The organism is Sulfitobacter dubius, from assembly GCF_027214245.1.
Classification (GTDB): Bacteria; Pseudomonadota; Alphaproteobacteria; order Rhodobacterales; family Rhodobacteraceae; genus Sulfitobacter; species Sulfitobacter dubius_A.
Genome location: NZ_JAPWHM010000003.1, coordinates 506344 through 564014 on the forward strand (window position 1 = coordinate 506344; position 57671 = coordinate 564014).

51 protein-coding genes (2 of these 51 only partly in view) are annotated in these 57671 nt (G+C 62.2%); 20 read left to right on the plus strand and 31 right to left on the minus strand.

Features of this window, described 5'->3' with window-relative positions; all coding sequences use genetic code 11:
- Both O4H31_RS09555 and O4H31_RS09560 read right to left on the minus strand, forming a co-directional pair.
- Nucleotides 1-1238, minus strand: the 5' portion of a protein-coding gene (locus tag O4H31_RS09555; protein ID WP_269345160.1) for a malate synthase G. The gene continues 928 nt to the left of window position 1, outside the view; the window shows 1238 of its 2166 coding nt (coding positions 1-1238); it begins with the start codon at nt 1236-1238; its stop codon lies beyond the left edge, outside the window.
- Nucleotides 1239-1329: 91 nt separating this feature from the next.
- Nucleotides 1330-1554 (minus strand): hypothetical protein, encoded by a 225-nt coding sequence (locus O4H31_RS09560; RefSeq protein ID WP_269345162.1) that lies wholly within the window; start codon nt 1552-1554, stop codon nt 1330-1332.
- Nucleotides 1555-1657: 103 nt separating this feature from the next.
- On the opposite strand from O4H31_RS09560, the gene pepN reads away from it, so the two are divergent.
- Nucleotides 1658-4216: an aminopeptidase N gene (gene pepN, locus O4H31_RS09565; RefSeq protein WP_269345163.1), complete on the plus strand. Its 2559-nt coding sequence runs from the start codon at nt 1658-1660 to the stop codon at nt 4214-4216.
- 22 nt (nt 4217-4238) lie between these two features.
- A complete protein-coding gene (locus O4H31_RS09570; RefSeq protein ID WP_269345165.1) occupies nt 4239-4670 on the plus strand; it encodes a hypothetical protein in 432 nt (143 codons plus the stop codon).
- A 1-nt stretch (nt 4671) separates the two neighbouring features.
- Here O4H31_RS09570 and O4H31_RS09575 read toward each other — a convergent pair whose 3' ends face one another.
- Nucleotides 4672-5412 carry a lytic transglycosylase gene (locus O4H31_RS09575; RefSeq protein ID WP_269345167.1) on the minus strand — a complete coding sequence of 247 codons (741 nt, stop codon included), beginning with the start codon at nt 5410-5412 and terminating at the stop codon, nt 4672-4674.
- Nucleotides 5413-5665: 253 nt separating this feature from the next.
- Here O4H31_RS09575 and O4H31_RS09580 point away from each other — a divergent pair, with 253 nt between their 5' ends.
- The 4 genes from O4H31_RS09580 to O4H31_RS09595 all read left to right on the plus strand — a co-directional run bounded on the left by O4H31_RS09580 (nt 5666) and on the right by O4H31_RS09595 (nt 9577).
- Entirely contained in the window at nt 5666-6940 is a 1275-nt protein-coding gene (locus O4H31_RS09580; protein WP_269345169.1) for a hypothetical protein, read from the plus strand.
- A gap of 70 nt (nt 6941-7010) precedes the next feature.
- Complete coding sequence (gatB, locus tag O4H31_RS09585; protein ID WP_269345170.1) at nt 7011-8525, plus strand: Asp-tRNA(Asn)/Glu-tRNA(Gln) amidotransferase subunit GatB; 1515 nt, start codon at nt 7011-7013, stop codon at nt 8523-8525.
- Entirely contained in the window at nt 8522-9007 is a 486-nt protein-coding gene (locus O4H31_RS09590; protein ID WP_269345172.1) for a thioesterase family protein, read from the plus strand. The genes gatB and O4H31_RS09590 overlap by 4 nt, the downstream gene beginning before the upstream one ends.
- A 45-nt stretch (nt 9008-9052) precedes the next feature.
- Nucleotides 9053-9577, plus strand: coding sequence for a DUF4177 domain-containing protein (locus tag O4H31_RS09595; RefSeq protein WP_269345174.1), 525 nt, complete (start codon nt 9053-9055; stop codon nt 9575-9577).
- Nucleotides 9578-9586: 9 nt separating this feature from the next.
- Here O4H31_RS09595 and O4H31_RS09600 read toward each other — a convergent pair whose 3' ends face one another.
- On the minus strand, nt 9587-9844 hold the full coding sequence (locus tag O4H31_RS09600; protein ID WP_067625489.1) for a BolA family protein: 258 nt from the start codon (nt 9842-9844) through the stop codon (nt 9587-9589).
- A gap of 77 nt (nt 9845-9921) precedes the next feature.
- Between O4H31_RS09600 and O4H31_RS09605 the strand changes: the two genes are divergently transcribed.
- A complete protein-coding gene (locus tag O4H31_RS09605) occupies nt 9922-10548 on the plus strand; it encodes a J domain-containing protein (protein WP_067625492.1) in 627 nt (208 codons plus the stop codon).
- A 130-nt stretch (nt 10549-10678) separates the two neighbouring features.
- Nucleotides 10679-11665, plus strand: a complete 987-nt coding sequence (gene cobS, locus O4H31_RS09610) for a cobaltochelatase subunit CobS (protein WP_067625494.1) — start codon at nt 10679-10681, stop codon at nt 11663-11665.
- A gap of 76 nt (nt 11666-11741) precedes the next feature.
- Here the strand turns inward: cobS and O4H31_RS09615 are convergent, their stop codons facing one another.
- Nucleotides 11742-12587, minus strand: coding sequence for a PRC-barrel domain-containing protein (locus tag O4H31_RS09615; protein WP_269345181.1), 846 nt, complete (start codon nt 12585-12587; stop codon nt 11742-11744).
- A 214-nt stretch (nt 12588-12801) separates the two neighbouring features.
- Between O4H31_RS09615 and cobT the strand changes: the two genes are divergently transcribed.
- From cobT to O4H31_RS09630, 3 genes are read left to right on the plus strand one after another with little or no spacing between them, the layout of a single operon-like run.
- Nucleotides 12802-14676 (plus strand): cobaltochelatase subunit CobT, encoded by a 1875-nt coding sequence (cobT, locus tag O4H31_RS09620; RefSeq protein ID WP_269345183.1) that lies wholly within the window; start codon nt 12802-12804, stop codon nt 14674-14676.
- Nucleotides 14677-14716: 40 nt separating this feature from the next.
- A complete protein-coding gene (locus O4H31_RS09625) occupies nt 14717-16507 on the plus strand; it encodes an aminopeptidase P family protein (protein ID WP_269345185.1) in 1791 nt (596 codons plus the stop codon).
- Nucleotides 16508-16540: 33 nt separating this feature from the next.
- Nucleotides 16541-16885 (plus strand): DUF427 domain-containing protein, encoded by a 345-nt coding sequence (locus tag O4H31_RS09630; protein WP_269345187.1) that lies wholly within the window; start codon nt 16541-16543, stop codon nt 16883-16885.
- Here O4H31_RS09630 and O4H31_RS09635 read toward each other — a convergent pair whose 3' ends face one another.
- From O4H31_RS09635 to O4H31_RS09710, 16 genes are all read right to left on the minus strand, one after another.
- Complete coding sequence (locus O4H31_RS09635; RefSeq protein WP_269345189.1) at nt 16886-18571, minus strand: chloride channel protein; 1686 nt, start codon at nt 18569-18571, stop codon at nt 16886-16888.
- Nucleotides 18572-18633: 62 nt separating this feature from the next.
- The gene (gene recN, locus O4H31_RS09640) at nt 18634-20304 is read right to left on the minus strand and encodes a DNA repair protein RecN (RefSeq protein ID WP_269345191.1); all 1671 of its coding nucleotides are present in this window, start codon (nt 20302-20304) and stop codon (nt 18634-18636) included.
- Nucleotides 20305-20336: 32 nt separating this feature from the next.
- Nucleotides 20337-21203 carry an outer membrane protein assembly factor BamD gene (locus O4H31_RS09645; RefSeq protein WP_269345193.1) on the minus strand — a complete coding sequence of 289 codons (867 nt, stop codon included), beginning with the start codon at nt 21201-21203 and terminating at the stop codon, nt 20337-20339.
- Nucleotides 21204-21444: 241 nt separating this feature from the next.
- Entirely contained in the window at nt 21445-22368 is a 924-nt protein-coding gene (gene lpxC, locus O4H31_RS09650) for a UDP-3-O-acyl-N-acetylglucosamine deacetylase (protein ID WP_067626763.1), read from the minus strand.
- Nucleotides 22369-22575: 207 nt separating this feature from the next.
- Nucleotides 22576-24174 carry a cell division protein FtsZ gene (gene ftsZ, locus O4H31_RS09655; RefSeq protein WP_269345200.1) on the minus strand — a complete coding sequence of 533 codons (1599 nt, stop codon included), beginning with the start codon at nt 24172-24174 and terminating at the stop codon, nt 22576-22578.
- A 174-nt stretch (nt 24175-24348) separates the two neighbouring features.
- Entirely contained in the window at nt 24349-25683 is a 1335-nt protein-coding gene (ftsA, locus tag O4H31_RS09660) for a cell division protein FtsA (protein WP_067626767.1), read from the minus strand.
- A 30-nt stretch (nt 25684-25713) separates the two neighbouring features.
- On the minus strand, nt 25714-26595 hold the full coding sequence (locus O4H31_RS09665; RefSeq protein WP_269345204.1) for a cell division protein FtsQ/DivIB: 882 nt from the start codon (nt 26593-26595) through the stop codon (nt 25714-25716).
- On the minus strand, nt 26583-27506 hold the full coding sequence (locus O4H31_RS09670) for a D-alanine--D-alanine ligase (protein ID WP_269345206.1): 924 nt from the start codon (nt 27504-27506) through the stop codon (nt 26583-26585). Before O4H31_RS09670 ends, O4H31_RS09665 begins: the two co-directional genes overlap by 13 nt.
- 84 nt (nt 27507-27590) lie before the next feature.
- Nucleotides 27591-28538, minus strand: coding sequence for a UDP-N-acetylmuramate dehydrogenase (murB, locus tag O4H31_RS09675; RefSeq protein ID WP_419723592.1), 948 nt, complete (start codon nt 28536-28538; stop codon nt 27591-27593).
- Nucleotides 28539-28577: 39 nt separating this feature from the next.
- Nucleotides 28578-28877, minus strand: a complete 300-nt coding sequence (locus O4H31_RS09680) for a hypothetical protein (protein ID WP_067626773.1) — start codon at nt 28875-28877, stop codon at nt 28578-28580.
- On the minus strand, nt 28874-29140 hold the full coding sequence (locus O4H31_RS09685) for a DUF2484 family protein (RefSeq protein ID WP_067935497.1): 267 nt from the start codon (nt 29138-29140) through the stop codon (nt 28874-28876). The genes O4H31_RS09680 and O4H31_RS09685 overlap by 4 nt, the downstream gene beginning before the upstream one ends.
- A complete protein-coding gene (locus O4H31_RS09690; protein WP_269345210.1) occupies nt 29137-29388 on the minus strand; it encodes a DUF2484 family protein in 252 nt (83 codons plus the stop codon). The genes O4H31_RS09685 and O4H31_RS09690 overlap by 4 nt, the downstream gene beginning before the upstream one ends.
- The gene (murC, locus tag O4H31_RS09695) at nt 29385-30803 is read right to left on the minus strand and encodes a UDP-N-acetylmuramate--L-alanine ligase (protein ID WP_269345211.1); all 1419 of its coding nucleotides are present in this window, start codon (nt 30801-30803) and stop codon (nt 29385-29387) included. The genes O4H31_RS09690 and murC overlap by 4 nt, the downstream gene beginning before the upstream one ends.
- The gene (locus O4H31_RS09700) at nt 30800-31924 is read right to left on the minus strand and encodes a UDP-N-acetylglucosamine--N-acetylmuramyl-(pentapeptide) pyrophosphoryl-undecaprenol N-acetylglucosamine transferase (RefSeq protein WP_269345213.1); all 1125 of its coding nucleotides are present in this window, start codon (nt 31922-31924) and stop codon (nt 30800-30802) included. The genes murC and O4H31_RS09700 overlap by 4 nt, the downstream gene beginning before the upstream one ends.
- Nucleotides 31924-33090, minus strand: a complete 1167-nt coding sequence (gene ftsW / locus O4H31_RS09705; RefSeq protein ID WP_067626783.1) for a putative lipid II flippase FtsW — start codon at nt 33088-33090, stop codon at nt 31924-31926. The genes O4H31_RS09700 and ftsW overlap by 1 nt, the downstream gene beginning before the upstream one ends.
- 185 nt (nt 33091-33275) lie before the next feature.
- Nucleotides 33276-33803 (minus strand): peroxiredoxin-like family protein, encoded by a 528-nt coding sequence (locus tag O4H31_RS09710; protein ID WP_269345215.1) that lies wholly within the window; start codon nt 33801-33803, stop codon nt 33276-33278.
- 111 nt (nt 33804-33914) lie between these two features.
- Between O4H31_RS09710 and O4H31_RS09715 the strand changes: the two genes are divergently transcribed.
- Nucleotides 33915-35090: an NAD(P)/FAD-dependent oxidoreductase gene (locus O4H31_RS09715; protein ID WP_269345219.1), complete on the plus strand. Its 1176-nt coding sequence runs from the start codon at nt 33915-33917 to the stop codon at nt 35088-35090.
- An 8-nt stretch (nt 35091-35098) separates the two neighbouring features.
- Here the strand turns inward: O4H31_RS09715 and murD are convergent, their stop codons facing one another.
- Nucleotides 35099-36499 (minus strand): UDP-N-acetylmuramoyl-L-alanine--D-glutamate ligase, encoded by a 1401-nt coding sequence (gene murD, locus O4H31_RS09720; RefSeq protein WP_269345220.1) that lies wholly within the window; start codon nt 36497-36499, stop codon nt 35099-35101.
- 74 nt (nt 36500-36573) lie between these two features.
- Here murD and O4H31_RS09725 point away from each other — a divergent pair, with 74 nt between their 5' ends.
- Nucleotides 36574-37500 carry a glutaminase gene (locus O4H31_RS09725; RefSeq protein WP_269345222.1) on the plus strand — a complete coding sequence of 309 codons (927 nt, stop codon included), beginning with the start codon at nt 36574-36576 and terminating at the stop codon, nt 37498-37500.
- 1 nt (nt 37501) lies between these two features.
- On the opposite strand, the gene mraY is transcribed toward O4H31_RS09725, so the two are convergent.
- Genes mraY through mraZ form a run of 7 tightly spaced genes read right to left on the minus strand, consistent with a single transcriptional unit; the run spans nt 37502 to nt 45201 of the window.
- The gene (mraY, locus tag O4H31_RS09730) at nt 37502-38584 is read right to left on the minus strand and encodes a phospho-N-acetylmuramoyl-pentapeptide-transferase (RefSeq protein ID WP_269345224.1); all 1083 of its coding nucleotides are present in this window, start codon (nt 38582-38584) and stop codon (nt 37502-37504) included.
- Nucleotides 38585-38623: 39 nt separating this feature from the next.
- The gene (locus tag O4H31_RS09735) at nt 38624-40057 is read right to left on the minus strand and encodes a UDP-N-acetylmuramoyl-tripeptide--D-alanyl-D-alanine ligase (RefSeq protein ID WP_269345227.1); all 1434 of its coding nucleotides are present in this window, start codon (nt 40055-40057) and stop codon (nt 38624-38626) included.
- Nucleotides 40054-41535, minus strand: coding sequence for a UDP-N-acetylmuramoyl-L-alanyl-D-glutamate--2,6-diaminopimelate ligase (locus O4H31_RS09740; RefSeq protein ID WP_269345229.1), 1482 nt, complete (start codon nt 41533-41535; stop codon nt 40054-40056). Before O4H31_RS09740 ends, O4H31_RS09735 begins: the two co-directional genes overlap by 4 nt.
- Before the next feature lie 12 nt (nt 41536-41547).
- Nucleotides 41548-43335: a peptidoglycan D,D-transpeptidase FtsI family protein gene (locus O4H31_RS09745; protein WP_269345230.1), complete on the minus strand. Its 1788-nt coding sequence runs from the start codon at nt 43333-43335 to the stop codon at nt 41548-41550.
- Nucleotides 43332-43718: a cell division protein FtsL gene (gene ftsL, locus O4H31_RS09750; protein WP_067626801.1), complete on the minus strand. Its 387-nt coding sequence runs from the start codon at nt 43716-43718 to the stop codon at nt 43332-43334. Before ftsL ends, O4H31_RS09745 begins: the two co-directional genes overlap by 4 nt.
- A gap of 3 nt (nt 43719-43721) precedes the next feature.
- Complete coding sequence (gene rsmH / locus O4H31_RS09755) at nt 43722-44705, minus strand: 16S rRNA (cytosine(1402)-N(4))-methyltransferase RsmH (RefSeq protein ID WP_269345231.1); 984 nt, start codon at nt 44703-44705, stop codon at nt 43722-43724.
- A 4-nt stretch (nt 44706-44709) separates the two neighbouring features.
- Nucleotides 44710-45201: a division/cell wall cluster transcriptional repressor MraZ gene (gene mraZ, locus O4H31_RS09760; RefSeq protein ID WP_120351387.1), complete on the minus strand. Its 492-nt coding sequence runs from the start codon at nt 45199-45201 to the stop codon at nt 44710-44712.
- 777 nt (nt 45202-45978) lie between these two features.
- Between mraZ and O4H31_RS09765 the strand changes: the two genes are divergently transcribed.
- Entirely contained in the window at nt 45979-46746 is a 768-nt protein-coding gene (locus O4H31_RS09765; RefSeq protein ID WP_269345234.1) for a hypothetical protein, read from the plus strand.
- 18 nt (nt 46747-46764) lie between these two features.
- On the opposite strand, the gene O4H31_RS09770 is transcribed toward O4H31_RS09765, so the two are convergent.
- Nucleotides 46765-47829: an Mrp/NBP35 family ATP-binding protein gene (locus tag O4H31_RS09770; protein ID WP_269345235.1), complete on the minus strand. Its 1065-nt coding sequence runs from the start codon at nt 47827-47829 to the stop codon at nt 46765-46767.
- A gap of 602 nt (nt 47830-48431) precedes the next feature.
- Between O4H31_RS09770 and O4H31_RS09775 the strand changes: the two genes are divergently transcribed.
- Nucleotides 48432-48644 carry a DUF1127 domain-containing protein gene (locus tag O4H31_RS09775; RefSeq protein WP_067262642.1) on the plus strand — a complete coding sequence of 71 codons (213 nt, stop codon included), beginning with the start codon at nt 48432-48434 and terminating at the stop codon, nt 48642-48644.
- A gap of 245 nt (nt 48645-48889) precedes the next feature.
- Here O4H31_RS09775 and O4H31_RS09780 read toward each other — a convergent pair whose 3' ends face one another.
- Complete coding sequence (locus O4H31_RS09780) at nt 48890-51307, minus strand: ATP-dependent helicase (protein ID WP_269345236.1); 2418 nt, start codon at nt 51305-51307, stop codon at nt 48890-48892.
- A gap of 188 nt (nt 51308-51495) precedes the next feature.
- Between O4H31_RS09780 and O4H31_RS09785 the strand changes: the two genes are divergently transcribed.
- The 5 genes from O4H31_RS09785 to O4H31_RS09805 form a co-directional block, all read left to right on the plus strand.
- Complete coding sequence (locus O4H31_RS09785; RefSeq protein WP_269345237.1) at nt 51496-52269, plus strand: hypothetical protein; 774 nt, start codon at nt 51496-51498, stop codon at nt 52267-52269.
- 122 nt (nt 52270-52391) lie between these two features.
- Nucleotides 52392-53540 carry an alpha-hydroxy acid oxidase gene (locus O4H31_RS09790; RefSeq protein ID WP_269345238.1) on the plus strand — a complete coding sequence of 383 codons (1149 nt, stop codon included), beginning with the start codon at nt 52392-52394 and terminating at the stop codon, nt 53538-53540.
- A 101-nt stretch (nt 53541-53641) separates the two neighbouring features.
- Nucleotides 53642-57082, plus strand: coding sequence for a pyruvate carboxylase (locus O4H31_RS09795; RefSeq protein ID WP_269345240.1), 3441 nt, complete (start codon nt 53642-53644; stop codon nt 57080-57082).
- A gap of 49 nt (nt 57083-57131) precedes the next feature.
- Entirely contained in the window at nt 57132-57506 is a 375-nt protein-coding gene (locus O4H31_RS09800) for a VOC family protein (RefSeq protein ID WP_269345241.1), read from the plus strand.
- Nucleotides 57507-57586: 80 nt separating this feature from the next.
- Nucleotides 57587-57671 carry the beginning of a DUF2244 domain-containing protein gene (locus O4H31_RS09805; protein ID WP_269345366.1) on the plus strand. The gene runs 398 nt beyond the window's last position, so the window shows 85 of its 483 coding nt (coding positions 1-85); its start codon is at nt 57587-57589; its stop codon lies beyond the right edge, outside the window.

The window sequence follows — 57671 nt, forward strand, 5'->3', positions numbered from 1 at the left end:
GTCTTTTCCACATGGGTGAAAATCTCATCGGCAAAGGCCACTTCCTCGGGTCCATGCATCTTGGGTTTCACCACATAGACACTGCCGGTGACCGAATTGCCGCCCTCGCGATTTAGGTCGTGGATCGCGATCAATGTGGTGATCATGGCATCCATCAGCCCTTCGCCAATCTCATGCCCCGCGCGGTCGAGCACGGCGGGGTTGGTCATCAGATGGCCGACATTGCGAACCAACATCAAAGAGCGGCCCTTCAACGTCACTTCACCGCCATCCGGCGCGGTAAAGCTCCAGTCATCGGCCATGCGGCGGGTGACGGTCTGGCCACCCTTTTCAAAGGTTTCTGCAAGATCGCCCTTCATCAGCCCCAGCCAATTGCCATAGGCCAGTACCTTGTCCTCGGCGTCCACCGCCGCGACGCTGTCTTCGCAGTCCATGATGGTCGACAGCGCGGACTCGATGACCACATCGGCGACGCTGGCGGGATCGTCTTTGCCAATCGCATGGTCCGGGTCGATCTTGATCTCAATATGCAGCCCGTTGTTGCGCAAGAGGATCGCATCTGGCGCTTCTGCCGCGCCCCGGTAGCCCGCAAACTGCGCCGGATCGGCCAAACCGCAGGGGGCCGCATCCTGAGACATCACACCTTCGAGATGCCCGTCCACAACGCGGTAACCCGCCAAATCTGCGTGGCTGCCCGCAGAGAGCGGCACCGCGTCATCCAAAAAGGCCTTTGCCCGCGCCACCACCCGCGCACCACGTTCGGCGTCATAGCCCTTGCCCGTCGGCAAATTACCCAGTGCATCAGTGCCGTAGAACGCATCATACAGGCTCCCCCAGCGCGCATTGGCGGCGTTCAGCGCGAAACGAGCATTGGTGATCGGCACCACAAGCTGCGGCCCGGGCACCTGCGCGATCTCGGGGTCTACGTTCTGCGTCTCAATCTGAAAATCCGGCCCTTCGGGCAAGAGGTAACCAATCTCGCGTAGGAAGGCGGTATAGCTTTCCGCGTCATGCGGCTGACCTGCGCGGGTGCGGTGCCAGTCGTCGATCTTGGCCTGAAGCTCGGCACGCCTCTCCAGCAGCGCGCGGTTCTTCGGCCCAAGATCATGCACGAGGTCCGACAGGCCCGCCCAGAAAACATCCGCTTCTACATCGGTGCCCGGCAGGGCCGAACCTTCAATGAACTCAACCAGTTCGGGGTCTACCTGCAAACCGTTTTTGTCAACTCTACCCGTCATTCTCTGCCCTCTCCCGCGCTAAATACCCTAACGAAATGTCTAGCAGAAAGGCAAAGCGGCGCAAGCGCGTGAAGGACGGCGACGCACGGCGCTATTTACCCGTCGGTTCTGGGGTGGCGATCACAGGCTCGGCGTCCGCCGGGCCGTCCACGGGCTGCACTTCCCCTTCCGGCGAGGGGTCGGTGGCCTGCAACACCGCGTAAACGATGCCAGCAATCATCAATAGCGCGCCCACGATGATAGCGGTTTTGATACCGATCAAAGCGGGGCGATGACGTTTCTTCTGCGTTTCGGTATCGTTGTCGGGGGCGGACATGGATACACCTCATTGCTCGAAGTTGGGGCGGCTCGGCTTGCAGGCCGCCTTCTAGAGACATAACCTTTCCCAGACCAATTACGTTCCCCCGACTGGAGGCCCAATGCGCGACGCCACCCCCCAAACGATCTATCTCAGCGACTATCAGCCGTTCGGCTTCCTTGTGGATGAGGTGGCACTGACCTTTGAGCTTGATCCCCACAAGACGCGGGTCAAAAGCCGCATCGCTTTTCGCCCAAATCCTGCGGCGCAGACGGCGGAATTCTTCCTTCATGGAGAAGAACTCTCGCTGATTTCCGCGCAGATTGATGGCAAGCCCGTCTTCCCGAAGATGACGGAGCGGGGTTTGACCTGCGATGTGCCAGACGGCCCCTTTATCTGGGAAGCCGAGGTTGAGATTGATCCCAAGGGCAACACCGCCCTGGAAGGGCTTTATATGTCGGGCGGCATGTATTGCACCCAATGCGAGGCCGAAGGCTTTCGCAAGATCACCTATTATCCCGACCGCCCCGATGTGATGAGTGTCTTTACCGTCACCATCAACGGGCCGCATCCTGTCTTGCTGTCCAACGGCAACCCGGTGGCGCAGGGGCAGAACCACGCCGAATGGCACGACCCATGGCCCAAACCTGCCTATCTTTTCGCGCTGGTGGCGGGCGATTTGGTCGCCCATTCCGATCGTTTCACCACCATGTCGGGCCGCGAAGTCGATCTGAATCTTTATGTGCGCCCCGGTGATGAGGGCAAATGCGCCTTTGGGATGGAGGCGCTGAAGGCGTCGATGAAATGGGACGAGGAAGTCTATGGCCGCGAATATGACCTCGATATCTTCAACATCGTCGCGGTGGATGATTTCAACATGGGCGCGATGGAGAACAAGGGGCTGAACATTTTCAACTCCGCCGCCGTGCTTGCCTCGCCCGAGACCTCTACGGATGACAATTTCGAGCGGATCGAAGCGATCATCGCCCATGAGTATTTCCACAATTGGACCGGCAACCGCATCACCTGCCGCGATTGGTTCCAGCTTTGTCTGAAGGAGGGGCTAACCGTCTACCGCGACAGCCAGTTCACCTCTGACATGCGCTCTCCGGCGGTAAAACGTATTGGCGATGTCATCGACCTGCGGGGCCGTCAATTCGCCGAAGATCAAGGCCCGTTGGCGCATCCGGTGCGGCCCGAAAGCTTTCAAGAGATCAACAACTTCTACACCGCCACCGTCTATGAGAAGGGCGCCGAGGTGATCGGTATGCTCAAGACCTTGGTGGGCGATGATGCCTATGCCAAGGCGCTGGATCTCTATTTCGAGCGTCACGACGGCGACGCGGCAACGATCGAAGATTGGCTGAAGGTGTTCGAAGACACCACAGGCCGCGATCTGACCCAGTTCAAACGCTGGTATTCGCAAGCGGGCACGCCGCGCCTTGCGGTGACGGAGGCATGGGACGCAGGCAAGGGCATCTTTACCCTCACCCTCACCCAGCACACGCCCCCCAGCGCGGCCACGCCAAACCCTGAGCCACAGGTCTTGCCCATCACAGTAGGTCTGATTGGCGCGGATGGTGCCGAGGTGGCCCCCTCCCGCGTGTTGGAGATGACCGAAGCGGAGCAAAGCTTTACCTTCGATGGGTTGGATGCGCGCCCGGTGGCCTCGGTGCTGCGGGGCTTCTCCGCTCCGGTGGTGCTGGATCAAGACCTCTCAAAAGAAGAGCGCCTGCTGCTGCTTGCCCATGACAGCGATCCGTTCAACCGGTGGGAAGCCGGGCGCACCTTGGCGCGGCAATCCTTGCTGGCCACGATCACCGAAGACAGCGCGCCGGATGACGACTGGCTCGCAGCATTGCGGGCGGTGCTGGAGGATGAGGCGCTGGAGCCCGCCTACCGCGCGCTGATGTTGGGGCTGCCCAGCCATGGCGATCTGGCAAGCGCCCTTCATGACGCGGGCAAGACCCCGGATCCGGCGGCGATCCATCAGGCGGTGGAAGCCACGCGCGATGCGATGGCCGAGCGGTTCGCCCCGCTGTTGAGCGCGCTTTACGATCGGCATAAGGTCGACGCCCCCTACCAACCCAATGCCGCGCAATCGGGCAAACGCGCATTGACCAATGCCGCCCTTGCCCTGTTAACCCGCGTGCAGGGGCCAGAGCGCGCGCAGGCGCAGTACGAACAGGCCGACAACATGACCCAGCAACTCAGCGCGCTGGCGGCCCTGCTGCGCGCGGGCCAAGGCGACAAGGCGCTGGCTGAGTTTGAAGAGCAGTGGCGCGATGACCGTTTGGTGATGGACAAATGGTTCGGGTTGCAAGTCAGCCAAGCCGCTCCGGAAGAGGCCGCCGAGGTGGCGCGCAAACTCACCCAGCACGCGGATTTCAACTGGAAGAACCCCAACCGCTTCCGCGCGGTCTTTGGCAGCCTGGCGATGCATCATGCGGGCTTCCACCATGAAAGCGGCAAGGGCTACGCGCAGCTGGCCGATTGGCTGATCAAGCTCGACCCGGTGAACCCGCAAACCACGGCGCGGATGTGTTCGGCCTTCCAAACATGGCGGCGCTATGACGCGGCACGGCAAGAGATAATCAAAACGCAATTGGACCGCCTCCTCGCCAGCCCCGACCTCAGCCGGGACACGTCAGAGATGCTCAGCCGCATTCGCGGTGCCTGACGCGGCACCCCAGACAGAAAGCATGGCGGCCTATACCTACCGCCGCCCTGCCCGCAGCCGGACGGCGCTGCTGGTGTTGCCCGCGATCTGGGCGACCCTCGGCGCGGGGTGGCTCTGGCTTGATGCTTCGGGCTGGCTTGTGGGTCTGCTGGGGCTCTTCACCATGCCTGCGCTTTGGGAGCTTTTCACCAATCCGATCAGCGGCTTGACGCTCGACCACGACAATCTGTCATGGGCCACCGGCAAGCGCGACGCGAAAATTGCGCTGGTGCAGATCGACCACGTTCGGCTCGATACGCGGCTTGATATGTCGGTCCGCGCCACAGTCATTCTAAAGACGGGCCGCAAGATCAAACTGCCCTTCGAGGCCACCCCACCGCACCGCGCATTGGAAACCGCGCTACAGACACGCGGCATCACCACAGAGCGGCATCACTTCACGCTGATCCAATGATTTACGGACGGCTGCGGGGCCGTGTCGCGTTCAACGGTTTGCAATAGGACTGCTGCCGCAGCCAGCGGGCCATATCCTCGCGTTTGGAGGCGCTGCGCATTGGCCCCCAATCCGCCCCAACACCGCGTCTGCCGTTTCCGGCAATCACCCCATCGCGCGGTACGGTCGTCGCCATGATCCGCACAGCACAGCTGAGGTTCGCGGCCCCATTCTTGAGCGCGTCGCCGCTGCCAACGTTACACCTATACCCCCGCGCCGTGCCCGGCAGGATTTGCAACAGCCCATACCAGCGCCCACCCCCACCCACGGCCCAAGACCGATAGGTGCTTTCATGTTTCGCCAACGTCGACATAAAGCCGACCCAAAAGGCGCGCCGCTGGCTCTCGGATGCGTTCGGATAGGCCGGGCACCAGCTTTCGATATCGGCAGGCACCATATCGACCAAAGGCTTGCCATGCGACTTGAGCGCCGAAATAGCGGCCCGCGTCCAAAGCGAATGCCCCCGCATATGTTGCCAGCGCGTGCGCGGCAGATTGCCCGGGCGCGCAGGCGGGCGCAGCGTCGTGGTGAACGGCGCAGTTTCAAGCGCGGGCGGTTCCTCGTCAGCCTCCACCGCATCGGGGAAAGACAATGAGGTCGCGGCGGTCTGCACCACGTTATCCACCTCCACCACCGGGGCGGGCTGTTTGGGAAGCTCGGCCCAAAGCAATGTGGGGCTCGTGCAGAGCAGCAGGGCAATCATGGCAGGTCTCATGGCGCGCATAAGACCGCCCCAAAGCGCAGTTGGCAAGCATGACGGCCTCGCAAGATCGGCAGATTTCCTCTGATCGGGAAACAGCGCGCCGCCCAGATGCCAGATTGTGGCCTGTGGTTACGCTTTCATGCCCGCCCCCGCTGCAGAATTTTCCCGAAAGCTCCGCACCCCGGACACGGTTCCGCCCCATTGCCCGGTCAAACCTGAATCATCGGCAAATAGCAGGCAGGACCGGCCCCAGATGAAGATACTTTCGCATATGATCCCGTCCGCCTTGCAGGGATTTTTTGGCAAACCTGCGCCCCAAGCGCCTGAGCTTGAACCGCTGGAAATGCCTCTGCTGCGCCGCCGTGCGCCGCGCGATGCCCTGCTGCGTATTTCCTGCCCCGATCCCACCGCCGAAGAGATGCAGCGCGACCGCCACCAATACCGCGCGCAATGGCTGGTGCGCCAAGAACGCTGGGATGAGATGGCAACCCTGCTGCATGACGCCGATATGCGCCGCGAAATGACACCGGGCGCCATGCCGGTGGCCGAACTGATGGCCTTTGGCGCAAGGGCGGATGTGATTCTTGCTGCCGAACATGCGCTTTACGACGGCAAACCGGCCAGTGACGCACCCCTGATGGCCGGGATCGAAGCCTTGGAACATGTGCTGGCCGATCACGCCGGGAACGCCATGATCGCCGCCATCGTGGCGCAGGCGCATATGGACATCGGCTGGGCGTGGCGCGGCACGGGTTGGGACAGCGACGTGCCCGCCCGCAACCATGCGGCCTTCGCCGCGCATTTTGAACGCGCGGAGCAAATCCTCGCGCCATTCGACAAGGACACAGCCGCCTCGCCCCTGCTCGCGGCGACGCACTGTGCCCTTTTGGGGGGAACCGGCGGTGACGCCCGCGCCGTGGCCGACCGCTACGCGCGGCTCATCGACCTGAACCCCGAAAACCCGCGCCCCATGCGGGCCATGGGCAACCACCTTCTGCCGCGGTGGCATGGCTCCTATGACCAATTGGAACTCGAGGCCCGCCGCACTGCCGCGCGGACCGAAGAGACATGGGGCGCGGGCGGCTATACTTGGGTGCAATTCGACGCGATCAGCTGCGATGCGCGGGCCTGTGCCAATCTTGATGTGCCGTTTTTCATCGAAGGGCTGCGCGATATCCTCGCGCGACGCCCCGATCCGCATACCGCCAACCTGCTGGCCGCCTATTGTGCCAGCGCCATCGGTCAGGCCACCCCGTCTGAGGATGCCGCAGGGGCCGTGCGCGCCGAGATCGCCGATTGCGCCCGCTGGATCGTGCGTGATCATATGACGGAACTGCACCCGATGCTCTGGGCCCATGCCGCGCGCGGCTTCGACAACAACTTGCGCGTCCGCTCCGCCCGGCGCTTTGCCGCCTCGGGCCGGGATGAGGCGATGCGCATCATCACCGGCCTGTTCCAACGCGAGATCGATGCCGGCAAAAGGGTCATTTTCACCGAAGGCCGCCGCCAGATTGCCCTACCGGGCTAGCCTTCCTCTTGAAGCGCGTGGTGCGCTCCAGTATGACCGGCCAAGTTCCAATTGACCGAAGGCGGCCGCGATGCTTGATCTGAGTTACGACACCCCGAAACCGCGCGTGATTGCCGGTGCCAAACATGACTGGGAACTGGTCATCGGGATGGAGGTGCACGCGCAGGTCGCGTCGAACGCCAAGCTGTTCTCTGGCGCGTCGACCCAATTCGGCGCCGAGCCGAACAGCAACGTGGCCTTCGTCGATGCCGCGATGCCGGGGATGCTGCCGGTGATCAATGAATATTGCGTCGAACAGGCCGTGCGCACCGGGCTGGGCCTTAAGGCCGAGATCAACCTGAAGTCCGCTTTCGACCGCAAGAACTACTTCTACCCCGATCTGCCGCAGGGCTATCAGATCAGCCAGCTCTACGAGCCCATCGTAGGCGAAGGCGAAGTGCTGGTGGAGCTTGGCGACGGCACCGCCCGTCTGGTGCGGATCGAGCGCATCCACATGGAGCAGGACGCGGGTAAGTCGATCCACGACATGGACCCGAACATGTCCTTCGTGGACCTCAACCGTACCGGCGTCTGCCTGATGGAAATCGTCTCGCGCCCCGACATCCGTGGACCGGAAGAGGCTGCCGCCTACCTTGGCAAACTGCGCCAGATCCTGCGCTATCTGGGCACCTGCAACGGCGACATGCAGTCGGGCGCGATGCGTGCAGATGTGAACGTGTCGATCTGCCGCGTGGGCCAGTACGAGAAGTATCAGGAAACGCAGGATTTCAGCCATCTGGGCACCCGCTGCGAGATCAAGAACATGAACTCCATGCGCTTTATCCAGCAAGCCATCGAAGTCGAAGCCAAACGCCAGATCGCGATTGTCGAAGCCGGTGGCGAAGTGGTGCAGGAAACGCGTCTGTTCGACCCAGACAAGCAAGAAACCCGCTCCATGCGTTCCAAAGAAGAAGCGCATGACTACCGCTACTTCCCCGACCCCGATCTGCTGCCTTTGGAGATTGAGCAGGCTTGGGTTGATGAGATCGCCGCCAACCTGCCGGAACTGCCGGACCAGAAGAAAGCGCGCTTTATCGGTGACTTTGGCCTGTCGGACTACGACGCCTCCGTGCTGACGGCTGACCTCGACAGCGCGGGCTACTTTGAGGCCGTGGCGCAGGGCCGTGACGGCAAGATGGCGGCGAACTGGGTGATCAACGAACTTTTCGGGCGTCTCAAGAAAGACGACAAGAGCATCACCGACAGCCCGGTCACCCCCGCGCAACTTGGGGCAATCGTCGATCTCATCGCCTCTGATGCCATTTCCGGCAAGATCGCCAAAGAAGTCTTTGAAATCACCTATACAACTGGCCGCGACCCGGCTGAAATTGTCGAGACCGAAGGCCTTAAGCAGGTAACCGACACGGGCGCGATCGAGACCGCAGTGGATGAAATCATCGCCGCCAATCCCGATCAGGTTGCCAAGGCGCAGCAGAACCCGAAGCTCGCGGGCTGGTTCGTCGGTCAGGTGATGAAAGCCACGGGCGGCAAGGCCAACCCCAAGGCGGTCAATGAAATCGTGTCGCGCAAGCTCGCCCAGCAATGAGCGAGACCCCGGCCCCCTTCCGTTCGAGCGAGATGAAAGTTCTCCCCGAATGGATTGATTTCAATGGTCATTTGAACATGGCCTATTACAACGTCCTGTTCGATCAGGGCGTTGACCAAGCCTATGGGGAAATCGGTCTGGGGCCAGAATACCAGCGCACGGGCTGCACCACCTATGTGGCCGAATTCCACGTATGTTACTTGCGCGAGCTGCATGAGGGTGACCGCGTCTACACCACCTTCCAATTGCTCGACCATGACGAGAAACGGTTTCACAGCTTTCAAGAGCTGTGGCACGTCGACGGCTGGCTCGCCGCCACCGCCGAAGGGTTAACGCTGCATGTGGACCAATCCGGCCCGCGTGTCGCCCCGATGCCGCAGCATATCCTGACACGTCTTGACGCGATGCGCCGCAGCCATGCCAAATTGCCCACACCGGCGCAGGCCGGTCGCAGCATCGGCATCCGCCGCAAATCCGCCTGAAACTCACCTGACGCGGCTCATGTCGCCAACCCAGCCGAGGCCCCTATGCGCTACGAATACAAGATCCTTCCCGCCCCCACCAAAGGGCAGAAAGCCAAAGGTCTGAAAGCCCCCGAAGCGCGCTTTGCCAATACGTTGGAAGAGTGCCTGAACGAACAGGCCGCCGAGGGCTGGGAGTACCAGCGGGCCGAGACATTGCCCTCGCAAGAACGCTCTGGCCTGACCTCGACCACCACCGAGTGGCGCAATGTGCTGGTGTTCCGCCGCCTGGCCAGCGCGAGCAGCAAGCCAGAGGACGGCGATCTGCTGCCCCCCGCCGCTGCAACGCCTGCATTGTCCGCCACGATTGAGGGCGACGAGACGGCGCTTCAGGCCGATGCGCCCGCCTCTATCACGCCCGACGATGACGCGCCCGCGAAAGTGGAACCCGGGAAAGTGGAGCCAGCCAAAGAGGAACCTGCCAAGCTGGCAACGCCACCTGCGTTCCTCTCCGGTACCGCGACAGAGCAAACGCCGGACGTTTCTTCGCTGGATAAATCCGACGAAGACGACGATAAAACAAAGCCCTAAATGCGGGCCTTATTCGTCCAGATCAAGCGCCAGCGCATGAATGCGCCCCATCAGATCCGGCCCCAAGGCACTGTGCACCGCCCGGTGCCGCGCCAGCCGGTTCTGACCCTTGAAACGCTCTGAGCGGATGCGCACGTTAAAGTGGCTTTCGCCCCCCTCTTGAAACCCGGCGTGACCGCGATGGCTTTCGCTGTCATCCACCACATCCAATTCTCGCGGCGCAAAAGCGGCTTCCAGCCGGTCTGAAATCTCTTGTGTTGTCGACATGTTTTTTACCTCGGCCCCCTTCAATCCTGCGACGCAGGGTATATGGTGACCGGCCTGAGTCGGAAAGGTCTATCCACATGCCAAAAGCTGATCCCTTCGGATTCGACATGTCCGTGTCGTCCTCCAAAAAGAAAAACCCCCGCGGCCGCCGCGGCATGTCCGGTGCGTCGGAAACCTCGACCCGGATTTGCGACCATGAGGGCTGCGACGAGCCGGGCAAGTTCCGCGCGCCCAAGGCCCCCGATGTGCTGGATGATTACTTCTGGTTCTGCCAGCAACACGTCCGCGAATACAACGCGAAGTGGAGCTTCTTTGACGGCACCACCGAGGCCGAGTTGAACGCGCAAATGTCCAAGGACAAGGTCTGGGAACGCGCCACCAAGCCGCTCGGCGACCCCGAGCAGCGTGCATGGGCACGCCTTGGCATCGAAGATCCGCATCAGGTTTTGGGCAAGAACGCGACCCAGAACCCCGGCAAGGGCCAGCAAGCGGGCCGCCGCCTGCCCCCGACCGAGCGCCGTGCGATCGAGATTCTCGAAGCCAAGGACACATGGACCAAACCCGAGGTGCGCAAAGCCTACAAGGCGCTGATCAAAGTGCTGCACCCCGACATGAACGGCGGCGACCGCAGTCAGGAAGAGCAGTTGCAGCTTGTCGTCTGGGCATGGGACCAGATCAAGGGCAGCCGCAACTTCAAGGACTGATCCCACAACCGGACCAGCGGCCGGGTGCGGATAATGCCAGTTGCCCCTTCCCCTTGCGGATATGCACGATATGTTGCACCAGATACGCGCGCGGCCCCGACCGCGCGCTTAACGAAAAGGATGACGAGCGATGGCCGACGGTGCACTGGAACATGACATGAAACCCACCGAAGAACTCTCGGTGCGCGATGTCTTTGGCATCGACACCGATATGGTCGTCAAAGGTTTCCCGCAGCGCACCAGCCGCGTGCCGGACATCGACAGCACCTATAAGTTTGATCCTGACACCACGCTGGCGATCCTCGCAGGGTTCACCCACAACCGCCGCGTCATGATCCAAGGCTACCACGGCACCGGCAAATCGACCCATATCGAACAGGTCGCCGCCCTGCTGAACTGGCCCACCGTGCGCGTCAACCTCGACAGCCACATCAGCCGGATCGACCTGATCGGCAAAGACGCGATCAAACTGCGCGACGGCAAACAGGTCACCGAATTCCACGAAGGCATCCTGCCGTGGGCGCTGCGCAACCCAACCGCGATTGTCTTTGACGAATATGACGCGGGCCGCGCCGATGTGATGTTCGTGATCCAGCGCGTGCTGGAGCATGACGGCAAGCTCACGCTGATGGATCAGAACGAGATTATCACCCCGCACCCCTATTTCCGCCTCTTTGCCACGGCCAACACTGTGGGCTTGGGCGATACCACCGGACTTTACCACGGCACCCAGCAGATCAACCAAGCGCAGATGGACCGTTGGTCGCTCGTCGCTACGCTGAACTACCTCAGCATCGACGCTGAAACTGCGATCGTGCTGGCCAAGAACCCGCATTACAATACCGAGAAGGGCCGCAAGACCCTAAAACAGATGGTCACCGTGGCCGATCTAACCCGGACCGCCTTTATGAATGGTGAACTGTCGACGGTAATGAGCCCGCGTACTGTCATCGCATGGGCGCAGAACGCGGAAATCTTCCGCAACGTCGGCTATGCCTTCCGCCTGTCCTTCCTCAACAAATGTGACGAGTTGGAGCGCCAGACCGTGGCGGAGTTCTACCAGCGCCTGTTTGACGAGGAACTGCCCGAGAGCGCGGCGAGCCTAAGTCTAGGCTGATCCGCATAGACCGTCGGACAAAAATAAAGGAGCGCTGATATCAGCGCTCCTTTTTCGTTCCGCCTCAGGCCATTGTTTAGTTGGCAGGCGCAGTCGCAGTACCGACCGCATTGGGGTCTTGCGGGGCAGCATTTTCAAGCGCTTGCTGCTCGGCTTCCATATCCTGCGCGGTCTTAAAGGCCTCTGCGGCTTCAAGGTCGGTCTTGGTGGCCGAGGATACCAGACGCAGCGTGCCGCTTTCGTCAGTCATGGTCGACAGGCTGTCCATTTTCACGGCAACCCATTTTTCACCCATGCCGAGGAAACCACCGACACCGATCACGACACCTTCGACGGTGCCATCGAGATTGACGATCAGGTCATCTACATCGCCGATCTTTTCACCTGCGTCGGAATAGACGTTGCTGCCAATCAGATCGTCGGCGAGGATCGTGTTCTCGCTTTGCATGGTGATCTGACCTTCAACCGGCTTGGCAGGCTCTTCTGCCGGCGCCTCGGCGGTTGTGTCAGCGGGAGCGACGGTATCGCCCAAGGGCTCCGTTGCCGGGGCCTCTGCCGTGTCTTCGGTCATCGGTTCGGTCGTGGCCGGTACTTCGGCACTGTCGGTGGCGGCATCCGTGTCGGCTGCCCCGGCAGTGTCGGCCTCCATCTCGGCGTCAGCTTCAGGCGCTTCAGCCGTGTCGGCTTCCATCTCCGCTTCGCCTTCGGGCGCTTCAGCGGTGCCGGTCTCTGTCTCGGCCTCTACCGCATCACCGCTCGCTGTGGCTTCGCTGCTCTGTGTCGCCTCATCGGTCTGAGGCGCTTCGGCAGTGGCCTCGTCTGAGGCGGGTTTTGTCGCGTCCTGTGCGGTGGCGGCCAAAGGCGCGGCCCCCAAGACAGCGATCATGGCCAGACGGCTCGCATGTTGCATGAAATTGGTCATTTCCTTACTCCTACTTGCTGAGACGCATTGCTGCCAGGGTTCAGAGAGGCACCGGTGCGTCGACTGCTGGGGAAATGCCGATCTGCGGGTGGGGGTTCCCGCTCAGCGGGTGCTATGGGCGGAAACTGGCGTATTGATTGCACGCGCCTGCCCCTTTGACCCTTCCGTGAAAACCTGCCAAACCTCATGTCGAAGCTGACAGAGGCATGGGCTCATGAAGAAATCCGACAACCCCGCTGACGCATTCAAAAAGGCCCTCGCAGAGGCCACCAAAGTGATGGCCGATGACGCCGAGCTGAACGTCAGCTACTCCGTTGATCCGTCAGGGCTTTCTGGTGACGCGATGCGCCTGCCACAGGTCAGCCGCCGGATGACCCGAGACGAGGTTCTGCTGGCCCGTGGGACCGCCGACGCCCTGGCGTTGAACCGCCGCTACCATGATGCCGCCACCCACGCCCGCTATGCCCCGCAGGGCGACATGGCGCGCGAACTCTATGAGGCGATGGAGACCGCCCGTTGCGAGGCCATGGGCGCGCGCGACATGCCCGGCACCGCGGGCAATATCGACGTCAAGATCAAGCACGAGGCCCTGCGCCGCGGCTACGATCAGGCGAAACAGGCCAGCGACGTGCCGCTTTCGGTCGCGGCGGGCTATATGGTGCGTCATATGGCGACGGGGCGCCCCCTGCCCGTAGGGGCCGAGAACGCCATGGAACTTTGGCGCGGCTTTATCGAAGATCAGGCGGGCGGCACCCTAGAGGGGATCGACGGCAGCCTTGCCGATCAGGCCGATTTCGCGCGGCTGGCGCGCAAGATGATCTCGGATCTTGGCTATGGCGATCAATTGGGTGACGACCCCGATAGCCAAGACGACGAGCAAGAGGATCAGGCCGAAGAGGGCTCCGAAGAGGAACAAGACCCCGACAGCACTGGCCAAGACGATCAGGACGAGGAAGAGGCCGAAGGCACACCTGAGAACTCCCAAGAGCAGCAGCAGGACGAAAGTCAGGCGCAGGTCTCGATGGATGACGAGGCGGATCAAGAATTGGGCGATGAGGCGGATATGCCCGAGGGCGACGCGCCCATGGACCCGCCGCCACCGCCGCCTGTCTCTGATGCCGATCCTGAATACCGCGTCTATCTCGGCGAACATGACGAGGTGATCGGGGCCGAGGAATTGGCCGAACCGATCGAATTGGAACGTCTGCGCGCCTATCTGGATCAGCAACTTGAGCCGCTGAAAGGCGCTGTGGGCCGTTTGGCCAACAAATTACAACGCCGTCTGCAAGCGCAGCAGAACCGTTCGTGGGAGTTCGACCTAGAAGAAGGCACGCTGGACGCGGGCCGTCTGGCGCGGGTCGTGGCCAACCCCACCACGCCGCTCAGCTTCAAAGTAGAGAAGGACACCGAGTTCCGCGACACCGTGGTGACGCTGCTGCTGGACAACTCCGGCTCTATGCGCGGGCGGCCCATCTCCATCGCCGCGATCTGTGCGGATGTGTTGGCGCGGACCTTGGAGCGGTGCAACGTCAAGGTCGAGATCCTCGGCTTTACCACCCGCGCCTGGAAAGGCGGTCAGGCGCGCGAGGCGTGGCTGAATGACGGGCGCCCCGCCCAGCCGGGGCGGCTGAATGACCTGCGCCACATCATCTATAAGTCCGCTGACGCCCCTTGGCGGCGGACCCGCGACCACTTGGGTTTGATGATGAAAGAGGGTCTGCTGAAAGAGAACATCGACGGGGAAGCGCTGGAATGGGCGCACCGTCGCATGTTGGCACGGCATGAGGCGCGTAAGATCCTCATGGTGATTTCCGATGGGGCACCGGTGGATGACAGCACGCTTTCGGTGAACCCGGCCAATTATCTGGAAAAGCACCTGCGCGATGTGATCGCGATGGTCGAAAAACGCCGCGCGGTGGAGCTTTTGGCGATTGGCATCGGCCATGATGTGACGCGCTATTACGACCGCGCCGTGACGATTACGGATGTGGATCAGTTGGCCGGGGCGATGACCGAGCAGCTTGCCGCGCTTTTTGACAGTGATCCGCGCAAACGGGCGCGTGTCATGGGCATGCGTCGCGTCAGTTGAGCCGTCGGACGGTATTTGAAAAAGGATGAAGGAGGGGCGTGTGTTCCAAAGTTTCGAGGTCACCGCGCGTCCGGAACAGGGGCCGCCGCGGCTGGCGGCGCTGCGTGCAGAATTGCTGCGCGCGGGATTGGACGGGTTTCTTGTGCCGCGCGCCGATGCGCATCAAGGGGAATATGTCGCCCCGCGCGATGATCGGTTGGCGTGGCTCACAGGATTTACGGGCTCTGCCGGGTTTTGCGCAGCACTGCAGGGTGTTGCGGGGGTCTTTATCGACGGGCGCTATCGCACGCAGGTCAAGGCGCAGGTGGCGGATGTCTTTACGCCCGTGGCATGGCCCGAGGTGTCTTTGGCCGATTGGTTGAAGGACCAACTGCCTGAAGGCGGCGAGGTTGGTTTTGATCCAATGTTGCATACGCCGGGGCAGATGGACCTTTTGGTGGAAGCATTGGCGGGCTCTGGCATTGAGCTGCGACGCAGCGAGAATATGGTGGACCGGGTTTGGGAGAACCAGCCTGCGGCACCGATGGGCAAAGTGGCGGCCCACCCTGAGCGCTTTGCCGGGGAAAGCCATGCCGCCAAACGGCAGCGTGTGGCGGCGGACCTGCGGGCGGCGGGGCAGAAGGCGGCGGTGATCACCCTTCCCGATAGCCACAACTGGTTGTTGAACATTCGCGGGCAGGACATTCCGCGCAATCCCGTGGCCCATGGCTTTGCCGTGCTGCATGACGACGCGCGGGTTGATTTGTTTATAGCGGCTGAGAAACTGGCGGATGTGGCGGGTCATTTTGGGCCGGAGGTGGTGCAGCATGACCCCGCGGGCCTGCCTGATTACCTGCGCGCGTTGGAAGGGCCGGTGCGGCTTGATCGGCAGTCGGCGCCGGTGTTGTTCGCGGACCTGCTGGGGGACCGCGCGCAGGCGGGGGATGACCCCTGTGCCCTGCCCAAAGCCTGCAAGAATGACGCCGAGATTGCCGGCGCGGCGGAGGCGCACCTACGCGATGGCGCGGCAATGGCGGAGCTGCTCGCTTGGCTGGATGCGCAGCCTCCCGGCACGATCACAGAGATACAGGTGGTGCGGCGGTTGGAAGATCTGCGGCGCCGGGATCCGTCCTTGCGCGACATCAGCTTTGAGACGATCTCGGGCAGCGGGCCGCATGGGGCGATCATCCATTACCGGGTGAATGAGGAAACCGACAGCCTGCTGCAGGACGGACATCTTTTGGTGCTCGACAGTGGGGGTCAGTACCTTGACGGGACCACGGATATCACCCGCACCGTTGCCATCGGCAGCCCCGATCAGGATGCGCGCAGCGCCTTTACGCGGGTGTTGTCGGGCATGATCGCCATGAGCCGTCTGCGGTGGCCGCGCGGGCTGGCCGGGCGGGATATCGAGATGCTCGGGCGTCTGCCGCTTTGGATGGCGGGGCAGGATTTTGATCATGGTCTGGGGCATGGCGTTGGCGCTTACCTGTCGGTGCATGAGGGGCCGCAGCGGCTGAGCCGGATGAGCCATGTGCCGTTGCAACCGGGTATGATCCTGAGCAACGAGCCGGGCTATTACCGCGAAGGGGCGTTTGGCATTCGGATTGAGAACCTTTTGGTGGTGCAGGAGGCCCCCGCCCTGCCCGGCGGTGACGCGCATCGCAAGATGCTCGATTGGCGCACCCTGACGCGCGTGCCGATTGACCGGCGATTGATTGATGTGGAGGCGCTTAGCCCCGAGGCGCGCGATTGGCTCAACGTTTATCACCGCGACGTTGCGGAAAAGATCGGGCCGCGGGTATCACCTGTTACAAAACTGTGGTTGGATGCGGCAACGGCGCCCCTATGAGCGTCCGATTTCAGTAAGCTAGGGGGGTACGGCATGTCCGACCATATTACGATTACTCCGGCCCAAGGCACATGGGTTGTTCGCGCTGGCGGGGCCGTGCTGGGCGAGACCACAGGCGCGCTGGAGCTGCGCGAAGGGGACCACGCGCCGGTCATCTATTTCCCGCGCGGCGACATCGCGATGGCCTTCCTTGATGGCTCAGACAAGACCAGCCAGTGCCCCTACAAGGGCGACGCCAGCTATTTCTCGGTCGTGACCAAGAGCCGTACCTTGCAAGATGCCGTCTGGTCTTATGAAGACCCGAAAGCGGATGTGGCCGAGATCAAAGGGTATCTGGCCTTCACGCCGATGGATGAAATCGCCATTGAGCGTATCTGATCAGGAATGCTCCTCTGCCGCGGTGGCGGCGAGGGCGCGATTATAGGCCTTCAGCGCATCGACGTGGAACAGTGCGCCCAGCAGTTCGGGCGGCGCATCAGCGCTGAGGGTGACCACCGGGATGAAGTTGGAATGGGTCTGGTCGAACAACGGCAAGGCGGCCTCTAGCGTGGCGCTGCCGTCGATATAGGTGCCCTTGTCGATCAAATCCCAACAGGCCTCTTCCGAGGCCGCGTCTTCATCATCAGGGCGGCGCATGATCCGGCCCACCATGAACATGGATAGCAGATAGGCCTGCGGGCCTGCGGCCAGATGAATGCCGCGCCGCTCCATCTGGGTAAGGAAGAACGACCGGTCGACCAAACGGGAGGCCAGCGCGGTCGACATGCTGACGGCAACCATCACCGCCAGACCGGTTTGCCAGTCGCCCGTCATCTCGAAAACGATCAGCGTGGTGGAGATCGGCGCGCCCAGCACGGCGGCGGCCACCGCGCCCATCCCCGCCAGCGCATAGAGCGAGGAAGAGCCGGAGATCTCTGGGAAAACGCCCGTGGCGATCAAGCCAAAGGCCAGCCCTGTGAGCGCACCCACCATCAACGAGGGCGAGAAGACACCGCCGCCCATTCGCCCCCCCAGTGTAATCGCCACGGCGGCAACTTTGAGAACCGCGAAGATGATCACCTCATGCAGCACCAGCTCGCCCACCAGCGCGCGGGAGGTCGTCTCATAGCCGACACCGATGATATGCGGAAACCAGAGCGCGATGATGCCAAGGATCGCCCCCGCCACCGCCGGGCGCAGCCAACGCGCCAGGCCAGTCCGTGCTTGCAGATAGTTGCCGAAATCCTCGGCCCAAAAGATTGACCGCATCAGCACGACGGAGACCAGACCGCAGGTCAGCCCCAGCAGCAGGAAGGCGGGCAGTTCGACGTAGAATTGCACATCTCCAAGGCTAGGCAAGACGAACTCGGTCAAGCCGCCGAACTCCAGCCGGTTGATCACCGTGCCCGCAGCCGAAGCGATGACGATGGGGGCGAAAGCATGGACCGCGAAATGCCGCAGCACGACCTCAAGTGCGAAAAGCGCGCCGGCGATGGGGGCGTTAAAGCTCGCGGAAACCGCCGCCGCCACCGCGCAGCCCAGAAGGTCACGCCCGGTGATCCCATCGGCCTTGATAAAGCGGCTGACCTTGGTCGAGATCACAGCGGCCAGATGCACCACCGGCCCTTCGCGGCCTGATGAGCCGCCCGTCGAGAGGGTGATGAGCGAGGCCAGTGCCGAGGCCACCCCGGCGCGCGTTTCGACCCGACCGTCGTGCAAGGCAGCGCCGAGGATCACATCGCCTACGCTGCGGGCACGCCCGTCGCGGGTAAAGCGGTGCAGGATCAACCCAACAAGCAGCCCGCCCAACGTCGGGATCAGCACCACCCAATACCACGGCAACCCAGCGAGAAAGCTGTGCAAGAATTGCACGTCGTCCGTACCGTAAAGCGTGGCTTGTAACCAGTTGATCCCTTTGCGGAAAAACAAGGCCGCGAAGCCCGCTGCAATGCCCACCAACAACGCGATGAACCAAAAGGTGATCTTGCCCGGCCCCCGGGTGCGCAGCACCGTCCAGCCCTGTTTGCAGCCGCCGAGCGCCTGATGCAGTTGTTGGGAAAAGAATGCGTTATCTTGCGGAGGCATGGGACTTGGACCAGTTGGACCCTTTCTGTCTAGGGCAAGCTGACCTTGGGTAAAACCGCCATTTAAGAAGTCGTCGCGCCCTGTTGCCCGTTAAGCAATGCCTCGGCTGCCGCGCGGGCGGCATCGGTGATGGTATCGCCAGCGAGCATCCGCGCGACTTCGTCCACCCGTTCTTCGGGGGCGAGTGCCGTGACCGTTGAGGTGGTCATGCCCTTGGCAACCGATTTGGCCACGCGCCAGTGATGCGCGCCCAATGCCGCGACCTGCGGCGAGTGGGTGACGACCAGCACCTGCCCCTCAGCCGCCAACGCCTTCAGACGGCGGCCTACGGCGTCTGCGGTGGCGCCCCCTACCCCGCGATCGATCTCATCAAAGATCAGGGTCAGGCCCGATTGGCTTTGTGTCAGGCAGACTTTCAGCGCCAAGAGGAACCGGCTAAGTTCCCCGCCCGAGGCGATCTTGCCCAAAGGCCCGGCAGGCGCCCCGGGGTTGGTCGCCACGGTGAAGGACACTGCATCGCGCCCCTCGGGGCCTGCGGCTTCGTCGGTCAATTGGGTCTGGAACACCGCGCGCTCCATCTTGAGCGGGGTAAGCTCCGCCGCCACTGCCTTGTCGAGTTTAACTGCGGCCTTGCGGCGTTTCATCGTCAGTGCTTCGGCGCGCTCATCGTAAAGCGCCTGTGCGTCGCGCACGGCTTTCTCCAACCCCACCTGTGCGGCCTCACCCGCATCAAGCGCATCCAGTTTGGCGCGCAGCGTGTCGGCGAAACCAGCCAATTCATCGGGCTGCACGTCATGTTTGCGCGCCAAGCCGCGGATCGCAAAAAGCCGCTCTTCGCAGGCTTCCAACTCATAGGGGTCGAACGACATGCCGTCGATTGCATCGGCCACGCCGGACATTGCTTCGTCCAGTTCCACCATGGCGCGGTTCAGCGCGGCGAGTGGCCCCTCTAGCGCGCCTTCAGCTTTGTCGGCGACGCCATCAAGCCAGCGCAGCGCGTCGCCCATGGCCGTCTCTGCCCCGCCTTGACCCAACAACTCATAGGCGTTGACCACATCGCGGCGGATTTTTTCGGCGCCCTGCATCTGGCGGCGGCGGGTGTCGAGGGTGGCTTCCTCGCCCGCTTCGGGGGCGAGCTTGTCCAGTTCCGCCACCGCATGGCGCAGGAACTCTTCTTCGGCGGCGATGGCCTCGCGCTCGGCGGCAGCAGCGGCGGCTGCCTTGCGCGCCGCACCGAGGGCCGTCCAAGCCTCCCGCACCGCTGCAATCGCGCGGTCATTCCCGGCGTAATCGTCAAGGATGGCGCGGTGGCCGCGCGGGTTCAGCAAGCCGCGATCGTCGTGCTGGCCGTGCAGTTCCACCAATGTTTCAGACAGGCGCCGCAGCACCTCGCCCGAGCAGCGGCGGTCATTGACCCAAGCGGTCTTGCGCCCTTCGGATGTGTTTATGCGGCGCAGGATCAACTCATCCCCGGCAGGCAGACCTGCGTCTTCGAGCACCGCATGGGCCGGGTGGCCGGGCGGCAGGTCGAACCAAGCGGTCACTTCCCCCTGTGCTGCCCCCTGGCGTACCAGATCGGCGCGACCGCGCCAGCCCAGAACAAACCCAAGTGAATCCAACAAGATAGACTTGCCCGCGCCGGTCTCACCGGTGAGCACGTTCAGACCCGGCTGGAATCCAAGCTCCAGCCGGTCGATGATCAGCATGTCCGAAATATCAAGTCCGCGCAGCATCTAGAACCGTCGGATGGGCAACCCCACCCCCCTTAAAGCCACTCGCCCTTGATGGTCTGGCGATAGGCTGCACCCAGCCAGTTGTCCTTGTAGAAGGCCGGCGCAAGGCCGCGCCCAGTCAGCAGTTTGTAGCTGTCCTCATACCACGCAGAGCCACGGTAGTTGTGGCCAAGGATGGCCCCCGCCGTCTGCGCCTCGTGGTTCAAGCCCAGCGACAGGTAGGCTTCGACCAGACGGTGAAGGGCTTCGGCGGTATGGGTCGTGGTCTGGAAATCCTCGACCACCACGCGGAAGCGATTGATCGCGGCAGTATGGTGATCGCGGCGCAGATAGTAGCGGCCAATCTCCATTTCCTTGCCCGCCAGATGGTCAAAGGCGAGGTCGAATTTCAGGATCGCAGAGCGGGCATATTCGCTGTCGGGGTAGCCTTCGATCACGGCGCGCAGGGATTGCAGTGCTTGGAAGGTCAGCCCCTGATCGCGGCCCACTTCGTCGATCTGGTCATAATAGCTCAGCGCCAAGAGATACTGCGCATAGGCGGCATCATCTTCTGCGGGATAGAAATCAATGAATCGCTGCGCGGCGGACCGGCTGTTGGGGTAGTCCTGATCCTTGTGATAGGCAAAAGCCTGCATGATCAGCGCGCGTTTGGCCCATTCGGAATAGGGATAGAGGCGCTCAATCTCAGCGAAATAGAAGGCGGCCTCTCCGGGGTTGTTGTTGGTCAGCTCATATTCGCCGCGCTCAAAGATCTGCTCGGCTGAATAGGTCTCAAGCGGGATTTCCTGCGGGTTGAAAAAGCTGCCGTCCGATCGTCCGTCACCACCGCCGCAGGCCGCCAGTGTTGCGACCAGAAGCACCGCACTGATCGTCCGCTTGCGCGATCCTGCTACCGTCATGCCCGCACCCCTTGCATCGTCCAACCCATGGTCTTTGACCCTCTTGCGCATGTGACTAGCACAATAATCTGCGTTGCAAAACGCCCATTCCACCCCCGCCCGCAGCCGGGTACGCGGTGGCGCATCGCTGGGTCAGACTTGTCACTTCGGCTTAGTGAATACAAGGCATTGGCAGGGCGTTCAATGGCACTTCGCCGCCTAAGCGCCCAGCGGTTTGCGGTGTTGTCAACCTGCTGCCAGATCAAGCAACCTGCGGGATTTCGCCCCAGATCAGCCCGGAGCCCGGCAACCGTGCCGTTTGCGCCGCGTCACAGGCCACCAGACGCACGGCGTCCGGTGTGGCAAAGAGCGCGCGCAGCAGCGTGTTGGTCAGCGAATGGCCCGCACGTTTGCCTTCGTAATGGCCCAAAAGCGGCGCGCCTGCCAGCGCCAGATCGCCAAGCGCGTCGAGCATTTTGTGACGCACAGGTTCATCCGCATGGCGCAGACCACCGGGGCTGACGACCGCATCGCCATCGAAAACCACCGCATTCTCGCCTGCTTCACCGCCGAGCGCCAGACCATTGGCCTGCATCGCCTCGACATCGGCCTGACGGCAGAAGGTGCGGCTGTCGCAAAGTTCGCGTGCAAAAGAGCCGTTGTTCATGATCAGCGACTTGTGCTGTTGACCGATGGCCGCATCGGCGAAATCAATCTCAAAGTCGATCTGCAGCGTGTCCGCCGGAGAGATCGTGGCCGTTGCATCACCGTCTTGCACGCTCACGGTTTTGAGCACTTCAAACGCCATCACCGGGGCCGCAAGCTGACGCAAGCCGCGCTGCATGATGCCGCGCACGAAAGGCAGGGAGGAGCCATCAAGGATCGGCACTTCGGGGCCGTCGATCTCAATCAAAAGGTTATGTATGCCACAGCCAGCAATGGCCGCCATCAGATGCTCAACGGTAGAGATCGACAGGCCAGTGGGGTTTTCCAGCTTGGTGCAGAGCGGCGAGCGGTTCACCGCGTCCCAGCGGGCGGGTACCAGTCGGTCGCCCACGGCCACATCGCTGCGCGAGAACCAGATGCCATGGTGGGCGGAGGCCGGGCGCAGAGTCACCGTCGCAGGCTGACCGGAGTGCAGGCCTGTGCCAGAAAAACTTACTGCTGATTTGATCGTTGTCTGCACCGGGTCATCCTCAAGCTTCGAACATCTTCTTGTGTGTTGAACTCTGGATTAAGGCGCTGGTTCGTTTTGCTCAACTCAATCTTTGCAACGGTCTGAAACATGCCCGTAACATTTGGGCGCTAGCGTGCCGACCTTATTGCAAAACCCTGTTATAAAACGAAAAAGGGCCGCCCCATGGCGACCCTTTCGTCATCTATCGTGATCGGATCAGTTGGCCTGACGGCGCAGGAACGCGGGGATTTCAATGCGCTCTTGATCGGGATCGTTGCTTTCTTGCGGCTGCGGAGCGGCTGCAGAAGCGCGAGTCTGAACCGGCGGTTGCTGGCGCGCAGGGCGGGCCTGCGCTTCGCCTTCGGCGTGGCCGGTCATCCGGTTGATCAGAGAGTTGATGCCAAAGCGACCTTTATCGCCCTGCTCACCCTGCTGCTGGGCCTGACGGTGCTGTTCGGGCGCTGCTTTTTGGGCGGCGGCGCGCAGGCGGGCCAGTGCTTCGGGGGACGGCGTGCCGGGTGTCGGGGCGCGCGGTGCAACGAAGGCTTCGGGCTCGGCCTCGATGGCTTCTTCCTGACGCGGCTCGAATGCGGCTACCTCGGGCTGATAGGCCGGAGCGGGCAGACCGTCGTCATCTTCGACAACGTTCTCTTCTTCATACTGGTCTTGGACCGGCTGAAGGTCTTGGAACAGGGCGGCCTGCTCAACTTCCTGCTTCATTTCGGCAGCAACCGGCGCGGCGGCAGGCGCCTGCGCGGCAGAGACCGGCGCGACATCGTCAACCGATACGTTCTGACGCAGCGGCTGGCTCATGGAGCGGCGCGGGACCGGCATTTCGGTGTTCACATCGGTGGCGTCGATACCGGTGGCAACAACGCTGACGCGCATCAGGCCACCAAGGCTCTCGTCCAATGTGGAGCCGACGATGATGTTCGCTTCGGGATCGACTTCTTCGCGAATGCGGTTCGCCGCTTCGTCGAGTTCGAAGAGGGTAAGGTCGTGGCCACCGGTGATGTTGATGAGAACGCCCTTGGCACCGCGCAGGCTGATTTCGTCCAGCAGCGGGTTGGCGATGGCTTTCTCGGCGGCTTGGATGGCGCGATCTTCGCCCTCGGCCTCGCCTGTGCCCATCATCGCTTTGCCCATCTCGTCCATTACGGCGCGCACGTCGGCAAAGTCGAGGTTGATCAGGCCCGGACGAACCATCAGGTCGGTCACGCCCTTCACACCTTGGTACAGCACGTCATCGGCAAGCGAGAAGGCTTCGGTGAAGGTGGTCTTTTCGTTGGCCAGACGGAAGAGGTTCTGGTTGGGAATGATGATCAGCGTGTCGACGACCTTTTGCAGCGTCTCAACGCCGTCTTCGGCCTGACGCATCCGCTTGGCACCCTCAAACTGGAAGGGCTTGGTCACCACGCCAACAGTCAGCACGCCCAGCTCACGCGCGGCCTGCGCGATGATCGGAGCCGCACCTGTACCGGTGCCGCCGCCCATACCTGCGGTGATAAAGCACATATGCGCACCGGCAAGGTGGTCGACGATCTGTTCGATGCTCTCTTCGGCAGCAGCGGCGCCAACGCTGGCACGGGCGCCCGCACCCAAACCTTCGGTAACCTTGATGCCCAGCTGGACGCGGTTTTCGGCCTGCGCCTGCTGCAGCGCCTGAGCGTCGGTGTTCGCCACGACGAAATCAACACCATCAAGCTGCTTCTCGATCATGTTGTTGACCGCGTTGCCGCCTGCCCCACCAACACCAAAGACGGTGATACGGGGTTTCAGATCATCTTGTCCTGGCATTGAAAGGTTGAGTGTCATGTGCTGTCCGCCTGTCCAGTTGCCCGCGTCCCGCGGGGGTTTTTTCGACCAAATTTACCCGACCCTACCGGGCTAGGGCCGGATCGTCACCTAAAAAACATCGTTTTGACGCTAAATATGGGCAGAAACTTGCCAGTTTCCGCCTTATCTCGGGTGTCTCACCCGATATTGCGGTCACCAGTTGTCTCTAAACCATTTGACGGCGCGTTTGAGCGACCGGGACGGATAGCGGTCGGCGGGGATGTCGAAATCCCACCATTCGTCCTGCGGATGCGCCGCAAAGAGCGCAAGGCCCACCGAGCTGGCAAAGCCCGGCCCTGTTGCGGCCTGTGGCAGGCCGTGCACGCGCAGCGGGCGGCCCAGACGGACCTGCTGGCCGAGTATCTTGCTGGCCAGCCCATCAAGCCCCGGTATCTGACTGCCCGCCCCGGTAAGTACAATCTGTTGGCTTGGCAGATGGTCGAAACCGGCAGCATCCAGCCGAACGCGAACCTCTTCGAGGATCTCTTCAACGCGCGGGCGCATGATGCCGATCAATTCGGCCCGGCTGGCGGTGCGGCGGTCGTGTTCATAATCGCCCGTTTCGCCGCCGATCTCGATCATGTCACGGTCGTCCATGCCGGTCGCATGTACCCCGCCGTAGAAGGTCTTGATCCGCTCGGCATTGGCCATGGGCACCTGCAGGCCCATGGAGATGTCAGAGGTGACGTGATCCCCGCCCATACGCACGGTATCGGCATAGATCATGTGTTTCTTGATAAAGATCGACACGCCGGTGGTGCCGCCGCCAAAGTCGATACAGGCCGCGCCGAGTTCCTGCTCATCCTCAACCAGCGCCGAGATGCCCGAGGCATAGGAGGACGACGCGATGCCCGCCAGTTCCAGATCACAGCGTTTGATGCAATGCGCGAGATGCTGAACCGTGTCGGCATCGACTGTCAGCATATGCATATCCACCGACAGGCTATTGCCCAACTGCCCACGCGGATCGGCCAGACCGCTGCGGTGATCCAGCGCAAAGTTCACCGGCTGGGCGTGCAGCACTTCGCGGCCCTCGCCGTATTCCGGCACGTCACAGCCCGCCAGCACGCGCGCCACGTCTTGCTCCGAGACCGACTGCCCCTCCAACTCGACGGAAGCGTCCAAACCATAGCTGCGCGGTTCCCCGCCCGAGAAACAGGCGATAACGTGATCCACCCGAATGCCAGCCATTTTCTGCGCGGCCTGAAGTGCGGTGCGGATCGCGCGCTCGGTCTCGCCCATGGCGCAAATCTCACCAAAGCGCACACCGCGCGAGCGGGTGGTCGCCGCCCCGATGACCCGGAACCCCGACTGCCCGGCCAGCGAGCCGATGTCGCCATTCTCTCCGTCATGGGTAATGCCGTCAAAACGCAGCACCAGACAGGCGATCTTGGAACTGCCCACATCCAAAATGGCCACCACCCCGCGTTGGATCGCCAATTTGCGCATGTGCCGCATCGAACGTTGACTGTCGTATAGGTCCATCATTTCGTTACTGTCCCGATTCCAATGGCCATCTTACTGGCCGGAAAGCTGCCTGATGTGCCACCATTCGCGGGTGGCATCTTCGTTCATTCTTAGGGTTGGTCTTGCCGCCAACCGCATATCCACACGCGCCACATCCCGCGTGAGAACCTCTTGTGCGCCTTCCAGCGCGATCACCCGTTCCAGCGCTTGCAGCGCGTTTTCCTCGGGCAACATGATCGTCTGATCGCGGTCCAGCACCACGTCCCAGCGGCGCCCACCGACGCGGACCAAGCCGCGCAGCCGGTCACCCAAAACATTGGCGGCCCCAATCAGTTTGAGCGCTTCTGGCACCGCCTTGGCGGCCCCTGCCCCGGCGATCAGGGGCAGATCGGCATGGTCGCGCCGCGCCTCGATCCGTGCCACATGCGCGCCGGTATTGTCCACCAGCGCCAGCCCGGTCTCACTGCGCCAGACGGCCACAGGCACGCGCGGGGTCACGTCGATTTGCAGCACGCCACCGGGGCGGATGCGCACATTGGCTTGTTTGACCCCGTCGATATCGGTGATCTTTTCGCGGATCTGCGGCAGGTCGAGGTCGAAAGAGGAAAGCGGGAATTCCAGCGGCAGCGCGGTGCGAATTTCAGACGACAGCAGGTCGCCTGCGCCATCGATGGCCATCAGCTTGACCATGAACTCGGGCCGCTCTTCGATGCTGGCGCGGACATCGGCGATGGCCTGTACCACGGTGCCGCGGCGCTCTTCGTCGGCCATATAGATCGTGCCTGCCAGCAGGCTCAGCGTGAAGGGCAGCCCGACGCGCAGGGCAAAGCGAAAGCCCGGTGTCAGCATCAGCCGCTGCATGCGCCACGACCACCGCGAGGGGGCGGGATCGGCCTTGCCAGCCTCCGGGCGGCGGCGGATCAGCGATCGCATGAGGCGTCCTCCACCAACCAAGCGCAGAGCTCAGGGAATGAAATGCCGCAGGCCGCGGCCTGTTCGGGCGTCAACGAGGTGGCGGTCATCCCGGGCTGAGTGTTCGTCTCAAGCAAGATCAACCCGTCAACTCCGCGTGCCTCGTCCCAGCGGAAATCGGTGCGACTGATGCCCTTGCAGCCAAGCGCCACATGGGCGCGGCGGGCATAGTCGAAACACAGATCGGTAATCTCTTGCGGCAGATCGGCGGGCACCACATGGCGCGAGCCGCCGGGCTTGTATTTCGCGTCGTAATCATACCAGCCGGTGGTGATGATATCCGTCACCGCCAGCGCACGGTCGCCCATCACGGTGGTGGTCAACTCACGCCCCGGGGCAAAGGTCTCAACCATCACTTCGGCGGGCATGTCTTCGGACAGTTGCGGGGGGCCGTTGTTTTCCTCGGCCACGAGGTAGACCCCGACCGAGGAGCCTTCGTTATTGGGTTTGACCACATAGGGCGGCGCCATGACATGAGAGGCCATCACATCGGCCTTGGGGGCGATCACGCTTTCGACGACCGGCAGCCCCGCATGGCGGAACACATCTTTGGAGCGCTGCTTGTCCATCGCCAGCGCCGAGGCGAGCACGCCGGAATGCGTGTAAGGCAGTTTGAGCCACTCAAGCAGACCCTGCACACAGCCATCTTCGCCCCAACGGCCATGCAGGCAATTCAATACGGCATAGGGGCTGAGATCGGCCAGAACGGCTGGAAGATCGCGGTCAGCTTCGACCTCGATCACGTTATATCCGCCATGTTCCCGCAAGGCAGCGGCGCATGCACGCCCACTGGACAGGGACACCTCACGCTCGGCCGAGGGGCCACCCATCAATACCGCCACTGTCGGGGTTTGTCCGCTCGACTTACCCACCAAAGTGCCTCTTCGCCTCGGACCGTTTGCGGCCCCTATCATTGTTTTCTTTGCTTTGCCGTGACTTAGCTGATGCCCGACGGCTTAGCTTTGCGACACCGGATCACCCAATTTTTCACCGACGCGCTTAATTTCCCATTCTAGCCTTATACCGCTTGAAGCGTAAACCTTTTTTCGCACCTCTTCACCCAATGTCTCTAGATCATGGGCCGTGGCACTGCCGGTGTTGATGAGGAAATTGGAATGTTTCGGGCTCATCTGTGCGCCCCCCACAGTGGCCCCGCGCATCCCAGCGTCGTCGATCACCTTCCACGCCTTCAGGTCGTGTACATCATCCGCCTTCCCGGTCGAAGAGAACCCCGCCGGATTGCGAAAGGTCGACCCGGCGCTGCGGTCCTTGGTCGGCTGGCTTTCGTCGCGTTTGGCAAGCTGCTGTTCCATCCGGGCGTGCAACTCCTCAGGCTCCCCTTTGGGCGGCGCAAAGGTTGCCCCGATCAACACCGCACCGGGCGACAGATCGCTTTGTCGGTAACGGAAATTGAGGTCATCCGCCGTAAGGGTCACCACCTCGCCCGCGCGGGTCACGGCCTTGGCCGAGACGAAATGATCCGCCGTGTAGCTGCCATAACAGCCCGCGTTCATGCGCAAAGCCCCGCCGATGCTGCCGGGAATGGTGCGCAGAAAGGTCAGATCAAGCCCCGCATCCGCCGCCTTGCGCGCCACATGGGCATCCAGCGCCGCCGCCCCCGCAATCACCTGATCCCCGTCGATCTCAATCCCGTTAAAGCCGCGACCCAGCCGGATCACCACGGCCCGCAAGCCTCCGTCGCGCACGATCAGGTTGCTGCCCACCCCCATGGGGAAAACCGTGATGCCCTGCGGCAAGCGGCGCATGAAAAGACACAGGTCCTCCACATCCGCGGGTTGGAACAGATAATCCGCAGGGCCGCCAACGCGGAGCCATGTCAGGTCGCTCAGGGCGCGATTTGGGGTCAGCCTGCCGCGCAGGTCGGGGATATTCAGCGTCATCATGGCGCCGGACTTAGCGCATTTAACAGGCGGGGCAAACCATCAAGAAGACGGCGGATCGACGCGGCTCTCACGCCAGCGTTTCGCCACCCGCCCGGCGAGCCAGCCCAGACCGAAACCGCCCACCGCATAGAACAGCACCGAAAGCTGCGCCAATAGCGCATGAGGCTCAAACACCCGCGCATCCAGCCCGAAGACCATCCACGATGCGTTAAGCCCAAGGCCGACCGCCAGCACGATAAAGAACCACAACACACGGCCGCGATAACCGGTCCAGAGACAGGCGATCATCCAGATTGCAAAGACGGTCAGCAGCGCGGCAAGGGTCGGCGTCAGGGTCATTCCGCCGGGCCTTTGATCCGCCCTGCCCCTCGGCGCAGCCAGCGAATGAAATAGACCACTGGCCAGCGCAGCACCGAACAGCCCCCCGCCAGCACCAGCATGCCCAGCCATGGGCCGTGCTGCGCGGTGACGAATCCGACGATGGGGATGCCCACGGCGATCAGCAGATAGGCGCTGCGCCAGTGGAAATCCTTGCTTGGGGTCATGGCCAGAATATTGGCGATCACAAACCAAAAACAGGCGAGAACGAGAGACAAGCTCATTTCGGCAGCTCCGGTTTTTTACCCCGCAGCCGCGCCCAGAGATAACGCAGAGGATTGCGGAACATCGAAAGGAAAGCCAGCAGGGCCAAGAGCGCAAAGGCCCATGAATGCGTCACACCGATGGCGATGATCAGCACCGGTGCGGCGATCAGCAAAACCACCCCCGGCAGGTATTGAGAGCGCAGCGGCAGCATGGCCACGGTCACGGCGGCGAAGACCCAAAGGATCGACAGCCACACGAGGGTCACGCAGCGGCCTCCTTGGCCGCGCGCAGCGCCTCTGGCAGGTCATTGGCCCAGCCGCTGATCGTACCTGCCCCAAGGCAGACCACCATATCGCCCGGTCGCGCCTCGCGCAGAACCAATCGCGTCAGCGCCTCGGCATCCTCGACCGCATAGGCGTGGCGATGCCCGTGCTGGATCAGCCCGGCGACCAGCCCGTCGCGGTCGGCACCGGGAATCGGCTCCTCGCCCGCGGCATAGACATCGGCGATGCCCACTACATCAGCATCGTTGAAACAGGCGCAGAATTCGTCGAAGTGATGGCTCAGGCGCGAGTAGCGGTGCGGCTGGTGCACGGCGATCACCCGCCCCTTGCTGGCCTGCCGCGCGGCTTTAAGGACGGCGGTGATCTCAACCGGGTGGTGGCCATAGTCGTCGATGATGGTGACCCCATCCACTTCGCCCACGCGGGTAAAGCGGCGGTTCACCCCGCCAAAGCTGCCCAAGGCCGCGCGGATCTCTTCCAGCTTCATCCCAAGGTGCCGCGCCACGGTCACCGCCGCCAGCGCGTTCGAGACATTGTGATCGCCCGGCATTGGCAGGGCGCAGTCTTCGATGACCATGCCTTCGGATTGTAGATGCACGTCGAAATGCGCCACGCCGTCTTTGTAATGCAGTCCCACCGCGCGCACATCGGCCTGCGCGTTGAACCCATAGGTCATGACGCGGCGGTCGGTCAGCTTGCCCACCAGCGACTGCACTTCAGGGTGATCGGTGCAACAGACCGCGAGCCCGTAGAAGGGGATGTTGGAAACGAAGTTCAAAAACCCCTGCCGCAGCGTGTCGAAGTCGCCCCAATGCTCCATATGCTCTGGGTCGATATTGGTGACGATGGCAATGGTTGCGGGCAGCCGGTTGAAGGTGCCATCGCTCTCATCGGCTTCGACCACCATCCATTCGCCCTGTCCCATCCGCGCGTTGGAGCCATAGGCGTGGATGATCCCGCCGTTCACGACGGTCGGGTCGATGCCGCCCGCGACCAGCAGTTCGGCCACCAAGGTGGTGGTGGTGGTTTTGCCATGCGTTCCCGCCACGGCGATGTTGGACTTGAGCCGCATAAGCTCGGCCAGCATCTCGGCCCGGCGCACGACGGGCAGACCCCGGCGGCGGGCCTCGTCCAATTCTGCATTGCCCGGTTTGATCGCCGAAGAGATCACGACCACGGCCGCCCCTTCGACATTTTCAGCCGCTTGGCCTTCGAAGATGCGCCCGCCCAACTCAGCCAGCCGCACGGTGATCTTAGTGGTTTTCAAGTCCGACCCCTGCACCCTGTAGCCGTGGTTCAGCAGAACTTCGGCGATGCCGGACATGCCGATGCCGCCGATGCCGACGAAATGGATCGGGCCGACATCGGTCGGCAGTTTGGTGGCGGCGGCGTTCATTGGGGGGTTTCCTCTTCTGCGGGGGCCAGCGAGCCTTGGGCGGCAAGCTGTTCGACCATATCTGCCAATGTCTCGGCCGCGTCGGGTTTGCCGACCGACAGCGCGGCTCGCGCCATCTGCAACGCCCCATCGGGCATCTCAAGCACCGCGAGGATTTGGTCGGTCATGATTTCGGGGTTTGCCTTGCGTTCGGGCACCATGATCGCGGCCCCGGCATCGACCAGACCGCGGGCATTGGCGCTTTGGTGGTCACCTGCCGCAGCGGCAAAGGGGATCAGGATCGACGGACGCCCGATCACCGACAGGTCCGCCACGCTGGAGGCACCCGAGCGGCTGATCACCAGTTGCGCTTCGGACATGCGGCGGGGCACATCGTCAAAGAAGGGGCGCACATCGGCGCTGATGCCAGACTCGGCATAGTAATCCGCCACCCGCTGGCCGTCCTCGTCGCGGGCCTGATGGCTGACGCGGATGTTGCGGATCATGTTCATCGGCAAAGCGGCCAGCGCGGGCGGCACCACGTCCGACAGGATGCGCGCGCCTTGACTGCCGCCCATCACCAAAACTTCCATTGGATAATCCCCCGGCGGGATATAGGCGGCCCCGGCACGGTCCAGCACGGCGGCGCGCACAGGGTTGCCCACATGCCAGCCCTGCACGCCCTCGGGCAGCTTCGTGGGCCAGATGCCGCAGGCCACGGCGTGCACCCGCTTGGCAAAGATTTCGTTCACCCGGCCCAGAACACCGTTCTGCTCGTGGATCATGCGCGGCATCCGCAGCGCCCATGCAGCGCCAAGCGCGGGGATCGACGGGTAGCCACCAAAGCCCACCACGACCGAAGGCCGGTCGCGCAGCATATTCAGCCCCGAGCGGACCACACCGGCCGCAATGCGGAACGGCACCAGCGCCTTGGCCACCACGCCGCCCCGGGCGAAAGTGGCGCTGCTGATCTGGCTGATCTCAACTGCTTCGGGAAAGCCACTGGTATAGCGCGCGCCGCGGGCATCGGTGCTGAGCTTCACCCGCCAGCCGCGTTTCAGCATTACCTCGGCCAAGGCCTGCGCCGGAAACATATGCCCACCGGTCCCCCCGGCGGCGATGATCAGCAGTGGGGCGGCCATCAGCGGCGGCCCCGGCCCAGAATGTCGCTGATCTCACCCTGCGGGCGCGAGCGGGTAAAGGCAAGGAGCATGCCCACGGCAATGCCGCTGGCGATCACCGAAGAGCCACCATAGCTCACGAAGGGCAGGGTCATGCCCTTGGCGGGCAAAAGCCGCACTGCCACACCCATGTTAATCATCGCCTGTACTCCGAATGTGCAGGCCAGCCCGGTTCCGGCCAGCCGGATGAAGGGGTCACGCTCGCGCACCAACCGCAGCAGCGAACGGACGACCACAACAGTATATAGGGCGATGATGCAGACGACCATGATAAGGCCGTATTCCTCGGCAGCGACGGCGATGATAAAATCGGTATGCGCGTCGGGCAGCGACCATTTCACCTCGCCCTCGCCCACGCCCACACCAAACAGCCCGCCTTCGCGGATGGCATTGGTGGCATAGCCAAGCTGGGTTGTCGGATCGACATCAACGCTGAGAAAGCCGTCGATACGCCGCGCGAAGTGTTCGGAGTTGGAGTAGGCGAAGGTGCCCGCCAGAACCACCAGCCCCGCCATGCCGACCAGCAGCACCATAGGCGCGCCGGCCACGAAATACATCACGCCCCAGCCAAAGAGCACAAGACAGGCCTGCCCAAAGTCAGGCTGCATCGCCAGCATGAGCACAATGGAGATACACAGCGCAAAAGACCAAGATTTACCCGGAGGGCCGTTGATCTCGGTTGCGGCGGCCATCATCCATGCGGCGGCCACCATAAAACCGGGTTTCAGAAATTCAGACGGCTGGAACGAGGCGAACCCCAGCGAATACCAGCGTGTCGCCCCCTTGCCAAAGTCGGTGCCGAAAAAGGGCAGCAGCGCCAGCGCCACGAATGAAAGAACAAACCCCAGCACCGCCAAACGCCGCACCAGCGTCGGCGACATCATCGAGGTCAGCAGCATCGCCACCAGCGCCAATCCGCCAAAGAACGCCTGCCGCTGCACATAGTGAAAGGCATCAAAGCCGTTTTTCGCCGCCAAGGGCGGTGAGGCGGCGAGCCCCAAAAGCATGCCGACAGCAAACAGGATCAACACGCAGGACAAAGCCCAGCGGTCGACCGTACGCCACCATTTTGGAAGGATCGGTTCACCATCCCGTACCGGGACCGCGCCATAGACCATCTCTGTCATGGGTATCTGCCTTAACTGCCTCAACGGCCCCTTTGCGGGGTCTCATTCGGGCAGAATAGCCCGAATTTCGACATGAAGCTAGTGCATTTCACCCCGCAAAGGCCGGCGGGGCAAGCGGGGCCGTGCAAGGCCCCGCCGCCGGGCGGTCTGGTCGCCCTATGAGGTCGTCGCCTGTGGGCGCCCTATCAGGCGGCCTTGTGGGTGCCACGCACCGGGTAGCCTTTGTCGCGAACGAACTTGAGACCATTCAACAGCCCCTCCAACTCGGGCCGCGCGAAGGGCGCATTGGAGATGTCGACGATCTGCAGCTTGCCTTCACCATTGATGACAAAGGTGGCCGGTTCGGCGAAGGGCCGGTCGGTCTCCTGCGGGCTGCGCGGATCGGAGATGTAGAGGCCAAGATCGGCCATCTGTTCGAGGCTCAGATCATAGCCGATGGGTAGGGTCAGGCTGTCTTCCTCGGCCATGGATTTTGCCTTTTCCTCGGGGTCACCCGAAACGGCGATCACGTCCACACCGATCTCATGGAACTGGCTTTGCAGCTTTTCCAACTGGGCGAGGTACTTTTTGCAGATCGGGCAGTGCAGGCCACGATAGACCACCACCAATTGCCAATCGCGCCCCTCTTGCGGTTGGCCCAAGGTCAGCGTGCCGCCGCCGAGTTTGGCCACATCCATCTTCGGGAAATCTTGTTCTGCGGTCAATTTGGTCATTCTCTGCTCCTGTTACATTTGCGTCTGCTCCCCAACTATGACGCATCAGTGATCGGGCAACCGCTGTCACGTCTTCTTGACCGGGCCTGCGCATTCGGGCAGAGCGCGCCCATGCAAGTTGATACAGCCATCATCGGAGCCGGAGCCGCAGGCATGATGTGCGCGGCCCACGCGGGCGGGCGCGTGTTGGTGGTGGACCATGCCAAAGCGCCGGGCGAGAAAATTCGCATCTCGGGCGGTGGGCGGTGCAATTTCACCAATATGTATTGCGAGCCGCAGGCATTTCTCAGCCGGAACCCGCATTTCGCCAAATCCGCGCTGGCACGCTACACGCAATGGGATTTCATCGAACTGGTCGATCGCCACGGCATCGCGTGGCATGAGAAAACGCTGGGCCAACTCTTCTGCGATACCAGCGCGAAAGAGATCATCGCCATGCTGCGCGGGCTAATGCAAAAGGCCGGAGTCGATCTGCAATTGCAGAGCAGCGCCAGCAATCTTGCAAAGGCCGATGGCCACTTCACCTTCGACCTGCAAACGCCTGATCGGACTGTAAAAGTCACCGCACGTAACCTAGTAAACGCCACCGGCGGCAAGTCGATCCCCAAGATGGGCGCGACCGGCATCGCCTATGACATCGCGCGTCAGTTCGGCCTGAAGGTGACCGATACACGCGCCGGTCTGGTGCCTTTCACCTTTGCCGAAGGCCGCTTTGCACCGCTGGCCGGTGTGGCCACCCCTGCCCGTATCACCGCTGGGACCACCGGCTTTGACGAGGCGCTGCTGTTCACTCACCGTGGCCTCTCTGGCCCCGCGGTTTTGCAAGCATCATCCTACTGGCAGGCGGGCGAAGCGATCACCGTGAACCTCGCGCCTGAGGGCACCCTTCTAAGCGCATTGCGCGACCAGCGGCAGCAGTCCGGGCGGCGTAACTTTACCACCATCCTCGCGCAGCACCTGCCCGCGCGGCTGGTGGAGTATTTGGGGCAAGAGTTCGATCTCTCGGGCAACCTCGCTGATTGGTCGGACGCTCGGCTGACCACCTTCGTCGAAGCGCTACAGAACTGGCAATTGCACCCCTCCGGGACCGAAGGCTACCGCACGGCGGAGGTGACCCTTGGCGGTGTGGACACCGACGCGCTCTCATCCAAGACCATGGCGGCGAAAGAGGTGCCCGGGCTTTATTTCATCGGTGAAGCTGTGGACGTGACCGGCTGGCTCGGCGGGTATAACTTCCAGTGGGCGTGGTCGTCGGGCATGGCGGCGGCGCGGGCGATTGGCAGCTAGGCCCCGCCCTACTCCGCCAAAACCTTCTGCACCTGCGCCACGAAATCCTCACCACGCCGTTCGAAATTGTCATATTGATCGAAACTCGCCGCTGCCGGAGCAAGCAGGACGACATCGCCCTCTTCCGCCTCCGCCGCCGCCCGCGCCACGGCTTTCTCCATCGTGCCGCAGACTTCGGCTTCGGTCGTCAACTGCATGGCGAAATGCGCGGCCTCGCGGCCAATAACATAGGCCTTGCGTACTGACCCTTGGGCCTCCGCCAGGCCTTTCAGCCCGCCTTCCTTCTCCAACCCGCCGCAGATCCAGCGGATGTTGCGGAAAGCGGCCAGCGCTTTGGCTGCGCTGTCGACGTTGGTGGCTTTGCTGTCGTTGACATAGCGCACGCCATTCGCTTCGGCCACGGTCTGGCTGCGGTGCGGCAAGCCGCCGAAACTGTGAAACGCCGCCTCAATCACCCGCGGGGCAAGGCCAAGCGCACGGCAGGCGGCATAGGCCGCACAGGCGTTCTGATGGTTATGCGCGCCCGGCAGCCCCTGAATGCTGCGCAGATCAATCGAGCCCACCTGTTTGCCGCGGCGGTATTCACTCAAAAACCCTTTTTTGGCAAAGACCTGCCAGCCGGGGCCAGAGAGTTTGGTCTCCGCACTGATGCGGATCACCCGGTCATCGCTTGGTCCCTCGCTCATCTGCCCGGCGAGGAAACGGCCCTCGGCCTCGTCCACTCCGATCACCGCGCGGTCTGGCCCGCCTTCTGAGAACAGCCGACGTTTCGCCGCGTAGTAGCCGCCCATGCCCGCGTGCCGGTCCAGATGATCGGGGCTGAGATTGGTAAAGACCGCCACATCCGGCGTTAGCGCGCGGGCCAGTTCGGTCTGATAGCTGCTGAGTTCCAGCACCACGACCTCGCCATCCACGGCAGGGTCGAGGTCCAAGACCCCGCGCCCGATATTGCCCGCCAGTTGGCAGGGCCGCCCGACATGCTCCAGAATATGGTGGATCAGCGCCGAGGTGGTGGATTTGCCGTTCGAGCCGGTCACCGCCACGACGCGCGGCGCGACATCGTAGTGATCCCATGCCAGCGTGGCGAAGCTTTGGAAAAACAGGCCGATGTCATTGTCCACCGGCACGCCTGCGTCGAGGGCAGCGGCAACCACCGGGTTCGGCGCGGGGTAGAGATGCGGAATGCCGGGGCTGACGATCAGCCGGGTGATCTTGTCGAGCGCGCCGGGGCTGTTGAGGTCAACACAGGCAAACCCCTCCCGCTCGGCCCGTGCGCGTGCTGCGGGGTCATCGTCCCAGCAACTGACCTTCGCCCCGCCCGCCTGCAATGCGCGTGCCGCGCTCAGGCCAGAGCGGCCCAATCCCAGCACCGCCACGCGCGCGCCTTCCAAGCCCTGTACTGGAATCATCTGCAATCCCCTGATACCCGTTGACCCCAGAATGGGGGCATGATGCGCCTATCACAAGCCAGAGGCCGCCAAAGATGTCCAGCCCCGCGAAACCCGACCTTGCCGATGTGTTGCCGCGCCTCAATGACATGATGCGCGAAGACGACCATTGGGGGGATGTGGCGGCTTATATTCCACAACTGGCGAAGGTGGACCCGGCACAGTTCGGCATCGCGGTGGTGACGGCGGATGGCCAATGCCATGTGGCGGGCGATACGCAGGTGCCGTTCTCGGTGCAGTCGATCACCAAGGTCTTCACACTTGCCATCGCCCTTGGCCGGTCGGGCGATCAACTTTGGCACCGCGTGGGGCGCGAGCCTTCGGGGCGGGCGTTCAATTCCATCGTCCAGCTTGAGCAGGAACAGGGCCGCCCGCGCAATCCCTTCATCAACGCAGGCGCGATCGTCACCACGGATGAAGTCTTGGGCAACCGCGAGCCGCGCGAAGCACTGGCCGAGATCATGCGCTTCGTGCGCGAGGCTGCGGGCACGGACGACATCCACATCAACGACACTGTCGCGGCGTCAGAGACCGACTTCGGCCACCGCAATTTCGCGCTGGCGCATTTTCTAAAATCCTATGGCAACCTCATCAACGCGCCGGAGCGGACGCTCGGCACCTATTTCCACCACTGCGCGATGGAGATGACGGTGGAGCAACTTGCCATGGCGGGCCGCTTCCTGATCGAAGCGCCTGACGTGCCGCGCCTCGTGGCCCCGAGCCGTATCCGACGCTTGAACGCGCTGATGCTGACCTGTGGGCATTACGATGGGTCGGGCGATTTCGCCTACCGCGTGGGTCTGCCGGGCAAATCCGGCGTGGGCGGCGGCATCCTCGCCATCGTCCCGGGGCGGGCCAGCATCGCGGTCTGGTCACCGGGGTTGAACCGTTATGGCAACAGCCAAAAGGGCACCGAAGCATTGGCCCTTTTGGCACGTCACATGGATTGGTCGATCTTCTAGTTTAGCGCACCTTCAGCGTCGCAAGACCCAAAAGCGCGAGGATCAGCGAGATGATCCAGAAGCGGATCACAATCTGAGGCTCGGCCCAGCCCTTTTTCTCATAGTGGTGGTGGATCGGCGCCATCAGGAAGACCCGTTTGCCGGTGCGTTTGAAGTAAAGCACCTGCACGATGACCGACAGCGCCTCGACCACGAAAAGCCCGCCGACAACCGCCAACACCAGCTCGTGTTTCGTCGCCACGGCAATCGCACCCAAAGCGCCGCCGAGTGCCAAGGAGCCGGTGTCGCCCATGAAGACGGCGGCGGGCGGGGCGTTGTACCACAGGAAGCCAAGGCCACCGCCAAAGAGACCGGCGGTGAAGATCAGGATTTCCCCGGTGCCCGGCACGTAATGCACATCAAGGTAATCGGTAAAGTCGACCCGGCCCACGGCATAGGCGATGACGCCAAGCGCACCGGCGGCGATCATCACCGGCATAATGGCCAGACCATCCAAACCGTCGGTAAGGTTCACCGCATTGGCCGAGCCGACGATGACGATAATCGCGAAGGGCACAAACAGCACGCCGAGGTTGATGAGCGTGTCTTTGAAGACCGGCAGGGCAAGTTGGTATTGCAACTCTGCCGGATGGTATTGCGCGGCCCAGTAGCCGGCGATGCCCGCGATAAGAAAGCCCAGCAAAAGCCTCACCTTACCCGGTACGCCATCGGTGTTTTGCTTGCTGACCTTGGCGTGGTCGTCGGCATAGCCGATGGCGGCAAAGCTCATCGTGACGAACAGTACGAGCCAGACGAAAGGATTGTCGAGCCGCGCCCAAAGCAGGGTCGAGGTCAACAAAGCCCCCACGATCAGCAGCCCGCCCATGGTGGGTGTACCCGCCTTGGCAAAATGCCCCTCGGGGCCGTCATTGCGGATCGGCTGGCCTTTGCCCTGCCGTTTGCGCAGCACTTCGATCAGCGGTTTGCCGAAGAGGAAACCAAATACCAATGCCGTCAGAAACGCCCCGCCCGCGCGGAAAGTGATATAGCGAAACAGGTTAAAAAAATCGCCGCCATCCGACAGCAGCGTCAACCAATAGAGCATATATCGCGTCCTAACTCATCATGTGGGGTGAATCGCCGATCAGGCGGTCGGGACCGGATGGCCCATTTTGCGGATGGCGTCAACAATACCGCCCAGCTTCATCGAAAGCGACCCTTTGATCAGCACGACGTCGCCGGAATCGAGCCGACTGCGGAGACCTTGCAACATCTCTTCGGCGGTTTCCGTCCAATCGCCACGCTGGTGTTCAGGCAGGTTGTCGTAGAAGGCTTTCATCAATGGGCCGACGCAATGCACCACGTCAAGCGCGCGGGTGGCCTCAAGATCGGCCAGCCCCGCGTGCAACGCCAATGCCTCGGGGCCGAGCTCTTTCATATCGCCGACAAAGGCGATCCGCCGCCCCTTGCTGACACGGCCAATGTCATGGGTCACTTCCGAGGCCGCCAGCACTTCAAGTGCTGCGGCCATGGAGGTCGGGTTAGCGTTATAGCTGTCGTCGATTAACTCCAGCGCCAAATGGGTATCCACGGGGTCCAGTTGGATGCGCTCACGCACCCCGCGTCCGGCATAGGGCGACCAGCGGCCCAGCGATTGCACCGCCAGCGCCCGATCCGCGCCAAGCGCTTCGGCCAGTGCCAGCGCGCCAAGCGCGTTCATCGCAAAATGCCGCCCCGGTGTGTCAATCTTGAAGATCAGCGGCGCGCCTTCGACCTCGGCTTGAGCCACGGTGGCATCGCCCTGCACTTTGACCTCGCCGAGCTTGTAGTGATGGCCCGCTTGACCAAAGGTGGTCTCGCGCAGGCCCCGTTCCAGCGCCTTGTCGAGCACGATATCGCTGTGGTCGTGGTCGGCGTTAATCACCGCCACGCCGCCCGGTTCCATGCCGTCAAAGATGCTGGCCTTTTCCACCGCGATGGCGGCGACATCCTTGAAGGCTTCGAGGTGGACGGCGGCGACATTGGTCACCATCGCCGCGTCGGGCCGCGCCTGTTTGGCGAGGGGGGCAATTTCTCCGGGGTGGTTCATGCCAATTTCGATCACCGCATAATCAGTGTCGCGCGGCATCCGCGCCAGTGTTAGCGGCACGCCCCAGTGGTTGTTGTAGCTGTCGACGCTGGCATGTGCCCTGCCCTGATCGCCGAAGATCGCCAGCAGCATTTCCTTGGTCGAGGTTTTGCCGACGCTGCCCGTCACCGCCGCGACCTTGGCCTGCGGACCCAGACGCGCGCGACCTGCCCGGCCCAACGCCTCAAGCGCGGTCTGTACGTCTTCGACGATTAACAGCGGCGCATCCTCGGCGACGCCTTCGGGCAGATGGGTCACGAGCGCGGCAGCCGCCCCTTTGTCAAGCGCTTGGGCCACAAATTCATGCCCATCCCGCGCGGCCTTGAGGGCCACGAAGAGATCGCCGGGCTGCAAGGTCCGCGTGTCAATCGACACACCGTTGCAGGCCCAATCGCCCTGCGTGCGGCCCCCCGTGGCTTCCGCCGCTTCTGTCGCTGTCCAAAGGCTCATGCCAATCTCCCGTCCAGTGCCGCCACGGCCACGCTGGCCTGTTCCACATCGTCGAAAGGCAGCACGTCATCGCCAACGGTCTGCCCGGTCTCATGGCCCTTGCCCGCGATGAGCAGCGCGTCGCCCGGCTCCAAGGCATCGACCCCGCGCAGGATGGCTTCGGCGCGGTCGCCGACCTCCATCGCATCGGGCGCGCCGTCCAGTACAGCGGCGCGGATGCTGGCCGGATCTTCACTGCGCGGGTTGTCGTCGGTCACGATCACCATATCCGCATTTTCTGCCGCTGCCTGCCCCATCAAGGGGCGCTTGGCCCGGTCTCGGTCCCCGCCCGCGCCAACGATGGCAACGAGCCGGCCCATCACATGCGGGCGCATGGCGGCGAGTGCGGTGGCCACGGCATCGGGCGTATGGGCGTAATCGACAAACACCGCCGCACCATTGTCGCGGGTGGCGGCAAGCTGCATCCGGCCTCGGACGGTTGTGAGATGCGGCAGCGTGTCGAAGACCTCTTGCGGATCGGCACCGCAGGCGATGACGAGCCCTGCGGCCAGCAAAACGTTATCACCCTGAAAGCCGCCGATCAGGTTGAGCCGTTTTTGGTAGGTCTTGCCGCGCCATGTGAACCGCAGGTCTTGCCCGGTTGCGTCGAAACGCTGGCCCTGCAAATGCATATCGCCCCCGTCCCGGCCCACGGTGATGACCTCACAGCCACGCGCGCGGGCAATGGCGGCGATGTCGACGCCCTTTTCGTCGTCAATATTGACCACCGCCGTGCCGTCTTCGGGCAGGACACGGGCGAAAAGCGCGGCCTTGGCGGCGAAATAGGCCTCGAATGTTTCGTGATAATCAAGGTGGTCTTGGGTGAAGTTGGTGAACCCCGCCGCCTTAAGTGTCACCCCATCCAGCCGCCGCTGGTCGAGCCCGTGGCTGGAGGCTTCCATGGCCGCGTGGGTGATGCCGTTTCCGGCGGCCTCAGCCAAAGTGCGGTGCAGGGTGATCGGCTCCGGCGTGGTATGGGCCAAGGGCGCGGCCCATGCGCCCTCAACCCCGGTGGTGCCAAGGTTCACGGCAGGCAATCCCATCTCAATCCAAATCTGGCGCACGAAGGTCGAGACCGAGGTTTTGCCGTTGGTGCCGGTCACGGCGATCATTGTGGCGGGCTGGCCACCGAACCACAGCGCCGCCGTCCGCGCCAGCGCTTCACGCGGCGAGTCGGAGACCACCAGCGCCCCATCAGAGCCCGGCAATTCCTCGGCGGCGAGTTTCGCCCCTGCCGCGTCGGTCAGCACCGCCGCCGCGCCCATGCGCAGGGCATATTGGATGAACTCTGCCCCATGCACGCGGCTGCCCGGCATGGCGGCGAAGAGCGTGCCCTTGCGCACCTCGCGGCTGTCGACTGCGATCCCGGTGATCATGGGGTTGGCCCCCGCCCGCGCGGTCAGCCCGAGGGAGGAAAGGGGTACGGCCCGGTCGGTCATAGAGATGTCTTTTCAGTTGCTGCTGGTCAGCGTTAGCACAGCGTCGTTCACCGGTTCAACAGCCGGGCGCAGGCCCAGCAATGGTGCGATGCGGCGGACCATTTCAGCGGCCACGGGCACGGCTGTCCAACCCGCCGTGCGGCGCGGTTTCGGGCCAGAGGTTTCCACCGGTTCGTCCAGCGTGACGATCAGCACATATTTGGGGTCATCGATGGGGAAGATGCTGGCGAAAGTGTTGATCACCTTGTCCTCGTAATATCCCCCCGTGGGTTTGGGTTTGTCAGCCGTGCCGGTCTTGCCTGCGATTTGATAGCCGGGCACTTCGGCAAAGCTGGCCGTGCCATCGGTGACAACTTTGCGCAGCATCATCCGCGCTTGTGCTGCGGTCTCTTCCGACATGACGCGGGGGCCGAGTTGGGGGGCGGATTGTTTCAGCAGTGTCGGCTTCACCACGCGCCCGCCATTGGCGATGGCGGCATAGCCCGCGGCAAGGTGCATCGGTGTGCTCGACAGTCCATGACCATAGGAGATCGTGACGCTCGACAGTTCGGTCCAGCGGCTTGGAAGCAATGGCTTCCCGCCCGAAGCTTCGACGATCTCGAAGGGGGTAGGCTCAAAGAAACCGAGGCTTTTCAGAAATTCTTGCTGGCGCTCAATGCCGATCTCCAGCGCCATGCGGCCTGTGCCCCGGTTCGAAGAATGCACGATGATGTCGGCGACGCTCAGCTTGCCGTAGTTCTTGTTACGGAACTCACCGATGCGGAAGCCACCAACCTTCATCGGGCCAGAGGTGTCGATGATCGTGTCGGCGTTGAACAGGCCCAATTCCACCGCCTGAGCTGCGGCAAAGATTTTGAAGGTCGAGCCGAGTTCATAGACCCCCTGCACCGACCGGTTGAACAGCGGGCTGTCAGACGCATCGCCTTGGGTCAGCGGACGGGGGCGGTTGTTGGGGTCGAAATCAGGCAGCGACGCGACAGAGATCACTTCGCCGGTGTGCACATCCATCAGAATGCTGGTGGCACCCTTGGCGTTCATCAGCTTCATGCCGCCATAGAGCACCCGCTCAGATGCCGCCTGCACGGTCAGATCCAGCGACAACTCCAGCGGTTTCGCGCCATTGGCCGGGTCGCGCAGGTAGTCGTCGAAATATTTCTCGGCCCCTGCGACGCCAATCACTTCGGCGGCGTGGACGCCTTCCTTGCCATAGCTCGCCCCGCCCAGCACATGTGCCGCCAGTGAGCCGTTGGGATAAAGGCGCATGTCGCGCGGTGCAAACAACAAGCCCGGATCGCCGATATCATGCACGGCCTGCATCTGCTCTGGGCTGATTTTCTTTTTGATCCACAGGAACTTACGCTTTCCTGTGAAATCTTTGATCAGGCGCTCTTCTTTCAGGTCGGGAAAGATTTTGACCAGCTTTTTCGCGGCCACTTCGGGGTCGATCAAATGGCGTGGCTGCGCGTAGAGCGCGTGGGTCTCAAAGTTCGTCGCCAGCAGGTTGCCGTTGCGGTCTGTGATGTCGGCGCGGGAGGCCGAGATCACAGCCCCCGGCGCATGGCCGCGCGGCTCGGAAGGCTCTGACATCGCCAGCAGACCCATGCGCCCGCCGATCACGGTGAAGGCACAGAGGAAACAGACGCCAAGGACCAACAGCCGCCCCTCGGCGCGCATCCGGGCCTTGTCGCGCATCTGCTCATGGCGGATGCGCTTGTTCTCACGCTCGATCGCATCGGGATTTTCGCCCTTTTCACGGGCATCAAGAATACGGGCCAGAGGGCGAAGCGGGGTGCGGATCATTCAAAGTCCTCCTCGGACTCATCCGCGCCGGTGAGCGCGTCGTAATTCATGGTCGAGACATCCACAGGATCGGTGATCGGCAGCAGTTCAGACGGCGGCTGCGGATAGGCGACCTGATCGACCTGACCGAACTGGCCGGGATGCAGTGGCAACAGGCCGAGGCGGTCAAAGTTCAGGTCGGCCAGATCGCGCAACCGGTCGGGGCGGTTTTGGAACGCCCATTCGGCGCGCAGGACAGCCAGACGGGCATGGGTGGCGCGGATATTGGCATGCAGCCTGTCAGCATCGCTCAATGCCTGCTGGGTCGCGTAATTCTCGCGGTACGCCCAGAAGGCCAGTCCAACCACGGCAATGGTGGTGAGGATATACATCACCGTGCGCATCTCTCAGATCCCCTTGACCATCGGCATGCCGATGGATTTCGCGTCAATCTCGCCACTGGGCGCATCGGTGCGCGTGGCGACCCGTAGCTTGGCCGAGCGGCTGCGCGGGTTTTCGTCCAATTCCTGCGCATCAGGTCCGATAGCCTTGCGCGATTTCAGTGTAAACTGCGGCGCTTCCTGTTCCAGCGCAGGGGCGAAGCGGTTGGCATTACCCCCGGCCCCTGCCCGCGCGGTGAGGAAGCGTTTGACCATGCGATCCTCGACCGAATGGAAGGTCACCACGGCCAGTTTGCCGCCCGGCTTCAACGCCCGTTCTGCAGCCATAAGACCTTGAAACAACTCGCCGTATTCATTGTTCACCGCGATGCGCAGCGCCTGAAAACTACGCGTGGCCGGGTGGCTTTGACCAGGCTTCGAGCGCGGCAAACAGCCTTCGACCAGCTTGGCCAATTCCAACGTAGTGGTGATCGGCGCATCTTCCCGTGCGCGGATAATCGCCTTGGCGATCCGGCGAGAGGCGCGTTCTTCGCCGTATTGGAACAGGATATTGGCGATAACCTCTTCCTCGGCCTCATTGACCAGATCGGCTGCCGAGGGGCCGTCTTGGCTCATCCGCATGTCGAGCGGGCCGTCCTTCATAAAGGAAAAGCCGCGTTCGGCCTGATCAAGCTGCATCGAAGAAACGCCGAGGTCCAGCACCACCCCATCAAGGTCTTGGGCATATTCATCCATACGCGAGAAGACGCCTTGCTGCATGGTGATGCGGTCGCCGTAGTCGCCCGCCCATTCTGCCGCCATTTCAAAGGCGAGCGAATCACGGTCCACCGCGATCACACGCGCGGCGCCGGCTTCTAGAAAACCACGGGTGTAGCCGCCCGCACCAAAAGTACCGTCAAGCCAGACCCCTTCCACGGGCGCCACGGCGCTTAGGATAGGACGCAGCAGAACGGGGGTGTGAGGGGCGGAAGGGTCAGAGGCAGCAACCATTCCGTCAGACCTCCATATCACCATCAAGGAACGAGAGCGGGTCGACATCGTCGGGCAGCTCTTGCTGCCAAGATTCTTCCTCGGTCTCGTAGGTTTCGGGCTTCCAAATCTGGAAGGTGTCACCGGCAGCGATAAAGAACGCCTCGCCGTTGAGTTCAATTTTGTTGCGCAGCTTGGCAGGCAGCACCAAACGGCCTGTCTCATCTACCGTGGTCGGGAAAGACTGGCCGTGGAACAGACGCTGCAGCGCCTTACGCTGCATGGAGCCACGGGGCATGCGGTCGATCTTGGCGTCGACCTCTTCGATGGCTTCCATTGTATAGCATTCAAGGTAGTTGCGGCGCTGATCACCATAAACAATGACCAGTTCGGGATTGTCGCCGTTTTTCCAGTTCGGGTCGCCAGCCTCCAACACACGCCGAAAAGAGGCTGGGATAGACACCCGCCCCTTCGTATCGACCTTGTGGTGGCTTTCGCCTCTGAACCTGCGGCTCACGTTCTGTCCCTGCCTCTTGCGCCTTTGCGCTTAATTCGTTTTTTCGTCTTTCTGCCCTGCCCCGGAAATGGAAACGGCGGGTTGATCTGCTGCCACTGATCAACCCGCCGCCCACGTCCCGCAGCTTGGCGGGGGAAGTCCGACTGCGCGCGCCACCTGGGGGGATGTCTGCTCGCTCGCGCGCCGGATCTCTTTGGTCTGATGAAAGCGAGGTGCCTGTATGAAACCTGCTAGGTTTTGATTATTTTTGGGGTCGTTTGCTGCCCCGTGTCCCGTTCTCATCCGATGCACTAGGGATGCCATGGGAATTGATGGGCGTCTACATATTTTTTGGAAATATGCCCAATATTTTGTTTTGCACAGGCTGTGGGAACAACATCTGGTATAACTTTTTGAGCGGAAAATGGCTTAATTTGAGATCCTTTAGACCTCAAACACAATATCTTGTTAACGAATTGCGGGCTGCACAATATCCCACAGTTTCCCACTAAAATTTGCGCACATAGTTATCCACAGGGCGTGTTCGTTGCCTGTTCCGCAGAACGCCAACCGAACCCTAAGAATGCACGCCAAGTCCCATGCTCGCGAATCGCGCAGAACCCGCCAATAGCGCAAGGGGTGCCCATAATTTCCCAGACTTCCCAGGCATTCCCGCGACTTTTCCCATGACGTCCCAACCGCCCACGCTTTCCCAGCCCGAAGCTCCCCTCGACCGACTGCATCTTGCCCTTTCGTCCTACCCACCCCATGTAGTGCCGCAAAATGAGGGAGTGCATCATGATTCAAGCCACGGCTCTATTCACCCACGCGCTGAACATGCTGTTTCACGCGCCCTCCACCACGCTGCGGGTAATCCTGCCCGCGGTGCTTTGGGTGATGGGCGCTGCCGCCGTGGCGGGTGTACTGGCCGGAGATGCGCTTGGGGCGATGGATCAGGTGATCGACAACGCCGCGCCCCCGCCAACGGATCAACTCTTGATCCTGATCGTCTGCGGGCTGGTCGGCATCCTTGGATATGCGCTGATGGCCATTCTCTGGCACCGCTATGTATTGCTTGGCCATGGCGGGACCGACCTGCGCCCCGGCGCGCGTCTGTTCGGGGCCTATGTCTGGCGGGCCATCGTTTTGGGCTTCGTCCAGTTTCTTGCGGCCCTTCCCATAGGCCTCGCCATGCTGCTTTTGGGCGGGCTGACCGGGTCGAGCCCCGCGGCGCTGCTCTTGATCGGACTGGTGGCGGGCGTGGCCTTCCTATGGCTGGCGCTGCGGCTCAGCCTGGTATTGCCCGCCGCCGCCTTGGGGCACGTTATGTCAGTGCGCGAAAGCTGGCGCGCGACGGAACCGCTGGCAGGCACGCTCTGGGCGCTGGCCGTATTGCTGGCGGTGGTGAATACGTTGTTGGGCGTGATCGCAAGCATACTGCCGCCCGCTGACCCCGGCCTGCGCCTGATGCTGGATTCAGCGATCTACCTTATAGAGGGGCTGGTTTTCGTCTCGATGCTGACAACGCTCTATGGTCATCTGGTTGAAGGGCGCGAGCTGGGGTAGCCGCCCGCGCCCCTCGTTTCAAGCCATACCGCCGTCAATCAGACCCCGCGCAAGACGCGCATAGGCGTCGGCCATCGGCCCTTCGCCCGCGGCGATCGGCGTGCCGTTGTCCCCCGCCAGACGGGTGTCCAGATCAATCGGCAGGCTGCCCAGCAGCGGCACCCCCATCTTGTCGGCCTCCGCCGCGACGCCGCCATGACCAAAGATTTCATGCTGAGAACCGCAATCCGGGCAGACGAATGTCGACATATTCTCGATTAGCCCCAGCACGGGGGTCTTCAGCGTTGCGAACATGTCCAGCGCCTTGCGCGCGTCGATCAGGGCCACATCCTGCGGTGTGCTGACCACGATCGCGCCCGACAGCTCGGACTTGGTGCAGAGCGTCAACTGCACGTCACCGGTACCGGGCGGCAAATCGACAAGCAGCACGTCCAACTCGCCCCATTCCACTTGCCCCAGCATCTGCTGCAGCGCGCCCATCAGCATCGGCCCGCGCCAGACGACGGCCTTGCCCTCTTCCAACATGAAACCAATCGACATCATGGTCACGCCATGGGCCTGCAGCGGAATGATCGTTTTGCCGTCGGGGCTGGCAGGGCGTTTATTGACCCCCATCATGCGCGGCTGGCTGGGACCGTATATATCTGCGTCAAGCAGCCCCACCTTGCGCCCCGCCCGCGCCAGCGCCACCGCGAGGTTGGAACTGACGGTTGATTTCCCGACCCCGCCCTTGCCCGAGCCGATGGCAAGGATGCGCTTCACGCCACTGGGCTTCATCGGCCCCTCTTGCGGTTTGGGGTGCCCACCAACCTTGAGACTGGGCGCTTTCGGGGCGGGGCCATGGGCGGTCAGGGCGACCGATACATCACCTACCCCGGGCAAATCGCGCACCACCTGCTCTGCGGCGTCACGCAGGGGGGCCATCTGGCGCGCGACATCGGCGTTGGGCGCTTCGATGACGAATCGCACTTTATCGCCCTCGACGACCAGCGCGCGAACCAGATCATGGGATAACAGGCTTTTCCCGTCGGGCAGTTGCACCCGCGCCAGCGCCGCTTCGACTTCTGCTTTGGTCACAGACATGCGCAAATTCTCCTCTATTACGGTTTCTGAAATGGCAGGTTCTGCGCCAAGCGCAAGGGGACGGCCCTTTTTGCATAGGGATGAGGCGGAATGCCCAAGGATTACGCAGGGGTACCATGTTTTCGCCGCATAGCAGCATTGCAAAAAGAAATATTGTGCACTCGCAGCAATTAGCGCTAACTTAGGTTCATAGGCAGGGCAAAGCGCCCCGCTTTCGGAAAGACCAGATACATTCATCCTCCTCCCGAATGTGTCTGATTTTGCCAAGACTTGGATGCATCCCTCCTCCTCCCGGATGCAGCTGAGTTTGGAAAGACCAGACGCCTCCATCCTCCTCCCGGATGTGTCTGTAATTGGCGGCGACATCTACCTCCTCCCAGATGTCGTCGCCCCCTTTCCCCACTTCACCCCCATATGACAATTTTATGACGTTGCGCCGTTTCGCCGCAGGATCAAAACCGTTTTTAATCAATAAGTTGCGCTGCTCCAAACCTATGCGATTTCTGCATAGCGGCATTGACTTTATGCCCGTTGTGCAAATGCAGAAAGAGCGTAAATAGCACGCAACGAGATGATTAACCGATGAAAAAAGAGGCGCCGAAATGGCTTACATGAACACAACAACCGCAAACACAACTTCCGTCTTCGCCCGTATCGGCGGCGCATTCGAAGCACTGGCAACCCGCTACAAACAGCACCGTCTGTACCGTGAAACTTTCGACGGTCTGAGCGCGTTGAGCAACCGCGAACTGGCCGATCTTGGTCTGAGCCGTTCCGAGCTGCGTCGCGTCGCATGGGAATCTTCCCGCGGCTAAGCAGAGATAGAGATCGGACGTCAGAACCCCTCCCTGTTCTGCCGTCTGAAAGTCGGGGTGCGCGTCACCTTCCTCCTCCCTGAATGAGGCGGACCCCGCAAGGAGACCCGAAGCCGACCCTCCCTCGACGCTTCGGGCCGACATAGAAACGGCGGCACCTTCCTCCCAAGGTGTCGTCGTTTTTGTTTGTAAGGCCTTGTTTAGGCGGGCTTTTGACAGCCTCACCATAGCGGTACGACGGCGCGTTAGAACGGCACGTCGTTACCACCGGTCAGAAAACGCGACACGACCTTCTTGGTCCCGGCCTTTTCAAAAGCGACTTCCATCTTGTCGCCCTCCATACCGATTACCTCGCCATAGCCGAATTTATCGTGGAAAACCCGCTCGCCCAATTCAAAGGCTGCGACCGCCTGCATGTCGATGGTCACATTGCGGCTTTCGCGCGGCTGGCTGGTGCCCCGCGCCCCGCTGCGCGATTGCAGACGCTTCCACCCCGGAGAGTTATAGACATTCGCGCTTGCCGCGCGGTCATGCAGGTCGGATTGCGGCATCGCGGCGCCGAACCCACCGCCGTAAAGCCCCGGCGGGGTCAGCACCTCTACATGCTCTTCGGGCAGCTCATCAACGAAACGCGATGGCATCGCGTTCTGCCACTGGCCAAAGACCCGGCGATTGGCAGCGAAAGAGATCGTGCAAATCTGCTCGGCGCGGGTGATGCCGACATAGGCCAGCCGCCGTTCCTCTTCGAGTCCTTTTAACCCGCTTTCATCCATCGAGCGCTGCGAGGGGAACAATCCGTCCTCCCAACCCGGCAGGAAAACCATAGGGAATTCCAACCCCTTGGCCGCATGAAGCGTCATGATCGAGACCTTCTCGCCATCGCCCTCCTGCTCATTGTCCATGATCAGGCTGACATGTTCGAGGAAGCCTTGCAGGTTCTCGAACCCCTCCAAGGCTTTGACGAGTTCCTTGAGGTTCTCCAGTCGCCCCGGCGCTTCGGGCGTTTTGTCATTCTGCCACATGCCGGTATAGCCGCTTTCGTCGAGAATCATTTCGGCCAGTTCAACATGAGAGACCTCGGGCGGGCCGTAGTCGACCCGCAGCGGCGCCGCGCCATCATCCAGCACCGAGTCGTCTTCGCTGATCTCGATCCGCGGGCCTTGCAGCATTGATGCCCAACGGTCGATCCCGTCGATCAACAGCCGTAGTTGCGCCGCCCCTTTGCCGCTGATCCCCCCATGCGCCAAAAGGATTCGCGCGCCTTCGACAAGGTTCACCCCATGTTCGCGCGCGGTGCGCTGAATTTTCTGCTGCGCCTTTTCACCCAAGCCGCGCTTTGGCGTGTTCACGATCCGCTCAAAGGCCAAATCATCGTCGGGGCTGGTGACCACGCGGAAATAGGCCATGGCGTCGCGGATTTCCAAACGCTCATAGAATCGGGGGCCACCGATCACCTTGTAAGGCAGGCCGATGGTAAGAAATCGGTCTTCAAAGGCACGCATCTGGTGGCTTGCCCGAACCAGAATCGCCATATCATCAAGCGAGAATGGGTCGAGCCCTCGTGTGCCACGCTGCGCGGATTCGATCTCATCCCCGATCCAGCGCGCCTCTTCCTCACCATCCCAATGGCCGATCAGGCGCACCTTTTCGCCCTCGGTCTCTTCGGTCCACAGGGTCTTGCCCAACCGCCCCTCATTGCCCGCAATCACGCCTGACGCGGCGGCCAAAATATGCGGGGTCGAGCGGTAATTCTGCTCGAGCTTCACCACATGGGCGCCGGGGAAATCCGTCTCAAACCGCAGGATGTTGCCCACTTCGGCCCCACGCCAGCCATAGATCGACTGGTCGTCGTCTCCGACGCAACAAATATTCTTGTGCCCCTGCGCCAGCAGCCGTAGCCACAGGTATTGGGCCACGTTGGTATCCTGATATTCGTCGACAAGGATATATTTGAACCAGCGCTGATACTGGGCCAGCACATCCGGGTGCGCTTGAAAAATCGTCACCATATGCAGCAGCAGATCGCCGAAGTCGGTGGCGTTTAGCTCCACCAGACGGCGTTGATATTGCGCGTAAATCTCCGGCCCACGGTGGTTATAGGCCCCGGCATCCGCGCTTGGAATCTTATCGGGGGTCAGGGCGCGGTTCTTCCAGCCATCGATGATCCCCGCCAGCATCCGCGCGGGCCAGCGTTTGTCGTCGATCCCTTCTGCAGCGACCAGTTGCTTGAGCAAACGCAGCTGGTCATCCGTATCGAGGATCGTGAAATTGCTTTTCAGCCCCACCAATTCAGCATGGCGCCGCAACAGCTTGACGCAGATCGCGTGGAACGTGCCAAGCCACGGCATCCCCTCCACTTGCTGGCCCAGCATCTGACCCACGCGGTTCTTCATCTCGCGCGCGGCCTTGTTGGTGAAAGTGACCGCCAAAACCTCATGCGGCCGTGCGCGCCCGGTGTTGAGCAGATGCACGATTCGCGCCGTCAGCGCCCGCGTTTTACCAGTGCCCGCCCCGGCAAGCATCAACACAGGGCCATCCAATGTCTCGACCGCCGCACGCTGGGCGGGGTTCAACCCCTCCAGATAAGGCTGCGGGCGCGCAGCCATGGCGCGGGCGGACAGGGAAGCGCCCTCAAAGGCGTCCATTTCGTCAAAATCACTCATGCCCACAATCTAGCGCGTCCGCGATACGAGATAAAGAGACGTTCCACAAATGTTCCTTCGAAAGACTATTAGGCGTCATGAAGCGGGGGCGCAATGACAGGGAATTTCAAATGCAGGACAAATCTTTACCCGTTGATAATGCTTTGGGGCCAATGTGATGACACAACGACAAACGAGAGGAACCGCTCATGTTCAGAAACGATGATACTTCGGTACTGCGCCGAGAGATTGACCGGTTCAAGCTGCCGATGTTCATTGCGGAATTGAACGCCGACAGCGGGCACTTCGAACTTCTTGCCCTAAACACCGCCCATGAAGCGCACAGCGGCATGGTGATGGATGAGGTGATAAACCGCCCCCTGCACAGTTTAATGCCCTATGAAGAGGCGGAGGCGGTCAATGAACGCTATGCGCGCTGCGTCTCAAATGCAGGTCAAATCCGCTACCGTGAGATGCTGCATATGCCGCGTGGGCCGCTGATCTGGGACACCACGCTGCATTATATCCAGTCTTACCGCGGCCTTGATCGGGTTGTGGGCAGCGCCATTGTCGTTGAACGGGTGCAACGGGATAACCGCGATACCCTCGCTTTTGAGGATGTGCGCTATTTCGCGGCAACCTCTTCATTCAAACTCGAACAAATTTCCACGGTGCTGGATGCCGCTGAAAAAGGGCTGATTGACCCGGCGAAACTCACCGGATCGGCGGGAATGCTGGCCGGGCTTTGCCGCGCCATCGACAGCACCATGCAGGAGCTCCGGTCGATCGCGCAGGAACGTCTGGATGCCGAGGCGACCCCGACCGTGCATTTGATCGATATGGATGGGGGGACCAACGGCGACAGCGATGAAATCGAAGCGGCCATCGCAGCACTTGTGGATATGGCCGACAACCTACCTACCGCGCCGAACCGTAAGATCAGCGAAGCAGCACCGCTCGCCCGGTCAGTTTTCCGGCAGTAAGCCGGAGGGCGGCAAACCGCGGCGCACGCACGGCGCCCTTACGCCGACGGCGGGGCGCCGGCCCGATCTCCGCGCTTCTTCTCTATCTGGACAATCCGTAACCCTTTGGCGCAAATGCCGCCATGGACCTACATGCAACCTATCCCGCCCTTTCGGACCTTCGCAGTCGCGCGCAATCGCGCCTGCCTAAATTCGTTTGGGAATACCTTGATTCCGCAACCGGGACCGAGGCGACCAAACACCGCAACCGCGCGGCCTTGGACCGTGTCGGGCTTATGCCATCGGTGTTGCACGGTGAATTCACCCCCGATCTCAGCGTTGAGCTAATGGGGCAAAAGCTGCCCCTGCCCTTCGGCATGTCCCCTTTGGGCATGTCCGGCCTGATCTGGCCCGATGCCGAAGCACACCTTGCCCGCGCGGCGGATAGGGCGGGCATTCCCTTTGGCCTTTCCACTGTGGCCGCCACAAGCCCCGAAGATGTTGCACCCCATCTGGGCGCGCATGGTTGGTTCCAACTCTACCCCCCGCGGGACCCCGAGATTCGCACCGACATGCTGGCCCGCGCCAAGGCCGCGGGTTTTACCACACTGGTCCTCACCGTCGATGTTCCGGTTGCCTCGCGCCGTGAGCGGCAGACTCGCTCTGGCCTGACCAGCCCGCCCAAGCTTACCCCCCGCCTGATGGCACAGGTGGCGATGAGGCCCGCGTGGGCCATGGGCATGGCGCGCCGTGGTCTGCCGCATATGAAGATGCTCGACAAATATACCGAAGGCACGGCCAGCGCGAACCTGCCGCCAACCGCCCATGTCGGCTATCTACTGCGCACCGCGCCCGATTGGGACTATCTGCACTGGCTGCGCGCCCATTGGGATGGCCCGCTGGTGATCAAAGGCGTCTTGCGCCCAGAAGATGCGACCGCCCTAGAGAAAGCCGGCGCGGATGCGATCTGGGTCTCGAACCACGCGGGCCGTCAGTTCGACGCCGCCCCCGGCAGCGCCGAGGCGCTGCCCGCCATTCGCGCGGCCACGAAACTGCCGGTGATCTTTGACAGCGGAGTGGAATCGGGTCTCGACATTCTGCGCGCCTTCGCGCTCGGCGCGGATTTCGTCATGCTGGGCCGGGCTTTCCACTTTGCCCTTGCCGCACTCGGGCCCCGCGGGGTTGATCACCTGATCGATCTGCTCGCGCGCGATCTTACTGCCAATATGGGGCAGTTGGGCGCAGGCAACCTGCGCGACCTGCCCGCCCCCTTCGATCTCTCGCCGCTCTGATCGGAAAGCTTGCAGAAATGTGACAAAGACTGCCACAGCCCTCTTGCGCTGCACCGCAGCATCCCTAAGCTGCCTTCAAAACCAGCAGGGGAGACCAGCCAGTGACCGATTTCAAAAAGATCCTGATCGCCAACCGCGGTGAAATCGCCATCCGCATCATGCGCGCCGCCAATGAGATGGGCAAGAAAACGGTCGCGGTCTACGCCGAAGAAGATAAGCTTGGCTTGCATCGGTTCAAGGCGGATGAGGCCTACCGCATCGGCGAGGGCCTCGGCCCCGTCGCGGCCTATCTCAGCATCGACGAGATGATCCGCGTGGCCAAGGCCGCAGGCGCTGACGCGATCCACCCCGGCTACGGTCTGCTTTCAGAGAACCCCGAGTTCGTCGATGCCTGCGAGCAGAACGGCATCACCTTCATCGGCCCCCGCGCCGCAACCATGCGCGCTTTGGGCGACAAAGCCTCTGCCCGCCGCGTCGCCATGGAAGCGGGCGTGCCGGTCATTCCTGCGACCGAAGTGCTGGGTGACGACATGGACGCAATCCGCGCCGAGGCGAAGGAAGTCGGCTATCCGCTGATGCTCAAAGCCTCATGGGGCGGCGGTGGTCGTGGCATGCGCCCGATCATGTCGGAAAAGGAACTCGAAGAGAAAGTCCGCGAAGGCCGTCGCGAGGCCGAAGCCGCCTTTGGCAATGGCGAGGGTTATCTGGAGAAGATGATCCTGCGCGCGCGCCACGTCGAAGTGCAAATTCTCGGCGACAAACAGGGGGATATCTACCACCTCTATGAGCGCGACTGCTCTGTCCAGCGCCGCAACCAAAAGGTGGTCGAGCGCGCCCCCGCGCCATACCTTTCCGAAGACCAACGCGCCGAGATTTGCGAGCTTGGCCGCAAAATCTGTGCCCATGTGAACTACGAATGCGCCGGCACCGTCGAATTCCTGATGGATATGGACGACGGCAAATTCTACTTCATCGAAGTGAACCCGCGCGTGCAGGTCGAACATACCGTCACCGAAGAGGTCACCGGCATCGACATCGTCCGCGCGCAAATCCTCATCGCCGAGGGCAAACCATTGGCCGAAGCCACCGGCAAGGCGCGTCAGGAAGACATCTCTCTCACCGGTCACGCGCTGCAAACCCGCGTCACGACTGAGGACCCGCAGAACAACTTCATCCCCGACTATGGCCGCATCACCGCCTACCGTTCGGCCACCGGCATGGGCATCCGTCTGGATGGCGGCACCGCCTATGCGGGCGGGGTGATCACGCGCTACTACGACAGTCTGCTGACCAAGGTCACGGCCAAGGCGCCCACGCCCGAGATGGCCATCGCGCGAATGGACCGCGCCTTGCGTGAATTCCGCGTGCGCGGCGTGTCGACCAACATCGCCTTTGTCGAAAACCTGCTGAAGCACCCGACGTTTTTGAACAACGAATACACCACCAAGTTCATTGACGAGACGCCGGAGCTTTTCAACTTCAAGCAGCGCCGCGACCGTGCCACCAAGGTGCTGACCTATATCGCCGACATTACTGTTAACGGTCATCCCGAGACCAAGGGTCACGCCCTGCCTGCTGCCCATGTTCGCGATCCCAAACCGCCCGTGTTGCGTGGCGAGCCGCAGATGGGCACACGCAACCTGTTGGAGCAAAAAGGCCCGCAGGCCGTGGCCGATTGGATGGGGCAACAACGTCAGTTGCTGATCACCGACACCACCATGCGCGACGCGCATCAGTCGCTTCTGGCGACCCGGATGCGTAGCTTGGATATGATCAAGGTGGCCCCCGCCTATGCCGCCAATCTGCCGCAGCTTTTCTCTGTCGAATGCTGGGGCGGCGCGACCTTTGATGTGGCCTACCGCTTTTTGCAGGAATGCCCGTGGCAGCGCCTGCGCGATCTGCGCGCGGCCCTGCCCAATGTGATGACCCAGATGCTGCTGCGCGCCTCCAACGGCGTGGGCTATACTAACTACCCCGACAACGTTGTGCAGAAATTCGTGGCCACGGCGGCGAACACCGGCGTCGATGTCTTCCGCGTTTTCGACAGCCTGAACTGGGTCGAAAACATGCGCGTGGCGATGGATGCGGTGGTCTCCTCCGGCAAGGTCTGCGAAGGCACGATCTGCTACACCGGCGACATTTTCGATCCGGATCGCGCGAAATACGACCTTCAGTATTACGTCAACATGGGCAAGGATTTGAAAGCCGCCGGCGCGCATGTGCTGGGGCTGAAAGACATGGCCGGTCTGCTGAAACCCGCCCAAGCCCGCGCATTGGTCAAAGCGCTGAAATCCGAGGTTGGCCTGCCGATTCACTTCCACACCCATGACACCGCAGGCAGCGCCACCGCCACGATCCTCGCGGCCTCTGAGGCGGGGGTAGACGCTGTCGATTGCGCGATGGATGCGCTTTCAGGCAATACCTCGCAGGCCACGCTCGGCACTGTGGTCTCGGCTCTGCAACACACAGACCGCGACACCGGAATCGATATGAAGGCCGTGCGCGAAATCTCTGATTACTGGGAAGAAGTCCGCGGTCACTACGCGGCATTCGAAACCGGCATGCAGGCGCCCTCCTCCGAGGTCTATCTGCACGAAATGCCCGGCGGCCAGTTCACCAACCTCAAGGCGCAGGCTGCCTCCATGGGGTTGGAGGACCGCTGGCCCGAAGTGGCGCGGACCTATGCTGATGTGAACCAGATGTTCGGCGATATCGTCAAAGTTACGCCCTCCTCCAAGGTTGTGGGCGATATGGCGTTGATGATGGTCTCCCAAGGTCTCACCCGCGCGCAGGTCGAAGACCCGAACGTCGATGTCTCCTTCCCCGACAGCGTGATCGACATGATGCGCGGCAATCTGGGCCAGCCGCCCAACGGTTTTCCGGCAGGCATCGTCAAGAAAGTGCTGAAAGGTGAGACACCGAACACCGAACGCCCCGGCAAACATCTGGAGCCCGTTGACCTTGAGGCCCTGCGCAAGGAACTGTCCGAGCAATTGGACGGCATGCAGATCGATGATGAGGATCTCTGTGGCTACCTTATGTATCCTAAGGTCTTCCTCGACTACATGGGCCGCCACCGCGTCTATGGTCCGGTCCGCACCCTGCCCACGCATACGTTCTTCTATGGCATGGAGCCGGGCGCTGAAATCTCAGCCGAGATCGACCCCGGCAAGACGTTGGAGATCCGCCTGCAGGCCGAATCCGAGGCCGGTGAAGACGGCGAAGTGAAGGTCTTCTTTGAGTTGAACGGCCAGCCGCGGGTGATCCGTGTGGCGAACCGTCTGGTCAAGGACGCCACCGTGCAGCGGCCCAAGGCCGAGGCCGGCAACGCCAACCACATCGGTGCGCCGATGCCGGGGGTCGTGGCCTCTGTCGGGGTTAAGGAAGGACAAAAGATCAAGGCGGGCGACCTGATTTTGACCATCGAAGCGATGAAGATGGAAACGGGCCTGCATGCAGAGCGTGATGCGGTGGTAAAGGCCGTGCATGTTCAGGCAGGTGGCCAGATCGACGCCAAGGACCTGCTTGTTGAACTAGAGTAAACCACCTGCGGGCGCGGCCTTCTCCGCGCCCGCCATTTGGAGCGAGACGATGCATCTCTCTGCGATAACCTTGATCGTTCCTGACTATGACGCGGGAATAGATTTTTACTGTGGCGTCATGGGGTTCGACCTCACCGAAGACGTTGATCAGGGCCGCAAACGCTGGGTGCGCGTCACCCCGCCCGGCGCGCAGACGGGGTTCATTCTGGCCCGAGCCGATGACGACCAGCAAAGGGCCGCGATTGGCAAACAGGGCGCGGGGCGCGTCTGGCTGTTCTTGAAAGTAGATGATTTCACGGCGGAATTCGACCGCCTGACCGCCGCTGGCGTCACATTTGAAGAAACACCGCGGCACGAGCCCTATGGCAAAGTAGCCGTCTTCCGCGATCCTTTCGGCAACCGCTGGGATCTGCTGGGCGACTGACCGCCATCCGCGTCCCCGCGCCGCATTGCCAACGCCCGCCGCACCGCTATCTTGGCGGTCGAGTGAGCCTGAGCGATCCCATGCCCTACGAATGGACAACCCCGCCCCGCGCAAATCCGCAGCAGATGCGCCTTTGGCCGCATCAATCCCTGCCCGCGCGCGGCT

What these genes read in the sequence shown, in the direction of transcription:
- O4H31_RS09560 (WP_269345162.1), bottom strand. Translation starts at nt 1,554, where the DNA reads ATGTCCGCCCCCGACAACGATACCGAAACGCAGAAGAAACGTCATCGC.
- pepN (WP_269345163.1), top strand. Translation starts at nt 1,658, where the DNA reads ATGCGCGACGCCACCCCCCAAACGATCTATCTCAGCGACTATCAGCCG.
- O4H31_RS09570 (WP_269345165.1), top strand. Translation starts at nt 4,239, where the DNA reads ATGGCGGCCTATACCTACCGCCGCCCTGCCCGCAGCCGGACGGCGCTG.
- O4H31_RS09575 (WP_269345167.1), bottom strand. Translation starts at nt 5,412, where the DNA reads ATGATTGCCCTGCTGCTCTGCACGAGCCCCACATTGCTTTGGGCCGAG.
- O4H31_RS09580 (WP_269345169.1), top strand. Translation starts at nt 5,666, where the DNA reads ATGAAGATACTTTCGCATATGATCCCGTCCGCCTTGCAGGGATTTTTT.
- gatB (WP_269345170.1), top strand. Translation starts at nt 7,011, where the DNA reads ATGCTTGATCTGAGTTACGACACCCCGAAACCGCGCGTGATTGCCGGT.
- O4H31_RS09590 (WP_269345172.1), top strand. Translation starts at nt 8,522, where the DNA reads ATGAGCGAGACCCCGGCCCCCTTCCGTTCGAGCGAGATGAAAGTTCTC.
- O4H31_RS09595 (WP_269345174.1), top strand. Translation starts at nt 9,053, where the DNA reads ATGCGCTACGAATACAAGATCCTTCCCGCCCCCACCAAAGGGCAGAAA.
- O4H31_RS09600 (WP_067625489.1), bottom strand. Translation starts at nt 9,844, where the DNA reads ATGTCGACAACACAAGAGATTTCAGACCGGCTGGAAGCCGCTTTTGCG.
- O4H31_RS09605 (WP_067625492.1), top strand. Translation starts at nt 9,922, where the DNA reads ATGCCAAAAGCTGATCCCTTCGGATTCGACATGTCCGTGTCGTCCTCC.
- cobS (WP_067625494.1), top strand. Translation starts at nt 10,679, where the DNA reads ATGGCCGACGGTGCACTGGAACATGACATGAAACCCACCGAAGAACTC.
- O4H31_RS09615 (WP_269345181.1), bottom strand. Translation starts at nt 12,587, where the DNA reads ATGACCAATTTCATGCAACATGCGAGCCGTCTGGCCATGATCGCTGTC.
- cobT (WP_269345183.1), top strand. Translation starts at nt 12,802, where the DNA reads ATGAAGAAATCCGACAACCCCGCTGACGCATTCAAAAAGGCCCTCGCA.
- O4H31_RS09630 (WP_269345187.1), top strand. Translation starts at nt 16,541, where the DNA reads ATGTCCGACCATATTACGATTACTCCGGCCCAAGGCACATGGGTTGTT.
- O4H31_RS09635 (WP_269345189.1), bottom strand. Translation starts at nt 18,571, where the DNA reads ATGCCTCCGCAAGATAACGCATTCTTTTCCCAACAACTGCATCAGGCG.
- recN (WP_269345191.1), bottom strand. Translation starts at nt 20,304, where the DNA reads ATGCTGCGCGGACTTGATATTTCGGACATGCTGATCATCGACCGGCTG.
- O4H31_RS09645 (WP_269345193.1), bottom strand. Translation starts at nt 21,203, where the DNA reads ATGACGGTAGCAGGATCGCGCAAGCGGACGATCAGTGCGGTGCTTCTG.
- ftsZ (WP_269345200.1), bottom strand. Translation starts at nt 24,174, where the DNA reads ATGACACTCAACCTTTCAATGCCAGGACAAGATGATCTGAAACCCCGT.
- ftsA (WP_067626767.1), bottom strand. Translation starts at nt 25,683, where the DNA reads ATGATGGACCTATACGACAGTCAACGTTCGATGCGGCACATGCGCAAA.
- O4H31_RS09665 (WP_269345204.1), bottom strand. Translation starts at nt 26,595, where the DNA reads ATGCGATCGCTGATCCGCCGCCGCCCGGAGGCTGGCAAGGCCGATCCC.
- murB (WP_419723592.1), bottom strand. Translation starts at nt 28,538, where the DNA reads ATGATGACGCTGAATATCCCCGACCTGCGCGGCAGGCTGACCCCAAAT.
- O4H31_RS09680 (WP_067626773.1), bottom strand. Translation starts at nt 28,877, where the DNA reads ATGACCCTGACGCCGACCCTTGCCGCGCTGCTGACCGTCTTTGCAATC.
- O4H31_RS09685 (WP_067935497.1), bottom strand. Translation starts at nt 29,140, where the DNA reads ATGAGCTTGTCTCTCGTTCTCGCCTGTTTTTGGTTTGTGATCGCCAAT.
- murC (WP_269345211.1), bottom strand. Translation starts at nt 30,803, where the DNA reads ATGAACGCCGCCGCCACCAAACTGCCGACCGATGTCGGCCCGATCCAT.
- O4H31_RS09700 (WP_269345213.1), bottom strand. Translation starts at nt 31,924, where the DNA reads ATGGCCGCCCCACTGCTGATCATCGCCGCCGGGGGGACCGGTGGGCAT.
- ftsW (WP_067626783.1), bottom strand. Translation starts at nt 33,090, where the DNA reads ATGACAGAGATGGTCTATGGCGCGGTCCCGGTACGGGATGGTGAACCG.
- O4H31_RS09710 (WP_269345215.1), bottom strand. Translation starts at nt 33,803, where the DNA reads ATGACCAAATTGACCGCAGAACAAGATTTCCCGAAGATGGATGTGGCC.
- O4H31_RS09715 (WP_269345219.1), top strand. Translation starts at nt 33,915, where the DNA reads ATGCAAGTTGATACAGCCATCATCGGAGCCGGAGCCGCAGGCATGATG.
- murD (WP_269345220.1), bottom strand. Translation starts at nt 36,499, where the DNA reads ATGATTCCAGTACAGGGCTTGGAAGGCGCGCGCGTGGCGGTGCTGGGA.
- O4H31_RS09725 (WP_269345222.1), top strand. Translation starts at nt 36,574, where the DNA reads ATGTCCAGCCCCGCGAAACCCGACCTTGCCGATGTGTTGCCGCGCCTC.
- mraY (WP_269345224.1), bottom strand. Translation starts at nt 38,584, where the DNA reads ATGCTCTATTGGTTGACGCTGCTGTCGGATGGCGGCGATTTTTTTAAC.
- O4H31_RS09735 (WP_269345227.1), bottom strand. Translation starts at nt 40,057, where the DNA reads ATGAGCCTTTGGACAGCGACAGAAGCGGCGGAAGCCACGGGGGGCCGC.
- O4H31_RS09740 (WP_269345229.1), bottom strand. Translation starts at nt 41,535, where the DNA reads ATGACCGACCGGGCCGTACCCCTTTCCTCCCTCGGGCTGACCGCGCGG.
- O4H31_RS09745 (WP_269345230.1), bottom strand. Translation starts at nt 43,335, where the DNA reads ATGATCCGCACCCCGCTTCGCCCTCTGGCCCGTATTCTTGATGCCCGT.
- ftsL (WP_067626801.1), bottom strand. Translation starts at nt 43,718, where the DNA reads ATGCGCACGGTGATGTATATCCTCACCACCATTGCCGTGGTTGGACTG.
- rsmH (WP_269345231.1), bottom strand. Translation starts at nt 44,705, where the DNA reads ATGGTTGCTGCCTCTGACCCTTCCGCCCCTCACACCCCCGTTCTGCTG.
- O4H31_RS09765 (WP_269345234.1), top strand. Translation starts at nt 45,979, where the DNA reads ATGATTCAAGCCACGGCTCTATTCACCCACGCGCTGAACATGCTGTTT.
- O4H31_RS09770 (WP_269345235.1), bottom strand. Translation starts at nt 47,829, where the DNA reads ATGTCTGTGACCAAAGCAGAAGTCGAAGCGGCGCTGGCGCGGGTGCAA.
- O4H31_RS09775 (WP_067262642.1), top strand. Translation starts at nt 48,432, where the DNA reads ATGGCTTACATGAACACAACAACCGCAAACACAACTTCCGTCTTCGCC.
- O4H31_RS09780 (WP_269345236.1), bottom strand. Translation starts at nt 51,307, where the DNA reads ATGAGTGATTTTGACGAAATGGACGCCTTTGAGGGCGCTTCCCTGTCC.
- O4H31_RS09785 (WP_269345237.1), top strand. Translation starts at nt 51,496, where the DNA reads ATGTTCAGAAACGATGATACTTCGGTACTGCGCCGAGAGATTGACCGG.
- O4H31_RS09790 (WP_269345238.1), top strand. Translation starts at nt 52,392, where the DNA reads ATGGACCTACATGCAACCTATCCCGCCCTTTCGGACCTTCGCAGTCGC.
- O4H31_RS09800 (WP_269345241.1), top strand. Translation starts at nt 57,132, where the DNA reads ATGCATCTCTCTGCGATAACCTTGATCGTTCCTGACTATGACGCGGGA.